This window comes from Pseudomonas oryzihabitans, from assembly GCF_007665395.1.
GTDB classification, from domain to species: Bacteria; Pseudomonadota; Gammaproteobacteria; order Pseudomonadales; family Pseudomonadaceae; genus Chryseomonas; species Chryseomonas psychrotolerans_C.
In genome coordinates this window covers 1-54,289 of the sequence record NZ_VDND01000011.1, presented here as the reverse complement: position 1 = coordinate 54,289, position 54,289 = coordinate 1, and the positions used below count along the sequence as shown (strand labels likewise).

Annotated in this window: 53 protein-coding genes and 2 pseudogenes (1 of these 55 cut by a window edge); 22 read left to right on the top strand and 33 right to left on the bottom strand. The window is 67.5% G+C overall.

Features of this window, described 5'->3' with window-relative positions:
- Positions 1-1,041: the 3' portion of a GTPase/DUF3482 domain-containing protein gene (locus tag FSV73_RS20085; protein ID WP_145010422.1), read on the top strand. The gene continues 336 nt to the left of window position 1, outside the view; the window shows 1,041 of its 1,377 coding nt (coding positions 337-1,377); the start codon falls outside the window, past its left edge; its stop codon occupies positions 1,039-1,041.
- On the opposite strand, the gene FSV73_RS20080 is transcribed toward FSV73_RS20085, so the two are convergent.
- The 4 genes from FSV73_RS20080 to FSV73_RS20065 all read right to left on the bottom strand — a co-directional run bounded on the left by FSV73_RS20080 (position 1,038) and on the right by FSV73_RS20065 (position 5,225).
- On the bottom strand, positions 1,038-1,931 hold the full coding sequence (locus FSV73_RS20080; protein WP_145010418.1) for a proline iminopeptidase-family hydrolase: 894 nt from the start codon (positions 1,929-1,931) through the stop codon (positions 1,038-1,040). The two genes, FSV73_RS20085 and FSV73_RS20080, sit on opposite strands and share 4 nt — an antisense overlap.
- 668 nt (positions 1,932-2,599) lie before the next feature.
- Complete coding sequence (locus FSV73_RS20075) at positions 2,600-2,761, bottom strand: DUF2474 domain-containing protein (RefSeq protein WP_017640936.1); 162 nt, start codon at positions 2,759-2,761, stop codon at positions 2,600-2,602.
- Positions 2,761-3,783 carry a cytochrome d ubiquinol oxidase subunit II gene (gene cydB, locus FSV73_RS20070; RefSeq protein WP_145010416.1) on the bottom strand — a complete coding sequence of 341 codons (1,023 nt, stop codon included), beginning with the start codon at positions 3,781-3,783 and terminating at the stop codon, positions 2,761-2,763. The genes FSV73_RS20075 and cydB overlap by 1 nt, the downstream gene beginning before the upstream one ends.
- Positions 3,780-5,225: a cytochrome ubiquinol oxidase subunit I gene (locus tag FSV73_RS20065; protein WP_145010414.1), complete on the bottom strand. Its 1,446-nt coding sequence runs from the start codon at positions 5,223-5,225 to the stop codon at positions 3,780-3,782. Before FSV73_RS20065 ends, cydB begins: the two co-directional genes overlap by 4 nt.
- A gap of 480 nt (positions 5,226-5,705) precedes the next feature.
- Here FSV73_RS20065 and FSV73_RS20060 point away from each other — a divergent pair, with 480 nt between their 5' ends.
- From FSV73_RS20060 to FSV73_RS20045, 5 genes and pseudogenes are all read left to right on the top strand, one after another.
- A complete protein-coding gene (locus FSV73_RS20060; RefSeq protein ID WP_145010411.1) occupies positions 5,706-6,935 on the top strand; it encodes an MFS transporter in 1,230 nt (409 codons plus the stop codon).
- A gap of 134 nt (positions 6,936-7,069) precedes the next feature.
- Positions 7,070-7,591 (top strand): annotated as a pseudogene (locus tag FSV73_RS26225) (MCP four helix bundle domain-containing protein); the annotation flags it as partial.
- 600 nt (positions 7,592-8,191) lie between these two features.
- Positions 8,192-8,716 (top strand): annotated as a pseudogene (locus FSV73_RS26220) (methyl-accepting chemotaxis protein); the annotation flags it as partial.
- 88 nt (positions 8,717-8,804) lie between these two features.
- On the top strand, positions 8,805-9,608 hold the full coding sequence (locus FSV73_RS20050) for a glucose 1-dehydrogenase (protein WP_145010408.1): 804 nt from the start codon (positions 8,805-8,807) through the stop codon (positions 9,606-9,608).
- Positions 9,601-11,430 carry a glycoside hydrolase family 15 protein gene (locus tag FSV73_RS20045; RefSeq protein WP_145010405.1) on the top strand — a complete coding sequence of 610 codons (1,830 nt, stop codon included), beginning with the start codon at positions 9,601-9,603 and terminating at the stop codon, positions 11,428-11,430. Before FSV73_RS20050 ends, FSV73_RS20045 begins: the two co-directional genes overlap by 8 nt.
- Positions 11,431-12,258: 828 nt before the next feature.
- Here the strand turns inward: FSV73_RS20045 and FSV73_RS20035 are convergent.
- Positions 12,259-12,663, bottom strand: a complete 405-nt coding sequence (locus FSV73_RS20035; protein ID WP_260856125.1) for a response regulator — start codon at positions 12,661-12,663, stop codon at positions 12,259-12,261.
- 249 nt (positions 12,664-12,912) lie between these two features.
- Between FSV73_RS20035 and betT the strand changes: the two genes are divergently transcribed.
- The gene (gene betT, locus FSV73_RS20030) at positions 12,913-14,877 is read left to right on the top strand and encodes a choline BCCT transporter BetT (RefSeq protein ID WP_145010740.1); all 1,965 of its coding nucleotides are present in this window, start codon (positions 12,913-12,915) and stop codon (positions 14,875-14,877) included.
- Positions 14,878-15,006: 129 nt separating this feature from the next.
- Positions 15,007-16,077, top strand: a complete 1,071-nt coding sequence (locus FSV73_RS20025; protein WP_145010402.1) for an AbrB family transcriptional regulator — start codon at positions 15,007-15,009, stop codon at positions 16,075-16,077.
- A gap of 21 nt (positions 16,078-16,098) precedes the next feature.
- Here the strand turns inward: FSV73_RS20025 and FSV73_RS20020 are convergent, their stop codons facing one another.
- Positions 16,099-16,359 carry a BTB/POZ domain-containing protein gene (locus FSV73_RS20020; protein WP_145010400.1) on the bottom strand — a complete coding sequence of 87 codons (261 nt, stop codon included), beginning with the start codon at positions 16,357-16,359 and terminating at the stop codon, positions 16,099-16,101.
- Between the two features lie 202 nt (positions 16,360-16,561).
- Between FSV73_RS20020 and FSV73_RS20015 the strand changes: the two genes are divergently transcribed.
- Positions 16,562-18,094: a GGDEF domain-containing protein gene (locus FSV73_RS20015; protein WP_145010397.1), complete on the top strand. Its 1,533-nt coding sequence runs from the start codon at positions 16,562-16,564 to the stop codon at positions 18,092-18,094.
- Here the strand turns inward: FSV73_RS20015 and FSV73_RS20010 are convergent.
- Complete coding sequence (locus tag FSV73_RS20010; protein ID WP_145010394.1) at positions 18,091-19,110, bottom strand: GGDEF domain-containing protein; 1,020 nt, start codon at positions 19,108-19,110, stop codon at positions 18,091-18,093. The two genes, FSV73_RS20015 and FSV73_RS20010, sit on opposite strands and share 4 nt — an antisense overlap.
- Before the next feature lie 111 nt (positions 19,111-19,221).
- The gene (locus FSV73_RS20005; protein ID WP_145010391.1) at positions 19,222-19,971 is read right to left on the bottom strand and encodes a YkgJ family cysteine cluster protein; all 750 of its coding nucleotides are present in this window, start codon (positions 19,969-19,971) and stop codon (positions 19,222-19,224) included.
- 194 nt (positions 19,972-20,165) lie between these two features.
- On the opposite strand from FSV73_RS20005, the gene FSV73_RS20000 reads away from it, so the two are divergent.
- Together FSV73_RS20000 and FSV73_RS19995 are read left to right on the top strand one after the other, a co-directional pair.
- Positions 20,166-20,975: an HDOD domain-containing protein gene (locus FSV73_RS20000; RefSeq protein ID WP_145010388.1), complete on the top strand. Its 810-nt coding sequence runs from the start codon at positions 20,166-20,168 to the stop codon at positions 20,973-20,975.
- A gap of 124 nt (positions 20,976-21,099) precedes the next feature.
- Positions 21,100-21,372, top strand: coding sequence for a hypothetical protein (locus tag FSV73_RS19995; protein ID WP_007162578.1), 273 nt, complete (start codon positions 21,100-21,102; stop codon positions 21,370-21,372).
- Between the two features lie 56 nt (positions 21,373-21,428).
- Here the strand turns inward: FSV73_RS19995 and FSV73_RS19990 are convergent, their stop codons facing one another.
- Entirely contained in the window at positions 21,429-21,671 is a 243-nt protein-coding gene (locus FSV73_RS19990; RefSeq protein WP_145010385.1) for a hypothetical protein, read from the bottom strand.
- Positions 21,672-21,824: 153 nt separating this feature from the next.
- On the opposite strand from FSV73_RS19990, the gene FSV73_RS19985 reads away from it, so the two are divergent.
- Entirely contained in the window at positions 21,825-22,592 is a 768-nt protein-coding gene (locus FSV73_RS19985) for a hypothetical protein (protein ID WP_145010382.1), read from the top strand.
- A gap of 13 nt (positions 22,593-22,605) precedes the next feature.
- On the opposite strand, the gene FSV73_RS19980 is transcribed toward FSV73_RS19985, so the two are convergent.
- A complete protein-coding gene (locus tag FSV73_RS19980) occupies positions 22,606-23,379 on the bottom strand; it encodes an SIR2 family NAD-dependent protein deacylase (protein WP_145010379.1) in 774 nt (257 codons plus the stop codon).
- A 197-nt stretch (positions 23,380-23,576) separates the two neighbouring features.
- Here FSV73_RS19980 and FSV73_RS19975 point away from each other — a divergent pair, with 197 nt between their 5' ends.
- Entirely contained in the window at positions 23,577-25,490 is a 1,914-nt protein-coding gene (locus tag FSV73_RS19975; protein ID WP_145010376.1) for an AAA family ATPase, read from the top strand.
- A gap of 82 nt (positions 25,491-25,572) precedes the next feature.
- Here FSV73_RS19975 and FSV73_RS19970 read toward each other — a convergent pair whose 3' ends face one another.
- The 4 genes from FSV73_RS19970 to FSV73_RS19955 all read right to left on the bottom strand — a co-directional run bounded on the left by FSV73_RS19970 (position 25,573) and on the right by FSV73_RS19955 (position 30,049).
- Positions 25,573-26,871 (bottom strand): flavohemoglobin expression-modulating QEGLA motif protein, encoded by a 1,299-nt coding sequence (locus tag FSV73_RS19970; RefSeq protein WP_145010372.1) that lies wholly within the window; start codon positions 26,869-26,871, stop codon positions 25,573-25,575.
- 122 nt (positions 26,872-26,993) lie between these two features.
- Complete coding sequence (locus FSV73_RS19965) at positions 26,994-27,749, bottom strand: D-glutamate cyclase family protein (protein ID WP_145010369.1); 756 nt, start codon at positions 27,747-27,749, stop codon at positions 26,994-26,996.
- Positions 27,746-29,065 carry an MFS transporter gene (locus FSV73_RS19960; RefSeq protein ID WP_145010366.1) on the bottom strand — a complete coding sequence of 440 codons (1,320 nt, stop codon included), beginning with the start codon at positions 29,063-29,065 and terminating at the stop codon, positions 27,746-27,748. Before FSV73_RS19960 ends, FSV73_RS19965 begins: the two co-directional genes overlap by 4 nt.
- A 558-nt stretch (positions 29,066-29,623) precedes the next feature.
- Positions 29,624-30,049 carry a VOC family protein gene (locus tag FSV73_RS19955; RefSeq protein WP_059230049.1) on the bottom strand — a complete coding sequence of 142 codons (426 nt, stop codon included), beginning with the start codon at positions 30,047-30,049 and terminating at the stop codon, positions 29,624-29,626.
- Between the two features lie 152 nt (positions 30,050-30,201).
- Here FSV73_RS19955 and FSV73_RS19950 point away from each other — a divergent pair, with 152 nt between their 5' ends.
- Positions 30,202-31,092, top strand: coding sequence for a LysR family transcriptional regulator (locus tag FSV73_RS19950; protein ID WP_145010363.1), 891 nt, complete (start codon positions 30,202-30,204; stop codon positions 31,090-31,092).
- Here FSV73_RS19950 and FSV73_RS19945 read toward each other — a convergent pair.
- A complete protein-coding gene (locus FSV73_RS19945; protein ID WP_145010360.1) occupies positions 31,060-32,670 on the bottom strand; it encodes an inorganic phosphate transporter in 1,611 nt (536 codons plus the stop codon). The two genes, FSV73_RS19950 and FSV73_RS19945, sit on opposite strands and share 33 nt — an antisense overlap.
- 155 nt (positions 32,671-32,825) lie before the next feature.
- On the opposite strand from FSV73_RS19945, the gene FSV73_RS19940 reads away from it, so the two are divergent.
- Positions 32,826-33,473: a hypothetical protein gene (locus FSV73_RS19940; protein WP_145010357.1), complete on the top strand. Its 648-nt coding sequence runs from the start codon at positions 32,826-32,828 to the stop codon at positions 33,471-33,473.
- Here the strand turns inward: FSV73_RS19940 and zapE are convergent.
- From zapE to FSV73_RS19925, 3 genes are all read right to left on the bottom strand, one after another.
- Positions 33,470-34,519, bottom strand: coding sequence for a cell division protein ZapE (zapE, locus tag FSV73_RS19935; RefSeq protein ID WP_145010354.1), 1,050 nt, complete (start codon positions 34,517-34,519; stop codon positions 33,470-33,472). The two genes, FSV73_RS19940 and zapE, sit on opposite strands and share 4 nt — an antisense overlap.
- An 88-nt stretch (positions 34,520-34,607) precedes the next feature.
- Positions 34,608-34,994, bottom strand: coding sequence for an MAPEG family protein (locus FSV73_RS19930; protein ID WP_145010351.1), 387 nt, complete (start codon positions 34,992-34,994; stop codon positions 34,608-34,610).
- A 68-nt stretch (positions 34,995-35,062) separates the two neighbouring features.
- Positions 35,063-36,235, bottom strand: coding sequence for a multidrug effflux MFS transporter (locus FSV73_RS19925; protein ID WP_145010348.1), 1,173 nt, complete (start codon positions 36,233-36,235; stop codon positions 35,063-35,065).
- Between the two features lie 112 nt (positions 36,236-36,347).
- Between FSV73_RS19925 and FSV73_RS19920 the strand changes: the two genes are divergently transcribed.
- Positions 36,348-36,962 carry a TetR family transcriptional regulator gene (locus FSV73_RS19920; protein WP_145010345.1) on the top strand — a complete coding sequence of 205 codons (615 nt, stop codon included), beginning with the start codon at positions 36,348-36,350 and terminating at the stop codon, positions 36,960-36,962.
- Between the two features lie 24 nt (positions 36,963-36,986).
- Here FSV73_RS19920 and FSV73_RS19915 read toward each other — a convergent pair whose 3' ends face one another.
- Positions 36,987-37,181: a cation transporter gene (locus tag FSV73_RS19915; protein ID WP_145010342.1), complete on the bottom strand. Its 195-nt coding sequence runs from the start codon at positions 37,179-37,181 to the stop codon at positions 36,987-36,989.
- A gap of 112 nt (positions 37,182-37,293) precedes the next feature.
- Here FSV73_RS19915 and FSV73_RS19910 point away from each other — a divergent pair, with 112 nt between their 5' ends.
- The 4 genes from FSV73_RS19910 (at position 37,294) to FSV73_RS19895 (ending at position 41,619) form a co-directional block, all read left to right on the top strand.
- Positions 37,294-39,675 (top strand): heavy metal translocating P-type ATPase, encoded by a 2,382-nt coding sequence (locus tag FSV73_RS19910; RefSeq protein ID WP_145010339.1) that lies wholly within the window; start codon positions 37,294-37,296, stop codon positions 39,673-39,675.
- The gene (gene cueR, locus FSV73_RS19905) at positions 39,672-40,058 is read left to right on the top strand and encodes a Cu(I)-responsive transcriptional regulator (protein ID WP_145010336.1); all 387 of its coding nucleotides are present in this window, start codon (positions 39,672-39,674) and stop codon (positions 40,056-40,058) included. The genes FSV73_RS19910 and cueR overlap by 4 nt, the downstream gene beginning before the upstream one ends.
- A gap of 60 nt (positions 40,059-40,118) precedes the next feature.
- Positions 40,119-40,358, top strand: coding sequence for a hypothetical protein (locus tag FSV73_RS19900; protein ID WP_145010333.1), 240 nt, complete (start codon positions 40,119-40,121; stop codon positions 40,356-40,358).
- A 67-nt stretch (positions 40,359-40,425) separates the two neighbouring features.
- Complete coding sequence (locus FSV73_RS19895; protein WP_145010330.1) at positions 40,426-41,619, top strand: class I SAM-dependent rRNA methyltransferase; 1,194 nt, start codon at positions 40,426-40,428, stop codon at positions 41,617-41,619.
- Positions 41,620-41,675: 56 nt separating this feature from the next.
- Here FSV73_RS19895 and FSV73_RS19890 read toward each other — a convergent pair whose 3' ends face one another.
- The 9 genes from FSV73_RS19890 to FSV73_RS19850 all read right to left on the bottom strand — a co-directional run bounded on the left by FSV73_RS19890 (position 41,676) and on the right by FSV73_RS19850 (position 48,750).
- Positions 41,676-42,077 (bottom strand): Rho termination factor N-terminal domain-containing protein, encoded by a 402-nt coding sequence (locus FSV73_RS19890; RefSeq protein WP_145010327.1) that lies wholly within the window; start codon positions 42,075-42,077, stop codon positions 41,676-41,678.
- Positions 42,078-42,090: 13 nt separating this feature from the next.
- Entirely contained in the window at positions 42,091-42,312 is a 222-nt protein-coding gene (locus FSV73_RS19885) for a YgdI/YgdR family lipoprotein (RefSeq protein ID WP_145010324.1), read from the bottom strand.
- Positions 42,309-42,545, bottom strand: coding sequence for a hypothetical protein (locus FSV73_RS19880; RefSeq protein WP_058765520.1), 237 nt, complete (start codon positions 42,543-42,545; stop codon positions 42,309-42,311). The genes FSV73_RS19885 and FSV73_RS19880 overlap by 4 nt, the downstream gene beginning before the upstream one ends.
- A gap of 132 nt (positions 42,546-42,677) precedes the next feature.
- Positions 42,678-44,726 carry an AsmA family protein gene (locus FSV73_RS19875; protein WP_145010321.1) on the bottom strand — a complete coding sequence of 683 codons (2,049 nt, stop codon included), beginning with the start codon at positions 44,724-44,726 and terminating at the stop codon, positions 42,678-42,680.
- Between the two features lie 67 nt (positions 44,727-44,793).
- Positions 44,794-45,927 carry an MFS transporter gene (locus FSV73_RS19870; protein ID WP_145010318.1) on the bottom strand — a complete coding sequence of 378 codons (1,134 nt, stop codon included), beginning with the start codon at positions 45,925-45,927 and terminating at the stop codon, positions 44,794-44,796.
- A 21-nt stretch (positions 45,928-45,948) separates the two neighbouring features.
- Positions 45,949-46,731 carry a DeoR/GlpR family DNA-binding transcription regulator gene (locus FSV73_RS19865; RefSeq protein ID WP_145010315.1) on the bottom strand — a complete coding sequence of 261 codons (783 nt, stop codon included), beginning with the start codon at positions 46,729-46,731 and terminating at the stop codon, positions 45,949-45,951.
- Between the two features lie 56 nt (positions 46,732-46,787).
- A complete protein-coding gene (locus FSV73_RS19860; protein WP_145010312.1) occupies positions 46,788-47,678 on the bottom strand; it encodes an EamA family transporter in 891 nt (296 codons plus the stop codon).
- Between the two features lie 158 nt (positions 47,679-47,836).
- Positions 47,837-48,235 carry a DUF3140 domain-containing protein gene (locus FSV73_RS19855; protein WP_145010309.1) on the bottom strand — a complete coding sequence of 133 codons (399 nt, stop codon included), beginning with the start codon at positions 48,233-48,235 and terminating at the stop codon, positions 47,837-47,839.
- On the bottom strand, positions 48,232-48,750 hold the full coding sequence (locus FSV73_RS19850; RefSeq protein ID WP_145010306.1) for a hypothetical protein: 519 nt from the start codon (positions 48,748-48,750) through the stop codon (positions 48,232-48,234). The genes FSV73_RS19855 and FSV73_RS19850 overlap by 4 nt, the downstream gene beginning before the upstream one ends.
- A gap of 122 nt (positions 48,751-48,872) precedes the next feature.
- On the opposite strand from FSV73_RS19850, the gene FSV73_RS19845 reads away from it, so the two are divergent.
- Both FSV73_RS19845 and FSV73_RS19840 read left to right on the top strand, forming a co-directional pair.
- Positions 48,873-49,808, top strand: coding sequence for an alpha/beta hydrolase (locus tag FSV73_RS19845; RefSeq protein ID WP_145010304.1), 936 nt, complete (start codon positions 48,873-48,875; stop codon positions 49,806-49,808).
- Between the two features lie 120 nt (positions 49,809-49,928).
- Positions 49,929-50,393, top strand: a complete 465-nt coding sequence (locus FSV73_RS19840) for a hypothetical protein (RefSeq protein WP_145010302.1) — start codon at positions 49,929-49,931, stop codon at positions 50,391-50,393.
- A gap of 41 nt (positions 50,394-50,434) precedes the next feature.
- Here the strand turns inward: FSV73_RS19840 and FSV73_RS19835 are convergent, their stop codons facing one another.
- The 5 genes from FSV73_RS19835 to birA form a co-directional block, all read right to left on the bottom strand.
- A complete protein-coding gene (locus FSV73_RS19835; protein WP_145010299.1) occupies positions 50,435-51,727 on the bottom strand; it encodes an MFS transporter in 1,293 nt (430 codons plus the stop codon).
- Positions 51,728-51,825: 98 nt separating this feature from the next.
- On the bottom strand, positions 51,826-52,284 hold the full coding sequence (locus tag FSV73_RS19830) for a DUF3301 domain-containing protein (RefSeq protein ID WP_145010296.1): 459 nt from the start codon (positions 52,282-52,284) through the stop codon (positions 51,826-51,828).
- A 28-nt stretch (positions 52,285-52,312) separates the two neighbouring features.
- A complete protein-coding gene (locus FSV73_RS19825; RefSeq protein WP_145010293.1) occupies positions 52,313-52,492 on the bottom strand; it encodes a hypothetical protein in 180 nt (59 codons plus the stop codon).
- Positions 52,489-53,241, bottom strand: a complete 753-nt coding sequence (locus FSV73_RS19820; RefSeq protein ID WP_145010290.1) for a type III pantothenate kinase — start codon at positions 53,239-53,241, stop codon at positions 52,489-52,491. The genes FSV73_RS19825 and FSV73_RS19820 overlap by 4 nt, the downstream gene beginning before the upstream one ends.
- On the bottom strand, positions 53,231-54,178 hold the full coding sequence (gene birA, locus FSV73_RS19815) for a bifunctional biotin--[acetyl-CoA-carboxylase] ligase/biotin operon repressor BirA (RefSeq protein ID WP_145010287.1): 948 nt from the start codon (positions 54,176-54,178) through the stop codon (positions 53,231-53,233). The genes FSV73_RS19820 and birA overlap by 11 nt, the downstream gene beginning before the upstream one ends.
- Between the last annotated feature and the right edge of the window lie 111 nt (positions 54,179-54,289).

Genomic DNA, 54,289 nt, shown 5'->3' with positions numbered 1-54,289 from the left:
CTGCGGTCCTCAGACGCGGGTCTCTATGTGATCGATGCCCGCGAGCCGGTACTGGCCAAGTACCGCGACGAACTGGCGGTGCTGTCCGGCTGCGGGCGACCGCTGGTGCCGGTGCTCAACTTCGTCGCCGCCGAGGGCCACCGCGCCGACGACTGGCGCGCCACCCTGGCCCGCCTCGGCCTGCACGCCCTGGTGCGTTTCGACAGCGTCGCGCCGCCGGCGGATGGCGAGGCGCGGCTCTACGAAAGCCTGGGCACCCTGCTGGAAAGCGGCCGCCCGGCGCTGCAGCGCCTGCTCGCCGATCACGCCGAGCAGGCCCGCCGTCGCCATCACGAAGGCGTCCGCCTGATCGCCGAACTGCTGGTGGACGCCGCCGCCGCCCGCCGCAGCGTGGCGCCCGGCGACGCCGAGGTGAGCACGGCCACCGCCGAGTTGCGCGACGCCCTGCGCACGCGCGAGCAGCGCTGCGTGGAGGAGTTACTGCGGCTGTTCGGCTTTCGCCCGGGCGATGCCCAGGCCAGCGACCTGCCGCTGCTGGATGGCCGCTGGGGCGACGATCTGTTCAACCCGGAGACCCTGCGCCTGCTGGGCATTCGCCTGGGTGGCGGGGTGGCGGCCGGTGCGGCCGCGGGGGTCGGTCTCGACCTGCTCGCCGGCGGCCTGACGCTGGGCGCCGCCACGGTGCTGGGCGCCCTGGCCGGCGGCCTGGCGCAAACCGGCGGGCACTACGGCAAACGGCTGTTCGGCAAGTTGCGCGGTGGCCGGGAGCTGTCCATCGACGACGCCGTGCTGCGGCTCTTGGCCGTGCGCCAACGCCAGTTGCTGGCCGCCCTGGAAGCCCGCGGCCATGCCGCCCAAGGCGCCATCGAGGTCGCGGCGCCGGACGAGCGCCGCTGGCGCGAAGGCAAGCTGCCGCCCGCCGTCCAGGTGGCCCGCGCCCACCCGGAATGGTCGGCGCTCAATCCCCGTCCGCGCCTGCAGGCCGACGACCGCCAGACCCGTATCGACGAGATCGCCGCGGCGTTGGACGCGGACGCCTAGCCGCGCTCGAGCTCGGCGAGAAAATCTGCCACCGTCGCCATGCAGGCTTCGCGCTCTTCCACGTGGGGCATGTGGCTGGAATCCTCAAAAATACGCCAGCGCACGTCCGGGATGAGTCGGTCGAAGGGCTCCACGCAGGCCGGCGTGGCCTCGTCATGGCGCCCGGAGATCAGCAGCGTGGGGACCTGGATCCGCTCCAGGCGGTCGATCACGCTCCAATCCTTGAGACTGCCGATCACGTGGAATTCGGTGGGTCCATTCATGGCGTGATACACCGTGGGATCGTCCTCGATGGCGGCGAAGGTCCGCGCCACCTCGGCCGGCAGCGGTTGCACCCGGCAGACATGGCGGGCATAGAAGACCTCGCTGGCGGCGCGGTATTCGGGTGAGTCGGTGGTGCCGGCAGCCTCGTGCCGATCGAGCGTCGCCTGGACTTCGGCGGGCAGCTCGGCGCGCAGTCCTGCCGCAGCCTCCCGCCACAGCGCCATGGAGGCCGGGGAATTGGCGATGATCAGCCCGCGCAGTCCCTCGGGTCGGCGTACCCCATGCTCGGCGGCCAGCATCCCGCCCCAAGACTGGCCGAGCAGCCCGTACTGGGTGATGCCTAGGTGCCGTAGCAGGTGGCTCAGCTCGTCGAGGAACAGTTCGACCGTCCAGAAGCCTGGGTCGATGCCGCGCAGATGGGTGGAGCGGCCATTGCCGAGCTGATCGTAATGCACCACCGGCCAGCCGTGCTCGGCCAGGTCCTTGAAACTGTCGACGTAGTCGTGCGTACAACCGGGGCCGCCATGGGCCACCACCAGCGGCAATCGCCCGCTGCCCAGGTCACCGGTGACCCGGTACCAGGTCTGATAGCCCTGGAAATCGGCGTAGCCTTCGCGAACCTGCATGGATGCCTTCCTCGTTGCCATGGGAATGAGGTCAGGCTAGCGGGAGGGTGGCAGGGGGATAACTGGGAAAAGTTGTAGGTTTGGGGGTAGCTGATTCAGGGAACTAACGAATCCCTAACGCCAGATCCACCTTCTTCACGCTGGACAGCTCCCTCTCCCGCTTGCGGGGGAGGGTTGGGGTGGGGGCTTGTTTGCCAAGCTGATTCGTAATGTATTCAGACACTCTTCGTTCCGCCCCCGCCGGGCGGGTCACTTTTGCCAGTCGCGGCTGCGCACCCCGGACAAAAGTAACCAAAAACGCTTGCCCCGACTGGCCGGTCCTGCGCCTTGCGCAGGATACCCTCACGTCAGCGCCGCTCCAGCGGGCCGGGGCCGAAGGGCCGTCCTGGCCCTCGGCCCCTTTCGCGGCATCCATGCCGCTCACCCACTTCCTCGACGCTGCCGTACGGCCGGCCAAACGGGGCACTGGGGTGCCGGCGGAAAGTTGAGCGTTATTCAGGCGGTTTCAGGACTTTGGCTAACGCTTGCTACTTGCCACCCCCACCCCAGCCCTCCCCCGCAAGCGGGAGAAGGGGTAATCCGGTGTGAGGGATAAGCCTCCTACGCAAGGGCAAACCCCACGTAGGGTGGATGACGGCGTAGCCTCATCCACCGAAACACCCGAGGGGTCAGTGCGACTTGAGCCCCGCCGCCGTCAGCACCAGGCGCAGCACCCAGGCCACCACGCCCAGCGCCACCAGGCTGCAGGCCCAGATGCCGGCCATCCAGGCCAGCCGCTGCCAGAGCGGCTTGTTGTCCGCGGGATTGGGTTCGCGCGAGCGGCCGACCATCAGTGGTAGCCCTCCCCCGCGCGGACCTTGCCGCGGAACACGTAGTAGCCCCAGAAGGTGTACATCAGGGTGATGGGGATGATGAACAGGGTGCCGATGAGCAGGAACAGCTGGCTCTGCGGCGGCGACGAGGCCTCCCAGATGGAGACCGCCGGCGGGATGATGTTCGGCCAGAGGCTGATGCCCAGGCCGCTGTAGCCGAGGAAGATCAGCGCCAGGGTCAGCAGGAAGGGCGCATGGTGCGAATCCTCGCGCAGGATGGCGCGCAGCAGGGCCAGGGTCACCACGCCCACTAGGATGGGCACCGGCAGGAACCAGAACAGGTTGGGCATGCTGAACCAGCGGGCGGAGATGGCCGCCTGGCTCAGTGGCGTCCAGATGCTCACCACGGCGGTGAAGGCCAGCAGCAGAAACAGCAGCGGCTTGGTCAGGCGGCGCATGGTGACCTGCAGCGGGCCCTCGGTCTTCATGATCAGCCAGGTGCTGCCGAGCAGCGCGTAGGCGGCGATCACGCCCAGGCCGCAGAACACCGAGAAGGGCGTCAGCCAGTCCAGCGGGCCGCCGACGTACTGGCGATTCTCCACCTGGAAACCCTCGATGAAGGCGCCCAGGGCGACGCCCTGGCAGAAGCTGGCCAGCAGCGAGCCGAAGATGAAGGACTTGTCCCACAGGGCTTCCTTGCCTTCCTGGACCTTGAAGCGGAACTCGAAGGCCACGCCACGGAAGATCAGGCCGATCAGCATGAAGATCAGCGGCAGGTAGAGCGCCGGCAGGATCACCGCGTAGGCCAGCGGGAAGGCGCCATAGAGCCCCGCCCCGCCAAGCACCAGCCAGGTCTCGTTGCCGTCCCAGATGGGCGCCACGGTGTTCATCATGACGTCGCGCTCTTCCTTGCCCTTGACGAAAGGGAAGAGGATGCCGATGCCCAGGTCGAAGCCGTCCATGACCACGTACATCATGAGGCCGAAGATGATGATGATCGCCCAGATCAGCGGGAGGTCGATGCCAGGGATGCCGTTCATGTGCGGTCTCCGGTCAGCTGGTCTTTGGGATTGTCTTCTTCCAGGCCGCCATCGGCGCCGGACAGCGGACGCTTGGGATGCCGATCGGTGCCCGGGCCGCCGGAGGTGGGCAGGTCGCCTTCACCGGTGTGCGGACCCTTGCCGATCATGCGCAGGGCATAGAGGGTGCCGATGCCGAACACGGCGAAGTAGACCACCACGAAGGCCACCAGGGTGATGCTCAGCTGGGTGACGCTGTGGTTGGACACCCCGTCCTTGGTGCGCAGCAGGCCGTAGACGATCCACGGCTGGCGGCCCACCTCGGTGGTGAACCAGCCGGCCAGCAAGGCGATCAGGCCCACCGGGCCCATGCAGGTGACCAGGCGCAGGAAGCCACGGGTCTCGAACAGCTTGCCGCGCCAGCGCAGCCAGGCGCTCCAGAGGCCGGCGGCGATCATCAGCAGGCCCAGGGCGACCATGATGCGGAAGGACCAGAACACCACGTAGGCCGGCGGCCGGTCTTCCTTGGGGAAGTCCTTGAGCGCCGGGATCGGCTCGGTGAGGCTGTGCTTGAGGATCAGGCTGCCGAGCACCGGGATCTCGACCTTGAAGCGGGTTTCCTCGCGCTCCATGTCCGGCCAGCCGAACAGGATAAGCGGGGTCGCTTCGCCAGGCGGATTCTCCCAGTGGCCTTCCATGGCGGCGATCTTCGCCGGCTGGTGCTCCAGGGTGTTGAGGCCGTGGGCGTCCCCGACCATGGCCTGGATCGGCGCCACCAGCAGGGCCATCCACATGGCCATGGAGAACATCTTGCGTACCGCCGGATTATCGTTGCCGCGCAGCAGGTGCCAGGCCGCCGAGGCGCCGACCAGGAAGGCCACCGACAGGTAGGCGGCGATGGTCATGTGCGCCCAGCGGAAGGGGAAGGACGGGTTGAAGATCACCGCCAGCCAGTCCACCGGGACGATGCGGCCGTCGACGATCTCGTAGCCGCTCGGCGTGTGCATCCAGCTGTTGGAGGCTAGGATCCAGAAGGTCGACATCAGGGTGCCGATGGCCACCATGACCGTCGAGAAGAAGTGCAGGCCACGGCCGACGCGATTCCAGCCGAACAGCATGACGCCGAGGAAGCCGGCCTCGATGAAGAAGGCGGTGAGCACCTCGTAGGTGAGCAGCGGACCGGTCACGGCGCCGGCGAAGTCGGCGAAGCCGCTCCAGTTGGTGCCGAACTCGTAGGCCATCACCAGGCCGGACACCACGCCCATGCCGAAGAAGATCGCGAAGATCTTCAGCCAGAAGTGATACAGATCCTTGTAGACGTGGTTGTCGGTCTTCAGCCACAGCCCTTCGAGCACGGCGAGAAAGCTCGCGGTACCGATGGACAGCGCCGGGAAGACGATGTGGAAGGACACGGTGAAGGCGAACTGGATCCGGGCGAGATCCAGGGCTTCGAGGCCGAACATAGCTTTTCCTCTCAGGCACGCCGGCCATCGAGGGTAGCCGGTCGAGTTGGACGCTGACCGAGGTTCGAGCCCCGCCGCGCGAGGACGGTTCTAGCGCAGCGCCGAAAAAACAGCGGTGACTAGTCCATCCAGCCTGTCGAAGGACTGACGCGGATCAACGTCAGGCTTTAGAGTAGTCCTCCTGGACACGTTTGCTTACGTGGTTCGATGTCGCATTGGGCAGGCTGTCGCACCCCTGGGGTACCCGCGGTGCTCGCGACGACGCCCCCTGGACAGCGCTGGTTTCCCGCGGGCCAGAGCAGCCGGGCGACAGCGGCCACCTGGTCCTGGCCCGCTGCTGGAGGTCGTGCCAGCTGCCGCAGCGCCCTGCCGGAAGCGCAGCTGTCGCGTTTTCCGTGCAGGCTCCATGCCCCTCGAACTTGTCCGACGATTTGCCTTCCGGTGGCTTAAGATGCCACCTCTGCCCTTCGAGCCCTAGCCATGTCCGGCGATACCCTGCAGTTGCGTCACCACCGTCCCTTCGTCGCCTTCTGGTTCGCCCGCATCTGCACCGCCGGCAGCTTCCAGATGCTCACCGTCGCCATCGGCTGGCACCTCTACTCCCTCACCGGCAACGTGCTCGACCTCGGCCTGGTGGGCCTGGTGGAATTCCTGCCGCGGGTGCTGTTCATGCTGCACACCGGCCATGTCGCCGACCGCTACGACCGGCGCCGGGTCGCCGCGCTCTGCCAGACCGGCCAGGGATTGATCGCCCTGGTGCTGCTGGTGGGCAGCCTGAACCAGGCGGTGACCCGCGAGCTGATCTTCATCCTGGCCTTCTGCCTGGGCACCGCGCGCGCCTTCGAGCAGCCCACCACCCAGGCGCTGCTGCCCAACATCGTGCCACCGGCGATCTTTCCCCGTGCCATCGCCGCGGCGGCCTCGGCCATGCAGGGCGCCACCATCATCGCGCCCGCGCTGGGTGGCCTGCTCTATGCCCTGGGCGCCGCCTGGGTCTATGGCCCGGCGGTGCTGTTCTACGGCATCGCCGTCCTGCTGGTCTCCAGCCTGCCGGCGCGGCAGACGCCCAGCCAGAAGGAAAAGCCGACCCTGGACAACCTGCTGGCCGGCATCCGCTTCATCAAGAGTCGCCCGGACGTCCTCGGCGCCATCTCCCTGGACCTCTTCGCCGTGCTGCTGGGGGGCGCCACCGCCCTGCTGCCGGTGTTCGCCGCCGACATCCTGCTCACCGGCCCCTGGGGCCTGGGCCTGCTGCGCTCGGCGCCAGCGGTGGGCGCCCTGGGCATGTCCTTCCTGCTCGCCTACGTCAGCCTGAACCGGCACGTGGGCCGCATCATGTTCGGCGCCGTGGGAGTGTTCGGCGTGGCCACCATCGCCTTCGGCCTCTCCACCTCGCTGTGGTTCTCGCTGGTCACCCTGGTGGTCCTGGGCGCCGCCGACATGATCAGCGTGGTGATCCGCACCTCCTTCGTCCAGCTGGAGACGCCCGACGCCATGCGCGGCCGGGTCAGCGCGGTCAACGGCCTGTTCATCGGCGCCTCCAACCAGCTCGGCGAATTCGAGTCCGGGGTCACGGCGCACTTCTTCGGCACGGTGCCGGCGGTGGTGCTGGGCGGCCTCGGTACCCTGGTGATCACCGGGGTGTGGATGAAGCTGTTCCCCGGCCTCGCCCATCGCGATCGGTTGCAGGAGCCGCGGAGCGACGGCTGAACCGCGGCCGGCCTCCGGCAGCAAGGGTCACTCGTCCCGGCCGGATGACCGCTCGGCCCGGGAAATACTTATCGCGAGAATCTTCATCGCAAAATGTGATCCTTGTCACATCCTGAACGCGATTCGAGGTTTTCATGCGTACCCCCCTCTCCATGGCCGCCCGCCTGGGCCTGGGCTTTGGCCTGATCCTGGTCCTGATGCTGCTGATCACCCTGGTAGGTGTCCAGCGCGTCGGTGTCATCGACGACACCCTGACCTCGGTCAGCCAGGGCGCCAGCGTCAAGCAGCGCTATGCCATCAACTTCCGCGGCAGCGTGCACGACCGCGCCATCGCCATCCGCGATACCGTGCTGATCCATGACGCCCAGCCGCTGGCCACTCGCCTGGCCGACATCGATCGGCTCAAGGCCTTCTATCGCCAGTCCGCCGAGCCGATGGACCAGTTGTTCGCCAGCCAGGGCGCGACCGCCGAGGAGCAGCGCCTGCTCGCCGCCATCAAGGACATCGAGGGTACCGCCCTGCCGCTGACCGAGCGCCTGCTGCAGCTGCGCCAGGCCGGCGACTTCGAAGGCGCCCGGGTGTTCCTGCTCGAGCGCGTCTCGCCGGCCTACGTCGAATGGCTCAAGCGCATCAACGCCCTGATCGATCACGAGGAAGCCATCGCCAGCGGCCATCTCGCCGACGTCCGGGGCATCGCCGGTGGCTTCCGCTGGCTGATGCTGATGACCTGCGCCATCGCCCTGCTGCTGAGCGTGACCGTCTCGCTGCTGATCATTCGCCAAATGGGCGCCACCCTGGGCGGTGAACCCCATGCCGTGGCCGCCGCCATCCGCCGGTTGGCGGAAGGTCGGCTGGACGAGCGCCCCGCCACTCGCCACCCGGCGAGCGTCATGGGCACCCTGGGCAGCGCCACCGCCCACCTGGGCGAGACCATCGTCCAGGTCCGCGGCACCGCCACCTCGGTCGCCGCGGCCGCGGCCCAGCTGCAGAGCACCGCCCAGGCCAACCAGCGGCAGACCGATGTGCAGTCCAACCAGGCCCAGCACATGGCCGCGGCGGTCACCGAGCTGGCGGCCACCATCGGCGAGGTCGCCGGCTATGCCGCCCAGGCAGCCCAGGCCACCGGCAATGCCAGTGCCCAGGTCGATAGCGGCAACCGCCTGGTGGCCAGCTCCGGCCAGGCCATCGGCCAGCTGGTGCAGGCCCTGGAACAGGCCAGCGTCACGGTGCAGCAGGTGTCCAGCGACAGTGCCAGCATCGAGAACATCGTCGCCGTCATCAACGGCATCGCCGAGCAGACCAACCTGCTGGCGCTGAACGCCGCCATCGAGGCCGCGCGCGCGGGTGAGCAGGGCCGTGGCTTCGCCGTGGTGGCCGACGAGGTGCGTTCCCTGGCGACCCGTACCCAGGAATCGACCCGGCAGATCCGCGACATGATCGCCACCCTCCAGCAAGGTGCCAGTCGCGCCTCCGCGCAGATGGAGGAGAGCCGCGGCCAGGCCCATGAAACCGCTGCCCTGACCCAGCGGGCGGTCGAGGCGCTGGTCGCCATCCAGGCCGACGTCGGCTCGGTCAACGCCATGAACGCCCAGATCGCCACCGCGGCGGCCCAGCAGAGCGCCGTGGCCGAGGAGGTCAACGAGAACATCAACCGCATCCACACCGCCACCCTGGAAACCGCCAACGGGTCGCAGCAGATCGCCGGGGCCAGCCGCCAACTGGCGGAGCTGGCCGAGGACCTGGAGCGCCGCATGAGCCTGTTCCGCACCGCCAGCGCCTGAACATCCGGCAACGCGCTCAGGCTGAACCTAGAGCCGAGCGCGACGGTCAGCAGTCAGACACCTTTTCCGCTTCCGCGAGGAGTCCGACATGCAGCTTTCCCTCAACGGCCAGGTCGCCCTGGTCACCGGCGGCAGTTCCGGTATCGGAGCCGCCGTCGCCGAAGCCCTGGCCAAGGCCGGGGCAGCCGTCGCCATCAACTACCACTCCCATGGCGAGCCCGCCGAGGAACTGGCCAAGCGCATCCAGGACGCCGGCGGCCGCGCCATCGCCGTGGGCGGTGACGTCGGCGACGAGGCCGCGGTGCAGGCCCTGTTCGAGCGCACCCTGGAGGCCTTCGGCCGGCTGGACATCCTGGTGGCCAACTCCGGCCTGCAGAAGGACGCGGCGGTCGCCGAGATGTCGCTCAAGGACTGGAACACCGTCATCAATACCAACCTCACCGGCCAGTTCCTCTGCGCCCAGGCGGCCATCCGCCAGTTCCGCCAGCAGGGCCGCGATGAAAAGATCTCCCGCGCCCTGGGCAAGATCATCCACATGAGCTCGGTGCACGAGGTCATCCCCTGGGCCGGCCACGTCAACTACGCCGCCTCCAAGGGCGGGATCTACATGCTCATGCGCAGCCTGGCCCAGGAGGTGGCGGCCGAGGGCATCCGCATCAACAGCATCGCCCCGGGCGCCATCGCCACCGCCATCAACGAAGACGTGACCGGCGACGAGGACAAGGCCCGCGAACTGCTCAAGCTGATCCCCTACAAGCGCGTCGGCCACGTGGAAGACATCGGCAACGCAGCGGTCTTCCTCGCCAGCGACCTGGCCGACTACATCGTCGGCACCACCCTCTTCGTCGACGGCGGCATGTGCCTCTATCCGGGGTTCGAAGACAATGGCTGATTCCACCTCGGTACACGCCCGCCGCAGCATCGGCGCCCATGGTGTCATCGGCGACCTGCGCACCTGCGCCCTGGTCGCCACCGATGGCACCATCGACCACTTCTGCTGGCCGAACCTGGACAGCCCCTCGGTGTTCGCCGCCCTGCTGGACTCGGAAAAGGCCGGTTATTTCAGCCTAGCGCCGGTCTGGGACGACGCCCGCGAGCAACAGCTCTACCTGCCGGATACCAACATCCTGCAGACCCGCTGGCTGTCGGCGGCAGGCGTCGCCGAGGTCACCGACCTGATGCCGGTCTGCAGCGCCGAGGACACCAAACCACGGATCGTCCGCCGGGTGCAGATGGTCGCCGGCAGCGGCCGTATCCGCCTGCATTGTGCCCCGGCCCACGACTACGCCCGGGCCACCACCCGCGCCCGGCGGCTGGACGACGGCGCCCTGTTCGAAGCCGAGGGCCAGCCCAGCCTGCGCCTGGCCTCGCCAGTGCCACTGGAGGTAGCAGGCAACGCCGCCTACGCCGAATTCGACCTGCAGCAGGGCGATACCTTGGATTTCGTCTTCGGCTGCGCCGAGGACGAGAAGGTGACGGCCGGCGACAGCGACCTCTGCTTCCAGGAGACGCTGGCCTACTGGACCCGCTGGACCGCCCGGAGCCACTACCAGGGCCGCTGGCGCGAGATGGTCACCCGCTCCGCCCTGGCACTGAAGCTGCTGACCTCCTGCAAGCACGGCTCCATCGCCGCGGCCGCCACCTTCAGCCTGCCCGAAGCCCTGGGTGGGGAGCGCAACTGGGACTATCGCGCCTCCTGGATCCGCGATTCCTCCTTCACCGTCTATGCCTTCATGCGCCTGGGCTATACCGAGGAAGCCAAGGACTTCATCCACTGGGTCGGCCGCTGCATGCAGAACAGCCATAACGAGCCGGAGCGGTTGCAGATCATGTATCGCCTCGACGGCGGCCTGGAGCTGCCCGAGGAGACCCTCGACCACCTCGCCGGCTACGCCGACTCCAGTCCGGTGCGCATCGGCAACGAGGCTTACAAGCAGACCCAGCTGGACATCTATGGCGAGTTGATGGACGCCGTCTACCTGTCCAACAAGTACGGCGAAGCCATCTCCCACGAGGGCTGGCGCCACGTGGTACGGATGATCGACCACGTCTGCGAGGTCTGGGATACCCCGGACGCCGGCATCTGGGAAATGCGCGGCGAACCCGAGCACTTCCTGCACTCACGCCTGATGTGCTGGGTGGCCATCGACCGGGCGCTGCGCCTGGCGGTCAAGCGCTCGCTGCCGATGCCCTATGAACGCTGGTACGCGGCGCGCTCGGCGATCCAGGACGACATCTGGGACAACTTCTGGAGTGCCGAACTGGGCCACTTCACCGCCACCCGCCAGGGCAAGAGCCTGGACGCGGCCATGCTGCTGATGCCGCTGGTGCGTTTCGTCAGCGCCACCGACCCCCAGTGGCTGGCGACCCTCGACGCCATCAAGGAGCACCTGACCTACGACGGCATGATCCGCCGCTATGACCCCGCGGACACCCCGGCGGACAACCTCGACGGCGAAGAAGGCGCCTTCGTCGCCTGTTCCTTCTGGTACGTCGAATGCCTGGCCCGCGCCGGACGGGTGGACGAGGCGCACCTGGAGTTCGAGAAATTGCTCGGCTATGCCAATCCCCTGGGGCTCTACGCGGAAGAACTGGACAAGCGCGGCTATCCCCTGGGCAACGTCCCCCAGGCGCTCTCGCACCTGGCACTGATCAGCGCGGCCTTCTTCCTGGACCGCCGACTCAGCGGCAAGGATCCGCAGTGGCAGCCGTAGCCTGACCCGCATCGCGGCCGCCGATGCGGCCACTCCCATGGATGACGACCCGACAGCCAATCGTGATCGTGCCCAGATGGATGAAGCCGAAGATCTGCGCGAATTGCCCCCTCTCCCTCTGGGAGAGGGTTGGGGTGAGGGTACAGCGTGCTACGAAGCCACACGTGGAAAAGACCATGCCGTTTTTCCCGCTAGGACGCTGATCGGCACGGCCTCTTTCCTGAACCGCCGACCCAGCGGCAAGGATTCGCCGTGGCAGTCGTAGCGAATAGCAACGGTAGGTTGGGCTGAGCCGGCTGCATCGTCGAAGCCCAACGAGGCGGAGTTGATCGTAACCCTGCCTCGTTGGACCTCATTCGCCCGTAGGCCTCGGTGTTAGCGCCCGTATCTTTTGTTGCCACCGGCGGTAATGCAGTAGCGCCCGCCGCGAGGCCCGATACAGACATTGCCGCCACTGCAGGAGCAATCGTCGGATGTGGAAGATGAGTTGGAATAGCTACGCCCACTAGACGAGCGCCGACTACTGCCCGAACGCCCCCGGGCTTCCTGCCAGGCGTTGGCTTGACTGACCGTATCGGCGAAAGGCGTTGGAATGCGCCCTCCTCGCTGGTTAGCCAGCGCAGGGACTTGCTTCGCCTTGTCCAAGACCAACGCATCAGCGTGTTCGGTCATGACAAGGCCAAGGGCAACAAAAAGCAGTCCCAGTGTCCGTTTGTTCATGCAGCGTCCCTGTGCAAATAAAATAAAGGCACAGGCTAACGTCTCGTTCGATAAGGCCCAACGACCCATGGATCGGAGGTCAAAAGAGCGGGCGCTGTGGACGAAGACTCACGCCACCCGACTCTGCCCCAGCGCCTCGTTGACGCAGTTGGCCATGTCGTCGATATGCCAGGGTTTGGGCATGAAGCGGGTACGACCGGCTCCACGGGGCACCGCCAGGCGATCGCCCGAGGTGAGGATGACCGGGATGTGCGGCCAGCGCTGGGAGACCAGTTGCGCCAGCGCCTCGCCGTCCAGGCGTCCCGGCATGCGGACGTCGGTGAAGAGTACGTCGATCCGGGCACCGGTCTGTTCCAGATAGCTCAGCGCGGCGTCGGCGGTCGACACCGCCACCACCTGCAGGTCCACCAGGGACTCCAGGGCTTCGGTGGCCAGTTCTCGCAGCAACGGCTCATCCTCCACCAAAAGCAGCAGAGGTCGATAGGAGCCGAGGGGAGAAGATGCCTGATTCATACCCAACAGACTTTGCCGGAGGGTCGCGGTTCTGACCGCCTGGCCTGTGCACGACGAAAGTCGACCACCGGCATGGGCAAACCCTCTGGACGGCAACTTTCCAGGCCTCGCCCACTCGAAGCGTTCACCTCAGGGGTCGCCTGTGGTATTCTTTTTTAATCGAACGATCAATAAAAAAAGAATTTCCTCCCTTTCGTCAGCTCGCAAGGAGTCCTCATGAGTGCGACGCCCTCATCCGGCACCGTACGGCTGAATCCCCCCGCCTTCTATTGCGCGGCCGCGGTGATCCTGCTGTTTTCTCTGATCGTCATCGGTCGTCCCGACCAGGCGGGAGCCTGGCTGCTGCAGGCCCAGACCTGGGCCGCCAATACCGTCGGCTGGTACTACCTGCTGGCCATGACGCTCTATCTGGTGTTCGTGGTGGTCACCGCCCTGTCCGGCTACGGCAAGATCAAGCTCGGTGCCGACCACGACCAACCCGAATTCAGTTACCTGTCCTGGGCCGGCATGCTGTTCGCCGCCGGCATCAGCATCACCCTGTTCTTCTTCTGCGTCTCCGAACCCCTCACCCACTTCGCCCAGCCGCCGACCGGTGAAGGGGGCACGCCGGCCGCCGCCCGCCAGGCGATGCAGATCCTCTTCCTGCACTGGGGCCTGCACGGCTGGGGCGTGTTCGCCCTGGTAGCCATGGCGCTGGCCTACTTCGCCTATCGCCACAACCTGCCACTGGCGCTACGCTCGGCGCTCTATCCGCTGATCGGCAAGCGCATCAACGGCCCCATCGGCCACGCCGTGGACGCCTTCGGCATCATCGCCACCATCTTCGGCCTGGGCGCCGACCTGGGCTTCGGCGTGCTGCATCTCAACGCCGGACTCGACTACCTGTTCGGCATCAGCCACAGCCACTGGGTGCAACTGATCCTCATCGTGCTGATGATGGGCGCGGCCATCGCCGTGGCCGTCTCCGGCGTCGACAAGGGCGTGCGCATCATGTCCGACATCAACATGGTGCTGGCCGTGGCCCTGCTGCTGTTCGTGCTGTTCGCCGGCCCCACCCAGCACCTGCTCAACACCCTGATCCAGAACATCGGCGACTACCTCTCGGCCTTGCCGGGCAAGAGCTTCGACCTCTATGCCTACGACGAGCCCTCCGACTGGCTCGGTGGCTGGACGGTGTTCTACTGGGCCTGGTGGATCGCCTGGGCGCCCTTCGTCGGGCTGTTCATCGCGCGCATCTCCCGCGGCCGCACCATCCGCGAATTCGTCTTCGGCGTGCTGTTCATCCCGCTGGGCTTCACCCTGGCCTGGCTGTCGATCTTCGGCAACAGCGCCCTGGAGCTGGTCATCGGCCAGGGCATGACCGGCCTGGCACAGACGGCCCTCACCGATCCGGCGATGGCCTTCTACCAGGTGCTGGAAACCTATCCGGCCAGCCGCGTGGTGATCAGCGTGGCCGTGCTGGTGAGCTTCGTCTTCTTCGTCACCTCGGCCGATTCGGGCACCGTGGTGCTCTCCACCCTGTCGTCCACCGGTGGCGAGGCGGACGAGGACGGTCCCAAGTGGCTGCGGGTGTTCTGGGGCGCCGCCGTGGCGGTGGTCACCGGCGGCCTGCTGTTCGCCGGCAGCATGGATGCGCTGAAGTCGGCGGTGGTGCTGACCTCGCTGCCCTTCTCGGTGGTGGTGCTCTTGATGATGTGGGGCCTGCACAAGGCGTTGCACCTGGAGACCCAGCGTCAGCGCGCGCGACTGCACTCCCTCGCCCCGGTGGCGACCAACGGCAAGGCCCGCCACGGCGGCTGGCGCCAGCGCCTGGCCCAGGCGGTGTATTTCCCCTCGCGGGACGAGGTGTACCGCTTCATGGACAGCACCGTGCGGCCGGCGATGGAGGAGATGGTCGAGGTGTTCCGCGAGAAGGGGCTGGTGGTGGACACCCAGTTCGACGCCACCAATGCCAACCTGCAACTGATCATCGGCCATGGCGAGGAGCACCCCTTCGTCTACCAGGTGATCATGCAGGGCTACTTCACCCCCTCCTTCGCCCGCGCCGGCATGGGCGGCCTGCACCTGAAGAATCGCCGCTACTACCGCGCCGAGGTCCATCTCACCGAGGGTAGCCAGGACTACGACCTGGTGGGCTACAACCGCGAGCAGATCCTCAACGACATGCTCGACCAGTACGAGCGACACCTGCAATTCCTGCACCTGGTGCGCTAAAAGGATGGTTTTTTCCTTGACCGAAAGGCCATCGAAAGCCACGAACGTCGTATAATCGCTCCCAGGGCCGGCCCGCGCCGGTCCTGGGGTCGGTACGCCTCGCCGGTCCCTCGCCGTTCGGAGACCCTCTTGTCCGCCCCCGCTACCCCTGCACCCCATTCACCGCTGCTGCAATGGCTCGCCCTGATCCTCTGCTCTGCCCTGGTCGGCGGCGTGCTGAGTTGGCTGCAGGTGCCCGCCGCGCTCTTTCTCGGTCCCATGCTCACGGCCATCGCCTTTGGCGTCGGCGGTGCCAGCATCCGCCTGCCGAAGCGCCTGTTCCAGTCCGGCCAGGGCGTGGTGGGCTGCCTGATCGCCCATGCCATGACCGCGGCGGTGCTGCTGACCGTGGCCGAGCATTGGCCGGTGATGCTGCTGGCGACCGTCCTGACCGTCCTGCTCAGCCTGCTCACCGGCGCCCTGCTGGTCCGCTTCGGCGGCCTGCCCGGCAGCACCGCCGCCTGGGGCACCACGCCCGGCGCGGCTGCCGCCATGGTGGCCATGGCCGAGGAATACGGCGCCGATCCGCGCATCGTCGCCACCATGCAATACGTGCGGGTGGTCTGCGTGGTGCTGATCAGTGCCCTGGTCGGGCGCCTGCTCGGCGCCGAAGGCAGCGGTACCGGGCACCAGGCGACGGAGATCAGTCTGAACGGGCACTTCGCGCTCAACCTGCTGCTGACGCTGGCGGTGGCCCTGGCCGGCAGCTGGCTGGGGGGGCGGCTGTTTCCCGCTGGCGCCCTGCTCGTCCCCATTGCCCTGGGCACCCTGCTGCAACTCAATGGCTGGCTGGACATCACCCTGCCCCACGTCCTGCTCGCCGTGGCCTACGGCGCCATGGGCTGCTACGTAGGCCTGCGCTTCGACCGGGCCACGGTCCGCTATGTCTGGCGCGCGCTGCCGAAGATGATCTTCGCCTCGTTGCTGCTGATCGCCCTCTGCGCCCTGTCGGCGCTGTTGATGGCGCGGCTGATGCACGTGGACTTCCTCACCGCCTACCTGGCGACCAGCCCGGGTGGACTGGACTCCATGGCCATCATCGCGGTGGATGCCCACGCCGATGTCGGCCTGGTACTGGCCATGCAGGCGTTGCGCCTGATCGGGGTGGTGCTGACCGGGCCCTTGCTGGCCCGGCAACTGGTGAAACTCGCCCGCACCTAGTGGCCGCTGCGGGCGCGACGGTCAGGCCGAGCGGCGCCGCTCGACCTGGGCGGTGATGTTGTAGCCCTCGGCCGCGTGGCCACGCACCACCACGCGGGCATCGGGGTAGAAACCCTTGAGGCGCTGCTCGAAGAGAAAGTAGATCTCCGCACCGACGCGGATTTCCGCCGGATCGGTCAGGGTCAGAGAAAAATTCCGCACTGGCTCGGCGGCATGCTGCCGCTCGTTCTGCTCGATGCGCTGCATGGCATCTTCGACGATCTGTTCGGCGATCTGCGACATCTGTGACCTCCCGGTCGGCGTTGGCTGGGGCGCCATCCCGGGGGGACGGCTGTTTCGCTAAAGACCGCAGCCGCAGCGGGAGAATTCGTCAGCCGCGCAAGATTCCGACGAAACTGTAGAATCGTCGGACTTTTCTCGCACCCAGGTCCCCGTGGCCGGCGTGCGATCCCCCGTCCAGCGAGTCCGAGGAATCCGCCCCACCATGGTCGACGGCACCGTCACCCCCCAGCGCAACCGGGCTGCCCAGCGCCTGGCCCTGCTCTTGCTCATAGGCGCGGTGGCGGTGATCCTGGCGCTGGAGTCCTGGCAGGTCTGGCGCAACTACCAGAACGCCTTCGCCAGCGCGCGCAGCGACGTCGGCAACATCGCACTGGCAGCGGCCCAGCATGCCGACGATGCGATCAAGGAAGCGGACTCGCTGCTGGTCAGCATCCGCGACCGCCTGGAGGACCAGCCGCTCGACGAGCTGGACCGCCCGCGGGTCCACCGTCTGCTAGCGCGCCAGGCCGCCTTGCTGCCGCAACTGCACGGACTGTTCATCTACGATCGCGACGGCAGCTGGCGGATGACCGACAAGAGCAGCACGCCGCCCCCGGCAAGCAACGCCGACCGCGAGTACTTCCAGTTTCATCGGCAGCATCGCGAAGACCAGTTGCACGTCGGCGCGGTGATCGAGAGCCGCAGCACCCACGAACTCATCATTCCCGTCTCGCGGCGCCTGGAAGACCGGGAAGGCCGCTTCGCCGGCGTGCTGCTCGCCACCATCCGGCTGCAGTACTTCATCGACTACTACGCCCGCTTCCGCCTGGACGCCCGCGGCGCCATCAGCCTGGCCCTGGAGGACGGGACCCTCATGGTGCGCCGCCCCTACGATCCACAGCACATCGGCACCACCCTCGCCGACGGCGAGCTGTTTCGCCAGTACGTGACCCAGGCGGCCAACGGCACGGCCCTGGTGCGTGCCCTGATCGACGGGCAGGAGCGCCTCTATGCCTTCCAGCGTCTGGAAGGCTATCCGCTGGTGGCCCTGGCCGGCATCTCCAAGGGCGACATCCTCGCCAGCTGGCGGCAGGACATGCTGCGCTCGGTGATCGTGGTGGGCATCATCATCGTCGGGATGTTGATCTTCGGCTTCAGCCTGCTGCGGGAAATCCGCGCCAGCCTGCGCAGCGAGGCGGCCTTGCGCCAGGCCCACGACGACCTGCATCTGCTGACGCTCAAGGACAGCCTGACCGGGCTGGGCAATCGCCGCCAGTTCGACACCCTGCTGCCGGTGGAGCTGGCGCGGGCCCAGCGCAACCACCAGCCGCTGAGCCTGCTGATGATCGACATCGATCACTTCAAGGCCTACAACGACCACTATGGCCATCCGGCGGGCGATCGCTGCCTGCAGGCGGTGGCCGGGGTGGTGGCCTCGGCCGCGCGCCGCCCGGGCGACCTGGCGGTGCGCTACGGCGGCGAGGAAATGGCCCTGCTGCTGCCCAACTGCGATGCGGCCGGCGCCCAGCGGGTGGCCCATACGGTCCAGGAGCGCCTGCAGATGCTGGAGGTGCCCCATGCCACCAGTCCCTTCGGCCGCATCACCGTCAGCCTCGGCTTCGCCGTCCAGTGGCCCGGACAGCCCCAGCCACCGCTGCCGGCCGAGCTCCTGGCCAGTGCCGATGCCGCCCTCTACCGGGCCAAGCATCTCGGGCGCAACCGCACCCATCCGTCACCGGACGCGGCCGACGCCTAGCCGCAGATCATCCCGCCGCGGTAATGCACCCGGTCCTTGCCGGCACGCTTGGCCTGGTAGAGCTCGCCATCGGCCTGCTTGAGCAGATCCGAGGGTTGATAGCCCGGGACGAGGCGCGCCACGCCGGCGCTGAAGGAAAAGCAGGTGCCGGTGCGGGTGTTGCCGCGGATATCGTCCAGCAATGCCTGCAGCCGCTGCGCCAGTAGCCGCTCATCGTCGGTCTCGATCAATACTCCGAATTCCTCGCCGCCCAGGCGACCGAAGCGTCCACCGGGAAAATGCCGGTTCAGGATGCTGGCCATCTCCTTAAGCACCTCGTCGCCCACGTCATGGCCGAATCTGTCGTTGATCCGCTTGAAGTCGTCGATATCGAGCATGGCGAAATACCAGGAGGACGAGGCCTCGCGACAGACCTGCTCCAGGTCGAGCATGAGCGCACGACGATTGCTGATGCTCGTCAGGGCATCGGTTTCCGCCTGCAGGCGATAACGCTCCTTGAGCTCCAGGGTGCTGGCGACGATACGGACGAAGGTGGCGTTGAGCAGCAGGCCCAGCGCCAGGCTCGACCCGAGCATCACCCCGAACAGCGGCAGGGCCACCTCCCTGACGACATCCATCGCGCCATAGAACAGCAACAGCCAGACCGCGGCGGCGGCAATGCCGTAGTCGAGCACATGGGAAAAGAGAATCGTCGAGCCCAGGGTGATGACGATGGCCATGGGTATCATCCAGTCATGGCCGGCCCCGCCCATGCCGAGGATCTGGTAACGAAAGGCCAAGGCCTCGAACAGCACGAACACCAGGGCGAACAGGCGCCACAGCACGAAACGCCGGGCGGTGGCCATCGCCAGGCACGAACCCAGCATGCCGCCGAAGGCCAGCCAGCCCGCCAGCGGTACTCCATCGACCAGGAAGGGATTGACCAGCGTACTGCTCAACCAGCCCAGGATGCCGGTGCATTGCGCCAGTACATTAGGCAGGTGCAGCATCTGGCGGATATGCGTCTGGTAGACCATCGAATGACCCGGGCGCCAATTATTTAGTGTCAAAATGACATCATATTACCTGACGCCCGTGTGCCCCGTCGTCAGCCAATACGTGGTGTCCCCTGCCGCTGGACGCCTGGATCAGGCTGCGGTCAGGGCGACGAAGGCACAGGCTTCGTCCAGGGCCGCGCTGATCAGCGCCCCGGTGACCCGCAATTGCTCGGCCAGTTGCGCATGGGAGAGGTGCAGCTCCCAGCCGACATCCGGCGTCGGTGCCGCGCCGCCGAGGACCTGCTCGGCCGCCGCCAGGAACGCCTCGGGCTGCGGTCGATAGGTGGCGAAGCCGTCGCCCTTGAGGGCGGTGGTACGAATGCCCAGCAGGGCGCAGATGGCCGCCTTGCTGGCGATCTCGTCACGGTCGGCCTGCCGGGACCTTTCGATCAGCTCGGCGAGGCCGGCATCCTGTATCTGGCCGCCATGGATGAGCGCCGGGCCCTCCTGCCAGGCCTGAGGCGGACAATCCTTGGACTCCGGCCGCAGCGGCAGGTGCGGATTGATCTCGAACGGGTAGATCCGACAGACCAGCGGCCGCTGCTCGTAGATGGAACACCGCTGCTCACTGTTCAAATGGATGCAGGGTCCGACGTTGTAGCCGGCGAAGGTGATCGCCAGGTAGGCCTGGGCGGCGCCGCAGCGCACGGGCAGCGAGCGGCGCTCGGCATGCTGGCGCTGCTGGGGCGAAATCCCCGGCCCGGCATCGAGGAAGGCCTCCACCAGGACGATGAGCTCGCCCTTGCGGCGCACCCAGTCGAGGGCTTCCATCAACGTCAGGGGCACATGGTGGTCGGAACAGCACTTGCCGCAGCCGGTACAGGAGAAGCGTGTGGTCATGGGGAAACCCTTGGGTGGTCGACCAGGCAAATGGCGGGAAAATGGCGCCTTCGGTCAGATCTTTCTCCAACAGCAAGTCTCGCGCCAGCTAAGCTTTCCGACCAACGCCGGGCTCGTGCCTGGCGGTTCACGCGGCTCGGTCCTGCTCTGCACGCGAGCCCTCTCCACCGGTATAGAACAATCCAGGCGCCGTCATGGAAATCGATGCTCTGTTCGATCATCTGCATACCCTTCCCAGCATTCCCAAGGTAGCGCAGGAGCTCATCCAGCAGTTCGACGATCCCGACAGCAGCATCGAAGACGTCGCCCGCAACCTGGCCCTGGATCCGGTGCTGTCGGCCAAGGTGCTGCGCCTGGCCAACTCGGTGCGCTTCCGTGGCGTCCGGCCTTCGACCAGCATCGAAGGCGCCGCCATCCGCCTGGGCTTCGACGCCCTGCGGACGCTGGTGCTGGCGTCCGCGGTGACCGCTGCGTTCCGCCATAATCCCAGCTTCGATCCCCGGGATTTCTGGCAACACAGCTTCGACGTGGCCAGCGTCTGTCGCGTGCTCGCCCGCCAGGCCGGCACCGAGCCGGAGACGGCCTTCACCTGTGGCATGCTGCACAGCATCGGCGAATTGCTGATCAAGACCGCCGCGCCCGACATCGCCGCGCGCATCGACGCCGAACAGCGCGGCCCGCTGCCAGGGTCCGAGCCCATCGGCTTCGGCTATCCCGAGGTCGGTGCCGAGCTGGCGCGTCGCTGGCAGCTGCCGGTGGTCATCCAGCATGCCATCGCCTACCAGTTGCACCCCCAGGACGCGCCCGAGGACCCCACGCTGCCGCGCCTGGTCGCCCAGGCCCGCCTGGTGTCCTTCGTGCTGCGCCGCCACGGCGGCATCAACGAGGCGGCCAAGGCGGCGCTGGCCAACCCCCTGCTGGAGGGTATCGACCTGGAGCTCCTGCTCGGCGAATTGCCCGAAGTCATCGAGGCCGACAAGGCCTTCGGCACGCTCATCAACTGACCGATCGTCTTGCGGGGCCTGGCGGCCACCGTTTGCATCACAAATCTGCCGGCCGGTGCTGGCGAAAGTCGAACGGGTGTCGCAAGAATCGGTCAAAGCTGTATAGCTGACAGGAGTGAGTGCGATGGCCGAGCCGCTGAAGTTCACGGATGCGAACACCATTATCAAGGGCGCCTTTCAACCGATGCTGTGCGCCATGACCGCCCAGGATCCGGCGACCTTCAACGTCGAGGTCTATGCGCCCAACGGTACGGCGCTGTTGCAACGGCGCATCGCCCGGGTCGACCTGCTGGACAATTCATTGCTCGAGGCTTTCATCTGCGACAGCCGCGCCCGTATCGAGCGGGCCACCCACGAGCGGCTCGACTGGCAGGTGCGCTATACCCGCGCGTCCTGAGCCCGATAAGCTGCAGTGATGAAAAGGCGCCCCAAGAGGCGCCTTTTTCATGGCCTTCAATCGTTGAGTTCGCGTTTTTGCTGCGTCTTGGTGGCGGGCGTCTTGCTGGCTTTCTTCTGGGTGGACGGCGTGGCGTTGGAGGTGTCGTCGGCGCTGTCGCGGTTGCTGGTATTGGAGCTGCCGGGCGCGCCGATGCCATTGCCGGTCACCCCGGCGTCGTTGCTGTTGGCAGCCAGGCTCGGACCGGCCACCAGGGCCAGGGCGGCACCCAGGGCGAGGATCAGCGGGGTCTTGCGCATCTTCATGTCCTCCTGCCGCGAAAGGAAGGGGGGTGTCGCGGGCTGCACCCTGCTGGTTAGGCCAAAGGCCAGGCCAAGCGTTCCCGCCTTCCTATAGACTAACGACCATCCGCCGTCCCTCGACCGGGCCGGCCGTCGTATTCAGGAGTTGCCGTGAAGCACCGCTATCTCATCGTCGACCGCACCGCGCTCGACACCCCCGCCCTGTTCGATTACCTGGCCGAGGCGCCGCAGCACCGCGTCATCGTCTCCGGCGGCACGGCCGAACAACTGTTCGCGGCGGAGCTCTGGCCACGGCTGCGCGAGCGCCTGGCGCCCCACGCCGAGCGCTTCTTCTTCGCCGACTCCAGCGGCCCGCTGCTGCAAGCCGAGCTGGAAGGCCGCAAGCCCGGCCTGCTGGATCGCGAGCTGACCCTGGCGTTCAAGCAGGCGGTGAGCGCCGATGCCGAAGACGACCGGGTCCTCAACCGGATCCGCAGCGAACTGCTCGACACCGACCATGACTACCAGGCCAACCGCCGGATCTTCCTCAACAGCCTGCTCGGCCAGATGCGCCGGGCCTTGCCGGCCGGCGCGGTGACCGCCAGCAACTGGCAGGACGCCGTCCGCCAGGCCATCGCCGCCGCCCAGCAAGGCCTCGCCAAGGGGTTCGCTCCCGGCCTGGCCGATGCGCCCTTCAAGGTCTTCCTCAAGGCCTATCCGCTGGCGGCACGTTATGTCGCCCAGTTGGCCGTGCTGCTGATCACCGCCGGTCGCCAGGACAACGACGTCCTCATCGACCGCTTCGTCGCCCAGGATCCGGCCCTGGTCGCCACCCTGTTCGATGGCCTGCTCACCGAGGACGAGGAGCAGCGCCAGGCCTATACCGCGCTCAAGCGCACCCTGGACGCCCTCGGCACTGGCGGCCAGGCGCTGCACTGAGCCGCGCCGCCGCTCACCGCTGCTCGAGCAGCGCCGGCAGGATCGCGCCCGCAGCTCCCAGCAATTGCCAATCCTCTCGAAAGTCCGCCGCCGGTTGCGGATCGATGCGGATGATCGTCGCGCCCTGCCGACGCGCCACCTCCGGCAGACTGGCCGCCGGCTGCACCAGTCCTGAGGTGCCTATCACCAGGCACAGGTCGCAGCGCTTGGCCAGCGCCCAGGCGGTGGCCAGGGCCTCGCGGGGCAGCGACTCACCGAACCAGACCACCCCGGGGCGCGCCAGGCCGCCGCAATCGGGACAGCGTGGGGGCGCCACCCGTCGCTCCTCGGCGTCAGGACGTGGCGGTACCTCCAGCGGCCGCGCGCACTCGAAGCAGCGCGGCGCGTGCAGGCTGCCGTGCAGGTGGATGACGTCGCGGCTGCCGGCCCGCTCGTGCAGGTCGTCGACGTTCTGGGTGACCAGCCGTAATCGTCCGTGGCGGCGCGCCCAGTCCGCCAGCGCCCGGTGGGCCGGGTTGGGCTGGGCCGCGAGGACCTGGGCGCGGCGCCACTCGTACCAGCTCCAGACCCGCGCCGGGTCTTCGCTGAAGGCCTCGGGCGTGGCCAGCTCGGCGGGATCGAAGCGTGCCCAGAGCCCCGTGAGCGCCTCGCGAAAGGTGGCGATGCCGCTCTCCGCCGAAACCCCGGCACCGGTCAGCACCAGCACTTCGTCGGCCGCTCTCAGGCGTTCGAGCAAGGCCGCCGGTAATACCGGCAGGCCCTGGCGGCAATCCAGGCATTCGGGCATGGCGTGGGCTACTCCTTGAAATCTGGCGCAAAACAACCGGGCCTTGCGGACCGCTGAAAAAGCCGAAAGTGTGACGATACTCGACGGATGGTGAGTCCACTCATCGTTTTCCGCCGAACCGAGGTTCACCCCCGCCGCCACAGGCCGATAATCCGGAAGTCCGCGTCCGATGTCGCTCCGACCCTAACGGTATGTGAATGAAGAAGTCCGTCTTTTCCAAGTATCCGCGCCGCTTCATCGCTGGTGCTCTCGCCCTCGTCACCGTCACCAGCCTGGCCGGCTGGCTGTGGCTCAAGCCCAGCACTCCGGCACCGACCGCCACCGCCATGCTCGCCAGCGTGCAACAGGCCCCCGAACACTGGACCCAGCAGCCACGTGACCTCTCCGTGCTGCTGGCCGACCTGCGCGCCAAGGCCATCAGTGGCGCCGTGATCGGCGATCACACCCTCTACCTGGACACCACCCGTGGCGAGCACTATGCCGTGACGGACAATGGCGGTCGCATCGCCAATCTGCTGCTGGCCGACTACGCCGCCCAGGGCGAGCCGCCGTTCCCGGTGGCCACCTGGAACGAAGCCGGCCAGCGCCATGCCTGGCTGGATGCCCTGCTGATCAACCTGCCGGGCTACCTGCTCCTGCTGCTGCTCGCTGTGCCCCTGGCGCTGCGCTTCGCCAGCCCCTTCAAGCTGCACCGCAAGGGCACCGGCATCTCCTTCAAGGACGTGGTCGGCGCCGCCGAAGCCAAGCGGGCCCTGGAAGACGTCACCACCTGCCTGCGCAATCCCAAGGCCTTCGCCGCCCTCGGCGCCCGTCCGCCCAAGGGCGTGCTGCTGACCGGCGAGCCCGGCACCGGCAAGACCCAGCTGGCCAAGGCCCTGGCCACCGAGTGCAACGCCCACTTCATCCAGGTGACCGGCAGCGACTTCTCCTCGATGTTCTTCGGCGTCGGCATCCAGAAGGTCAAGTCGCTGTTCCGCACCGCGCGCAAGAAGGCGCCCTGCATCATCTTCATCGACGAGATCGACGGCATCGGTCGCCGCGCCGAACAGTCGCGCTCCAGCGACGCCGAGGCCAACCGCATCATCAACCAGTTCCTCACCGAGCTGGACGGCTTCGACGGCACCAGCGGCGTGCTGGTGCTGGGTGCCACCAACTTCGCCGATTCCCTGGACCCGGCGCTGCGCCGCGAAGGCCGCTTCGACCGCACCATCGCCGTGCCGCTGCCGAGCCTGGAAGACCGCCGCGCCCTGTTCGAACTCTATGCCGGCAAGCTGCCCTGCGAAGGCGAGCTGGACCTGGCCGCCCTCTCCCGCGGCACCGTGGGCCTGACCCCGGCGGCCATCGCCTATATCAGCAACCACGCCGCCCTGCTGGCCGCGCGCGAGAACGCCAGCGCCGTGACCATGGCCCACTTCGTCGAAGCCATCGAAACCTGCCGCATCGGCGAGCAACCGGTCGGTGTCACCCCGCTGGGCTCGGCCGAGCGCACCCGCATCGCCGTGCACGAAGCCGGTCATGCCCTGGTCGCTGCGGTGCTCAACGTCGGTCGGGTGGAAAAGGTCACCCTGCTGCCGCGTGGCCAGGCCCTGGGCGTCACCCTGATCACCCCCACCGAAGACAAGCGGCTGCACCTGAAGTCGGAACTGGAAGGCCGCATCCAGATGCTGCTGGCCGGTCGTTGCGCCGAGCAGCTGTATTTCAACGAGGTCTCCTCGGGCGCCGCCCAGGACCTGCAGGAAGCCTCCAAGCTGGCGCTGTCCATGGTCGCCTCCCTGGGCATGGGCCCCAGCGGCTCGCTGCTCAGCCTGCAGGCCCTGCGCGATGCCGGCATCGACTTCGACGCCGCGCCCAGCATCGCCGCCGCCGATCAGTTGCTGCACAGCCTGGACCACCGCTGCCTGGCGCTGATCACCGAGCTCAAACCAGCCCTGGACGACATCACCGACCAGTTGCTGCGCGACGAGACCATCCCCGGCAGCGCCGTGGCCGAAGCCATCGCCCGCGTCAGCGGCCTGGAAGCCTGCGGCGCCCTCAACCGCGCCCTGGCCCACGTGCCGGAGGGCGTCCCCGAGCGCGAGTCGCGCATCGCCGCCGCCTTCAAGGGCGAGTGATACCCGCGACGCCTCGCTGAAACGAAAAAGCCCCGCTCCGCCGGGGCTTTTTCATGGCCGGGCCTAAAGCCCGGATAGGGACTCAGAGAATATTGGCGTAGTCCGCCTCGATTCGATCCAGGCTCAGGTGGTTGAGGAAGTTGGAGAAGCACATCCAGGCCGCCAGGGCGTTGAGGTCCTGGAATTGCGCCGGCAGGTACTTGGGCGGCACCACGACGCCCTCGTCCACCAGCTGGCGCAGGATGCGCATGTCTTCCAGGGTGGTCTTGCCGCAGAACAGCAGCGGGATCTGCTCCAGCTTGCCCTTGCGCACCGCCAGCTGGATGTAGTTGTAGATGAGGATGAAGCCCTTCAGATAGGACAGGTCCTTGGTGAAGGGCAGCCCGGTGGGCGTCGAGCCGCGGAACACCCGGCTGGCATTCTGGTAGCCCGACTCCAGGTCGTAGCCCTGCTCCTGGAAGAAGCGGAAGACCTCGAGGAAATCGGCGCCGTCCTCGGCCAGGTGGATGGCGCGGGTACGGTTGGTCAGCTTGCGCAGCCGGGTCGGATAGGAGGCGAAGGCGATCACCTCCATGAGGATCGCCAGGCCTTCCTGGGTCACGGTGGACGACGGCGGGCCCTTGGCCAGGAAGGTGCAGATCGGCTGGTTCTGGCCATTGAGGGTGGTGCCGACGTGCACCAGGCCCTCGTGGACCTCCAGGGCGCGCACGTCGCGCTCGTTGAACAGGGCGTCGGCGCGGACCTTGATGTAGTCGGCGCCGGCCGCGGCATCGGCGACGATGCCATCGGACTCGAACACCCGGATGGTCCCTTCCGTCTCGCCGAATACCCGGTTGAGCCGCGCCTGCAGGATGGGCACCGCGTCCTTGGCGGTCAGGGTCTTGGGCTCGTCCTCCAGGGCGCCACGGTGGGCGATGTTGTCCAGGTAGCTGGACATCATCATGCCCAGGTCGGCCAGGGTCGGATCGCCGGCGTGGAAGGCGTCCGAGGCCGCGCCGTAGAGTTCCTGGGAGATCAGCCCGAAGTCCGGGGTGCCGCGCGCCTGCAGCATGCGGATCACCATGCGGTACTCGCGGCACATGCGCCTCATGATCTGGCCGACCGGATTGAACTGGCCGAGCTGGCGGGTGACCTCCCGCTCGATGCTCTGGAATTCGCCCTTGAGCGCATCGCCATCGAAACCCAGCGGCCGCCCCTCGTAGAAGGCGCGGTCCACCGCTGGCAGGCGCTTGCCCTTACCCTCCAGGAAGCCCTGGCGCACGCCCTCGTCCCACTTCACCGCATCGAGGATACGGATCGGCGCCTGGGCCGCGACGATGCGGTCGGACAGCTGGCGGATGGTCTGGTGATAGGGATCGAGAAACGGCTGGCGGGCATTCATGGCGGAAACCGAGCGACAGGCGAGACTGCAAGGATGGCGGCTGGACGAGCGTTTGCCTAGGCTTCGGCCAACGATCCTCCCGGCGCCAGGGCTACGCCCGCCGTGGAGCCTGCGCCTGCGCGCTACCCGAAGGCCTCCGGACGCTGGTCCAGCACCAGCATGTGCCCGGGATAGTGGGAGATGGCGTAGGCACCCCCCAGTTGCGGCAGCACCTGCTGTGGCGTCACGCCACAGGCCCAGAACACCGGTACGTCGTCGGCGCCCAGGGGTGGAACCACGCCGAAGTCCGGCGCCTGCAGATCGACGATGCCCAGCGCCGCGGGATCGCCGATCTGGATCGGCGCCCCGTGCCCGCTGGGATAGCGAGCGGTGACCCGCACCGCCTGGCTGACCAGCGTCCGGGGTACCGGACGCATGCTCACCACCAGGTAGCCCCCCAACGGCCCGGCCGGCACATTGGGCCGCGTGGTGGTATAGACCGGCGGCGCAGCGATGCTGACCGCAATCCCGGCGCGGCGCAGGGGCGCATCGAAGGTGTGGCTGCAACCCAGCAGGATGGCGACGGCATCGTCGCGCCAATGGGCCTCGATGTCCGTGGGCTCGGCGACCAGCCGGCCGTCCTGCCAGACGCGATAGCGCGGCAGCATGGTGCGGATGTCGATGGCCGCGCCGGGCAGGGGCACCCGTGGATCCCCTGCATCGCCCACCGCCAGGATCGGGCAGGCCCTGGGGTTGCGCAGGCAGAACAGCAGCAGCGCATAGGCCTGGGCCTGCGGCACGATCACCAGGTTGGCCTGCTGGTAGTCATCGAGCACCCCGGCCGTGGGCGTGGTCCACTCGCCGCAGGCGATCCGTGAACGCAACTCGGCCGGCGTCATGCGAGCGCCTCCTTCGAGGTTTCCCGCACCAGGCGCAGGGTCAGCAGGCCGATGACCGCGGCCGTGGCCAGCAGGAAGCCCGGCATCAGCAGGTTGCCGGTCTGGGCCATGAGCCAGGTCGCCAGATAGGGCGTGAGGCCACCACCGAGGATGGCGCCGAGGTTGATGGCGATGGCCATGCCGGTATAGCGCACCCGGGTGGGAAACTGCTCGGCATAGGTGGGATAGCCCACCGACTGCACGATGGGCATCGGCAGCGCGGCCACCAGCACCGCCAGGGCGGCCAGCCAGATGTTGCCCTGGGCCATGAGCAGTATCATCGGAATCACCAGCACCACATAGGCCGCGAAGCCCAGGGTGAGTACCCGCCGCCGGCCCAGGCGATCCGACAGCCCGCCCCAGAACGGCATCATCAGCGCCGCGCAGAGGCTGACGCCTGCCATGATCCAGTACACCTGCGCCTTGGGATAGCCGAGGTGGGTGGTCAGGTAGAGATTCATGAAGATGAGCCCGACCCAGTAGCCCGCATTCTGCCCCAGGGCCAGCAGCATGACCTTGAGCACCGCCGGGCGCTGTTCGGCGAGCACCTCCCGGACCGGCGCCTTGGGCGGCTGAGCCTGCGCCAGGAAGCGCTGGAAGGCCGGGGTTTCCTCGACGTTGTGCCGCAGCAGCGCCGACAGCGCCACCAGCGGCAGGGCCAACAGGAACGGCAGGCGCCAGCCCCAGGCCTGCATCTCTTCCGTGCCGAGCAGGGTGGTGGTGACGCCACAGACGATGGCGGCCAGCGCCCCGCCCAGGGCGACGCCCACCGGGGTGAAGGCACCGAAGAAGCCACGCCGGCCGTGGGGCGCCGACTCGGCGACGAAGGCGGCGGCGCCGATCACCTCGCCGCCGGCGAAGAAGCCCTGCACCAGGCGCAGCGCGACCAGCAGCACGGGCGCCAGCAAGCCGGCCTGGGCGGTGGTCGGCAGCAGGCCGATGCCGGCGGTCGCCAGGCCCATGCCGATCACGGTGACCAGCAGCACCAGGCGCCGGCCGTGGCGATCGCCCAGTCGGCCGAGCAGCACCCCGCCCAGGGGCCGCACCAGGAAGGCGCTGCCGAACACGGCGAGGACCGCCAGCAGCGCGGCGGTGGGATCGTCACCCGGAAAGAACAGCGGCCCGAGGAAGGCGGCCATGAAGCCATAGACGCCGAATTCATAGTATTCGATGGCGGTACCGGTGGCGGCGGCGGTGGCCGCGCGACGAGCCAGGCGCTCGTCAGCGCCCAGGGCGGCGGGGGCGGCGAGCGGAGCGGAAGAAAGCACGCGAGACATGGACGTATCCTTTGGTGATGGGAACGTTGCTCGGCAGGGGGTGGGACAAGGAGAGGACGGTCGGCGTCTGCTGCGCCGATCCGCAAGGCTTCAGGCGTGGTGGGCGAGATCGAACCGTGGCGTTGCCGTCAGTTCGAGGAAGGTGCAGCCGAGGATGTCACCCGCTGGGCGGTACGCCTGGCGCGCTGTGGCAACGGGGGCGGCCGGGATGCCCGGCGGTGGTCTGCGCAGTGGCCCTAGGTGGCCTGGAGCAAAGCTCCGGCGGCACCCGGGAGAGACCGAAGGCAGGCGTAGCCGTCGGCCACGCCAGCCGGTCGCCGGGGAAAGCACCCAGGCCAGGGCTGGGCGGCGGATGAGGAAGGACGTTGCCCTCGATCACCAACAACCGTTCGCGCAGTGGGCCAGGCCACCGTTCGAGCGTTGCGGAAGAGGAGCTGCCAACGGGGCTCGCGGTTTCCAAAGGGGTCACCAGCGGGCAGACACGAGAGGGAAGGAGGCGCCAGAATTCTCGCGATTCCGGTCGCGGCGAGAGGGAGGGCGGCCCAGCGCCGCTCCCTGCTACTTGGCGAACAGCTGGCTCATGTCCTTGAAGGCCTTGAACTCCAGGGCGTTGCCACAGGGATCGAAGAGGAACATGGTGGCCTGCTCGCCCACCTGGCCCTTGAAGCGGATGTAGGGCTCGATGACGAACTTCGTCTCGCGCGCCCGCAGCCGATCCGCCAGGGCTTCCCACTCGTCCCAGCCGAGGATGATGCCGAAGTGCGGCACCGGTACGTTGTGGCCGTCCACGGCGTTGGTGTGGGCCTCTTCCTGGGAGGCGGTCTTGGGATGCTCGTGAATCACCAACTGGTGGCCGTAGAAATCGAAGTCGACCCAGTGATCGCTGGAGCGGCCTTCGGCGAGGCCGAAGACGTCGCCATAGAAATGCCGGGTGGCGGCCAGGTCATAGACGGGAATGGCGAGGTGGAAGGGCGACAGGGCCATGGTGCGAATTCCTGTTGGGGTGGGCTGCGGCCATTCTCACCCCAGGTTTTATTGTGGATAAAGCGTATTTTCTTGGCTGCGAGCAACGAAAATTTTGTCGCTCGGCATCGGGGTCGCTACAGTGCCCTACCCTTTTTCCTCCGGTGCCCGCCATGCTGCGCGAACTCAAGACCTTGCTCGCCGTGGCCCGCCATGGCAGCTTCGCCGCGGCCGGCCTGCACGTGGGGCTCACGCCCTCGGCGGTGAGCGCCCAGATCCGCGTGCTGGAACAGAACCTGGGCGTGAGCCTATTCGACCGCAACGGCCGCAGCGCCCTGCTCAATGCCGCCGGCCGCCGGGCCCTGCCGCTGGCGGAGGAGATCCTCGCCACCTATGGCCGGATGGCCGGGGTCGGCGCGGGCGAGGTGATCCAGGGCGAACTGCGCATCGGCGCCATCGCCAGCGTCCAGACCGGCCTGCTGCCCGGTACCCTGGTGCGCCTGCGCCAGCGCGCCCCGCGACTGGAGCCCCGCCTGGTCCCCGGGGTATCGCTCAGCCTGCTCAGTCAGGTGGATGCCGGCGAGCTGGATCTGGCCGTCCTCATCCGCCCGCCCTTCGAGCTGCCCAAGGAGCTGCATGCCACCGCTCTGCTGCAGGAGCCCTTCGTTCTCATTGCCCCGCCCGACCTGCCGGGTGACGATCCGCTGCGCTTGCTGGAGACCCAGCCCTTCATCCGCTACGACCGCCATTCCTTCGGCGGCCGCCGGGTCAGCGCCTTCCTCCGCGAGCAGCGCCTGACGGTGCGCCAGGTGCTCGAACTCGACGAACTCGATGCCATCGTCAAGATAGTGGAGCGCGGCCTGGGCGTGGCCCTGGTGCCCTGCGCCGGGCTCTGGCTGGAACATCCCAGGGTACGACGTCTGGCCCTCGGCGCCCTCACCTTCCACCGCGAGTTGCAGGTCGTCACCCGCCACGCCGGGCGCGATCTGCCAGCGGTCGCCCTGTTCCGCCGCTGCCTGACCGAAGCCGTGTCAGAACATCTGCACCAGCAGCCAATAGAGTGAAGCGGACAGGGCCATGGCCACCGGCAGGGTGAGCACCCAGGCCAGCAGCAGGTTGCGCACCGTGCCCCACTGCAACCCGGAGCCGCTGGCGGCCATGGTGCCGGCCACCCCCGAGGAGAGCACATGGGTGGTGGAGACCGGCAGGCCGAAGGCGTCCGCCGCCCCTATGGTGCCCATGGCCACCAGTTCGGCCGAGGCACCCTGGGCATAGGTCAGGTGGGTCTTGCCGATCCGCTCGCCGACGGTGACGACGATCCGCCGCCAGCCGACCAGGGTGCCGAGGCCCAGGGCGATGGCCACCGCCACCTTCACCCACAGCGGGATGAAGCGGGTCGCCTGGTCGATCTGTCGCTTGAACTCCTTGAGATCCTCCTGGGCCTTGGGCGCCAGGCCCGGCAGGTGTTCCTTCTCCAGCAGGCGGATGGATTCCGACGCCAGGTACATGGCATTGCGCACGTTGGGCATGCTCTGCGCCGGCACGTTGTTGAGGGCGCCGTACTGGCGCACTTCGCGGGCGATGTCGTCGGTGATGGCCGCCAGCGCCGGCAGCACCTCGGGGTTGCTCTGCCGCTTGCGCACGAAGTCCAGCAGCACCCCATGGGGATCGGCCGGGGCGGCCTGGGGCGCCGCCTGGCGCAGGCCACTGGCGGTGACCTCGGCCACGGCGGCGAAGGCCGGGGTGGCGGTCGCCGGTACCGCGCGGTTGAGCGCATAGGCGGTCGGCAGGGCGCCGACCAGGATCAGCATGATCAGCCCCATGCCCTTCTGGCCATCGTTGGAACCGTGGGCGAAGGACACCCCGGTGCAGGTCAGGATCAGCAGGCCGCGAATCCAGGGCGGCGGCGGTTCGGCGCTCTTCGGCTCCTGGTAGAGCGTCCGGTCGCGCACCAGGCGCTTGAGCAGCAGCAGGAGCAGCGCCGCGCAGACGAAGCCGAGCAGCGGCGAGAACAGCAGCGCATAGCCGACCTTGGCCACCTGGCCCCAATCCACCCCGCTGCTGCCCTCCAGGCCGCCCAGCCAGGCGTGCATCAGGCCGACGCCGATGATGGAGCCGATCAGGGTATGGGAGGACGACGCCGGCAGCCCCAGCCACCAGGTGCCGAGGTTCCACAGGATGGCCGCGATCAAGAGCGCGAAGATCATGGCGAAGCCCTTGCCGGCGCCCATCTCCACCACCAGGTCCACCGGCAGCAGGGCGATGACGCTGAAGGCCACCGCGCCGCTGGAAAACAGCACCCCGAGGAAGTTGCAGAAGCCGGACCAGAGCACCGCCGCATTGGGCGGCAGCGAATGGGTGTAGATCACCGTGGCCACGGCGTTGGCCGTGTCGTGGAAGCCATTGACGAATTCGAAGCCCAGGGCGATCACCAGGGCCAGGGCCAGGCCGGCGAAGGGCAGCCAGGTGGTAGGCGGCGCCTTGGCATCGCTGACGTCGTTGTGGATACCCCCGAGGGTCACCGCCAGGCCGATCAGCAGCAGGATGATGAACAGGACGATCCGCAACGGACCCGGCTTGCGCGAACTGCGCAGGGGATGGCCGAGGGGCGACAGGACGGCGGACGGACTGGACGAGGACATGGCACGGACTCCGACACGGGGTCCGCCTACCCTGCGCCGGCTGGATGACAGTTTTACGTCAGGGCAGTGGCCAGACGACGGATGACCGTCACCAGGCGTTTTTTCCAGCCTCGCCCCGGGCTGCTAGGCTGGGGTTTTGCTCGAGGACCCCGTCCATGCCCCTGCGCTGGCTGCTTTGCACTCCCCTGCTGCTCCTGCCGCTCGCCACGCCTGTCCTGGCCGCCGCCGAGCGCGCCCCGCGCAGTTGCGCCGAGGAACTGGGAACACGGCCGGCCCAGGCGCTGGCCGACACCTGCCGCGCGCTCTCCCCGGCCACCCGCCCGCCCTGCAACGCCGCCAACAGCTGCGCCCTGATGCAGGACGAGATCGCCCGCAGTTGCGCCCTGTTCGGCGATGGCGAAGCGGCCAAGCAGCCGGGTTGCGGTCCGTTGCCCAGCAGTGCCGAAGCGGCCGCGGCAGTGGTGGAACGCTACTATCGGGCGCTGGCTGCGCGGGACTATGGTACGGCCTGGCAACAATGGGGCGTCGATGGTCGACCCGGCCACTCCTACCGCAAATTCCGCCAGGGCTATGCCAGGACCCGCAGCGTGCAGGTGACGCTCGGTCAACTCGGCCCGGTGGAAGGCGCGGCGGGCTCGCTGTATGTCAGCGTCCCGGTGACGGTAACGGCACGTCTCGCCGACGGTACCCGCCAGACCTTCACCGGCACCTACCAGGTACGCCGGGTAAACGACGTCGACGGCGCCTCGGCCGAGCAGCGCCGCTGGCATCTAGATAGTGCCAAATTGCAGCAGCAGCGCTAATCCGGTCCGAGCTGCCGCAGCTGCGACAACCGACTCCGGGTGCGTGACATGTCGGCGATGTCGCTGTCGGCCAGGGTCTCGTCGAGCGGCGCGGCGCTGACCAGGAACAGCGCCAGCCGACGGTCGTAGAGCACGTCCACCAGGTTGATGAAGCGCTGACGGGCGGCGGGGCTGGCCTCGCGCAGGGGCGGCACCTCATCGAGCAACCAGCGCGGCCAGGTTTCGCTCAGGGTCAGGTAGTCGAGGACCGCGGTGGGGCCCTCGCAGAGATCGGCGAAGCTGAACTGCAGCAGGCCCTCCGCGGCGCTCAGCGCCGGCAGGTGACGATGTCCGACCGCCACCTGCACCCGCCCCTCGCCCACCGGCGGCAGCCCCAGCCGGGCACGCTGCGCGGCGCTGCCCGGCCAGAGATAGGCACCGATGCCGAAGGGATCGGGCTCGGCGGGGCTGGCGCCGCGATAATCCTGGGGACCGGCCACCGAGAGCACGTCCATGCGCGTCTCGATCAGCCGGATCGCCGGCAGGAAGCGCTCGTGGTAGAGCGGATTGGGCAGCAGCCCCTCCGGTGGATAGTTGGAGGTGGTCACCAGCACCACGCCACGGCTGAACAGCGCCTTGAACAGCCGGGTGATGAGCATGGCATCGCCGATGTCGTGCACATGGAATTCGTCGAAGCAGAGCAGCCGGCACCCTTCCAGCAGCTCGTCCAGGCTGGCGCCCAGGGCATCGGTCCCGGGCGGCTGGCGGAACATCCGCTCGTGCAGCTCGCGAAAGAAGGCGTGGAAGTGCACCCGGCGCTTTTCGGCGAATGGCAGGGCGGCGAAGAAGCCATCCAGCAGGAAGCTCTTGCCCCGGCCCACCGGTCCCCAGAGATAGAGACTCCGGGCGCTGTGGCGGCGTAGCAGCCGCGGCCGCAGCAGGTCGTTGGCGAGTTCGGCCAGGCGGGCGATGGCCGCCTGCTGCGCCTCGTCGAGGGTGTAGCCGCGGGTCTGGGCGAGGTGGGCGAAATGCGCCAGCACCTGCTGGGCGGGCGAAGATGACGTCATGGCGGCGACCGGCCGGGAAAGATAGGGCGCTAATGAAGCCGCAGCCGGCGCCGCCGGTCAAGACCACCGGCATCTGGCGCTGGCGTGCTCAGGCCGCCGCGATGAACAGGCACAGACAGCAGAAGAAACCGAAAGCCCAGGCCAGCGAGCGGCGGGTGGCGTGGTCGCGAATGTACAGCCAGGTGTAGGCTATGCGACTGGCCAGGAACAGGAACGCCCAGAAGTTGATGGTGCCCTGGGCGGCACCGCCGGTGACATGGGCGACGATCACCGCCGCGGCGAACAGCGGATTAATCTCGAAGGCGTTCTGCTGGGCGGCGTTGGCCCGCGCCCGGGCGCCTTCGAGTTTGCCGAGGAAGCTGCGCGGATCCCGGTTGTCGTCGGGCGTGAAGCCGCTGCCCTTGAACTTGGCGTAGTAGGCCGCGCCATAGGGCACGAGGTAGACGAGGAAGATGCACCAGTAGGCGAAGGTCATGTCAGCGTCCCGGGGAATGGGGGGTTCGCCTATCTGACCCGCCTGGCCGGAAAAGATCCACTCTCGCCTCAGGCCGTCGCGTGCCTCTGGGTCCAGCGCGCCAGCAGGGCGCTCGCCACGGCGCAGAAGGCCAGCACCGCGCACAGGGGCACCACGGTGCCGTTGTGCAGGGCGCCCACGCTGCTGGAGGCCAGCGCCGCCAGGATGAATTGCAGGCTGCCCATCAGCGCCGAGGCGCTACCGGCGTTGGCGCCCTGCCCGGCCAGGGCGCAGGCCGAGGCGTTCGGCACGATGCCACCGAGCAGGGCGATGGCGCAGAACAGCGGGATCATCAGCACCGGCAGCGCCTTGGGCTGGAAGGCCCCGACCAGCAACAGGACCAGCCCCGCCGTGGCGTAGGCGAGCACCGCGCGGCGCAGCCAGAAGGCCGGTCCCTGGCGCACCACCAGGCGGGCATTGACCTGGCCGAGCAGGATGAAGCCGGCCGCATTGAGGCCGAATACCCAGCCATAGTGCTCGGGCGCCACGCCATAGAGTTCGATCAGCACGAAGGGCGAGCCGGAGATGTAGGCGAACATGCCGGCCATGGCGATGCCGCCGGTCAGGGTATAACCGATGAAGCTGCGATCGCGCAGCAGCCGCAGGTAGTTGCGCAAGGCCCCGCTCAGCGGGGCCCGCGGGTGATGAGCCGGCAGCGACTCCGGCAGCCAGAGCGCCACGGCGATGCCACAGGCGGCGGCGAACAGCGCCAGGCTGACGAAGATCGCCTGCCAGCCGAAGGTGCTCAGCAGGAGGCTGCCGGCGAAGGGCGCGATGATGGGGGCGATCCCGGTCACCAGCATGATCTGCGAGAAGGCCCGCGCCGCCGCTATCGGCTCACAGAGATCGCGGACCACGGCGCGGGCGATCACCATGCCGGCACAGCCGCCCAGGGCCTGGACGAAGCGCGCGGCGATCAGCCAGGGCAGGCTCGGCGCCAGGGCGCAGCCCAGCGAGGCCAGGCAGAACAGACCGACGCCGATCAGCAGCGGCATGCGACGGCCGAAGCGGTCCGCCAGGGGACCATAGAACAACTGGCCACTGGCGAGGCCGGCGAAATACACCGCCAGGCTCAGCTGCACGTGCTCGATGTCGGTCGCGAACGACGAGGCCAGCGACGGGAAGCTGGGCAGGTACATGTCGATGGCGAAGGGAGCAAAGGCCGAGAGGGCCCCGAGAATCAACAATAAGCGAAGGGTCATGGAGCCTTATCCGATGGAAGCGGAAGTGTCGCGCAGTTACATACAATCATGTTTGTAAAAGTGCCGAGGCGCGCTAGACTGCGTGGCAGACCCACTGCCAGTCAGAACGCCCATGCGCCGTACGAAAGAAGAAGCCGAACAGACCCGCCAAGCCATTCTCGATGCGGCGGAAGCCTTGTTCCTGACCAATGGCGTGGCGCGTACCAGCTTGGAAATGATAGCCCGCGAATGCGGGGTCACCCGGGGCGCAGTGTACTGGCATTTCCAGAACAAGGCCCACCTGTTCCATGAAATGCTTAGCCAGATAAGGATCCCGGCCGATGAACTGACCGAGCGTCTGCGCGTCGACGGCGAGGAAGACAGCCTGCGGCGGCTCTATAAGCTGTGCGTCGAAGGCATGCAGAAATTCACCAAGCCCGGGCGGGAACAGCGGGTGATGACCATCCTGCTGCACCGCTGCGAATTCACCGAAGAACTGCGCGAGGCCGAGGAACGCGATCTGCAGTTCCTCCGTCAGTTCATCCGCATCACCGATGCCCTCTTCACCGCCCAGGCCGCGCGCCTGCAACCCGGCGTGACCCCAGAGCTGGCCAGCCGCCTGTTGCACAGCCTGTTTCTCGGCACCCTCTCCGACCTCTTGCGCGATCACCAGACCTTCGCCCCGCTGCTCGCCACCGAGCAGGTCTTCACCACCTTCTTCCGCGCCATCGTGCGCGACTGGCAGTAGCGCCCTGGTCCGGCGCGAAGCCACTCAGCCAGCGACGGTGTAACCCGCCTGCTCGATGGCCGCGCGGAAGGGCGCGTCCTCCGCGGCACTGTCGATGCGTACCTCGCCCCCCTTGAGGTCCACCTCCACTCGGGCACGGGCATCGACCTTGAGCACCGCGGCCTCGATGGCGCTCACGCAGTGGCTGCAACTCATTCCGCTCACCTTGATGACATGCATGGTCTGCTCCTGGTTGTCTGACCCTCTCTCTCCTGACGTCGCGGCCAGGATTGGGTTCCAGTGTTGACCTTGACCTCGGGTCAAGGTCAACACTGGTGACAGGAGGTGCCCCATGCACGAATTCGAACTCTCCATCAGCGGCATGACCTGCGCGGCCTGCGCCGGCCGGGTCGAGCGCGCCCTGCGGCAGGTCCCGGCGGTCACCGCCGCCGGCGTCAACCTGGCCAGCGAAAAGGCGCGGGTCAGCGCCCCGGCCGAGGCGGCGCCGGCCCTGGCCCAGGCGGTCACGGCCGCCGGCTACCGGGTGGCCGAGGCCGAGCATGACCTGGCACTGTCCGGCCTGAGCTGCGCCAACTGCGCCGGGCGCATCGAAAAGGCCTTGTACGCCGTACCCGGCGTGCTGGCGGCCGAGGTCAACCTGGCCAGCGACCGGGCGCGGGTGAAGACCCTGGCCGCCGTCGAGACACGGACCCTGATCAACGCCGTGGAGGCCGCGGGCTACGGGGCGGTGGATCGCCTCGCCGCAGCAGACCGCCCCGCTGCCCGCCAGGGACTGCCCTGGGAACAGCTGGAACTGGCGCTGGCGCTGTTGCTCGCCGCGCCCCTGGTGCTGCCCATGCTGCTGGCGCCCTTCGGTTGGCACCTGATGCCGCCCGCCTGGCTGCAATTCCTGCTCGCCACCCCGGTGCAGTTCCTGGTCGGCGCCCGCTTCTATCGCGGCGCCTGGCATGCCCTGCGCGCCCGCAGTGGCAACATGGACGTGCTGGTCGCCCTGGGCACCAGCGCCGCCTACGGCCTGAGTCTCTATCTCTGGCTGGTCAAGGACAGTCCCCATCTCTATTTCGAGACGGCAGCCATGGTCATCGCCCTGGTCCGCCTCGGCAAATACCTGGAGGCCCACGCCAAGCGTCGTACCGGTGCCGCCCTGCGCGCCCTGGAAGCCCTGCGGCCCGAGCAGGCCCGTCGCCTGGATGCCAACGGCAACGAGGAGGACGTCGCCCTCGATCGGTTGCGGCTGGGTGATCGCCTGCAGATCCGTCCGGGCGAACGCATCCCCGCCGACGGTCGTATCCGCCAGGGCGACAGCCAGGTGGACGAGGCCCTGCTCACCGGCGAGAGCCGTCCCGTGGCCAAGGGCCCCGGCGACGAGGTGGTGGGCGGCGCCATCAATGGCGAAGGCAACCTGGAGATCGAGGTCACCGCCCTGGGCGGCGAATCCGTGCTGGCCGGCATCATCCGCCTGGTGGAAGACGCCCAGGCCACCAAGGCGCCCATCCAGCAACTGGTGGATCGAATCAGCCAAGTCTTCGTCCCGGTGGTGGTCAGCCTGGCCTTGGTTACGCTGCTCGGCTGGCTGCTGACCGGCCACGACCTGGAAACCGCCCTGCTCGCCGCCGTCGCCGTGCTGGTTATCGCCTGCCCCTGCGCCCTGGGCCTGGCCACGCCGGCCGCGCTGATGGCCGGTACCGGGGTGGCGGCGCGCCACGGCATCCTGATCAAGGACGCCGAGACCCTGGAGCGTGCCCAGGGCATCACCACCGTGGTCTTCGACAAGACCGGCACCCTGACCGCCGGCCAGCCAAGGCTACGCCAGCTGGCCACGGCGTCCGGCAGCGAGGAGCGCGACGTGCTGAGCCTGGCCGGCAGCCTGCAAAGAGGCAGCGAGCATCCCCTGGCCGCTGCCGTCCTGCTGGCCTGCCGCGAACGTGGCCTGGACACCCCGCCGGCCGCCGACGTCCGCGCCCTCCCCGGCCGCGGCCTGCAAGGCAGCTGGCAGGGACGACCGCTGCTGTTGGGCAATGTCCGGGTGCTGGCTGAACAGGGGCTGGACGCCGGGGCCCTGGCCGAGTCCGCCCGGGCCTGGGAAGACCAGGGCCTCACCCTCTCCTGGCTGCTGGAAACCGGTGACCAGCCGCGGGCACTGGGGCTGCTGGCCTTCGGCGACGAGCTCCGCCCCGGCGCCGCCGCCGCCATCGCCCGACTGCGCGCGGACGGCATCGACAGCTGGCTGCTGACTGGCGACAACCGCGGCAGCGCCCGCCAGGTCGCGGAGGCGCTCGGAATCGAACACTGGGAGGCGGAGGTACTGCCCGCCGACAAGGCCGCGGTGATCGCCCGCCTGCAAGGCACCCGGGGCGGCATCGCCATGGTCGGCGACGGCCTCAACGACGCCCCGGCACTGGCCGTCGCCGAACTGGGCATCGCCATGGGCTCGGGCACCGCTGCGGCCCGCCATGCGGCCGGCATCACCCTCTTGCAGGAGGACCCGCGCCAGGTGGTGGCGGCACTGGACATCGCCCGCCGAACCCAGCGCAAGATCCGCCAGAATCTGTTCTGGGCCTTCATCTACAATGTCATCGGCCTACCCCTGGCGGCACTGGGCCTGCTCGATCCGGTCTATGCCGGTGCCGCCATGGCCTTTTCCAGTGTCAGCGTCCTGGCCAATGCCTTGTTGCTCGGCCGCTGGCGCCCGTCCGGAGACCTCCCGTCATGAACATCGGCCAGGCCGCCAAGGCCAGTGGGCTCACCGCCAAGATGCTGCGCTATTACGAGCGGATCGGTCTGCTGGCCCCCGCGGGCCGCACCGACAGCGGCTATCGCCAGTACGGCGCGGAAGACCTGCGGGTGCTGGCCTTCGTCCGCCGTTCGCGGGAGCTGGGCTTCAGCCTGGAGGAGATCCGCCAGTTGCTCAGCCTCTGGCAGGACCGCCAGCGCGCCAGCGCCGACGTCAAGGCGCTGGCCAAGCGGCACATCGCCGAACTGGAACTGAAGATCGCCGAGCTGAGTCGCCTGCGCAGCACCCTGGCCGAGCTGGTCTCCTGCTGCCAGGGCGATGCCCGCCCCGACTGCCCGATCCTCGATACCCTCGGCGGCTGACGCAACCGGCGCCGCCTCGCGGGGTCCATCGCTTAGTCCCCCGCGATCGAGGTTGCGCCCATGCACACGCTGCACCATTACCAGATCAGCTATCGCCTCAACGGCGAGCCGCTCACCCACGAGCTGGAAAGCTTCGAACCGGTCACCGACGAAGAAGCCGTGCTGCAGTTGCTGATCAAGCACGTCGAGGAACCCCAGGTGGTGGTCGATGCGCCCTGGGAACGTCATGCCCAGCCGAGCATCGCCCGCCGCGCCCAGGAAGCCGGGCTGAGCGACATCGAGGTCAGCCAGCGGGACTGACGGCCGGCCCAGGCGGATGGCTTTGCGCTATAATTCCGCGCTTTTGCCCCCTTCGCCGGAGACCTTCATGACCCTGCCTCGCCTGCGCCTCAAAGCCAATGCCGACCGCCGTCTGCGCGCCGGGCACCTCTGGGTGTACAGCAACGAGGTGGACGTCGTCGCCACGCCGCTCACCGCCTTCGAGCCGGGCGACCAGGCCATCCTGGAAACCACCAGCGGCAAGCCGCTGGGCGTAGTGGCCCTGTCGCCGAACAACCTGATCTGCGCCCGCCTGTTCTCCCGTGATACCGGCTACACGTTGGACAAGTCGCTGCTGGTGCATCGCCTCAAGGTGGCCCTGAGCCTGCGCGAGCGTCTGTTCGGCAGCCACTGCTATCGGCTGGTCTACGGTGATTCCGACCTCTTGCCCGGCCTGGTGGTGGACCGTTTCAACGACATCCTGGTAGTGCAGATCGCCTCGGCGACCATGGAGCGCCAGCGCGAGGCCATCCTCGCCGCCCTGCTGCAGGTGTTCAAGCCCCAGGGCGTGCTGTGGAAGAACGACGGCAGCGCCCGCGCCGCCGAAGGCCTCGGCAGCTACGTGGAGGTCGCCTACGGCGAGGTGCCCGACTGGGTGGCGTTGGAGGAGAATGGCGTGCGCTTCGAAGCCCCGGTGCGCGAAGGCCAGAAGACCGGCTGGTTCTACGACCACCGCCTCAACCGGGCGCGCCTGGCGCCCTATGTCGAAGGCAAGCGGGTGCTCGATCTGTTCAGCTACATCGGCGGCTGGGGCGTGCAGGCTGCCGCCTTCGGCGCCAGTGAGGTCATGTGCGTGGATGCCTCGGGCTTCGCCCTCGATGGCGTGGAGCGCAATGCCGCCCTCAACGGCCTGGCTGAAAAGCTGGTGTGCGTCGAAGGCGATGTCTTCGAGGCGCTCAAGGAGCTCAAGGCCGGTGAGGAAAAATTCGACGTCATCGTCGCTGACCCGCCAGCCTTCATCAAGAAGCGCAAGGACCTGAAGAACGGCGAGGCCGCCTACCGTCGCCTCAACGAACAGGCCATGCGCCTGCTCAACAAGGACGGCATCCTGGTCAGCGCCTCCTGTTCCATGCACCTGCCGGAAGACGACCTGCAGAACATCCTGCTCGGCAGTGCCCGCCACCTGGACCGCAACCTGCAGATCCTCGAGCGCGGTGCCCAGGGCCCGGATCACCCGGTGCACCCGGCGATCCCGGAAACCCGCTACATCAAGAGCCTGACCTGCCGCCTGCTGCCTAGCTGAAACCCAGGCAAAGAAAAAGCCGGACGCTGTCCGGCTTTTTCGTGCGTACCAGAGTCTCAACTCAGGGCGCGAATCAATTCGTCCTTCTTCATCCGCGAACGGCCCCTCACATTTTGCTCGGCGGCCTTCTTCACCAGTTCATCGCGGGTCATCTCGCTGAGTGAAGTGCTGCCGCTGCGCGACCGCCGTGCCGTAGCCCGGCCACCGTTCGGTGAGTGCCCTTGCTTAGTCGCTACTGCGCGTCGAGCCGAATCCTTGCGATCGGCACGCTTGGCCGTGTCGCTTTTGCTCTTGCCGGAACCGCCTTTCTCGCCGCCGCCGGACTGCTTGTTCACCGTCGCCCAGGCCCGGGCTTCGGCTTCATCCTCGGAGACGCCCTTCTTCTCGTAGCTCTCCTCGATGTGCTCGGCCTTGCGTTCCTGCTTGTCGCTGTACTTCGCCTTGTCGCCGCGGGGCATGGCAGTCTCCTCGTCAGTCTTCCGCCTTGATGGTGGCCACGTCGGACGCCTTCACTCGCACGTGGCGACCGGCCACATCGGTGAATTCGTAGAAGCCGTCGGCCGTCTTGGTATTGGGACGATCCTCGGTGATGTACTGGGTACCGTCTTGCAAGGTCACCAGCGTCTCGGTGGAGCAGGCAGCCAGGCCCATCACGGCCAGCGCCAGCCATCCACCTCGCAGCGCGCGACTCATGGCGCTTCCGGCGAGACGCGGTGGATGGAGACGTCGTGCAAGGCTACCAGTGCCTGGCCCGACTCGATGTCGGCCAGCTGGAAGCGCTCGTCGTTGATCGCATCCAGGTGCCGGCAGGCCAGGTCGCGGACCACGTCGGTGATGGGTACGTCCAGGTTGCTGATGCGGTCGGTGTAGCTCTCGCCCAGCAACTTGTAGTGGATTTCGTAATGGCTATCGGTGTCGTCACGCATGAGAGATCTCCGCGAAAAGGCTGCCCGACTCGGGTTACAGGTATAGAGCCTGGCCAACCAGAGCGGTTCTTCCCCCATCGCCACCTGCCGCCGAACGGTCATCTGTCAAGTCCCCCGATGATGGACGCCAATTCAGCGCCCAGAGCGCATCTGCTGCAGCAGCGCGCTGCACTGGGCGCCCTGCTCGTTGCTCGGCGCCACCAGCGCCAGCAGACCAGCGGCAGGGGCGGCGAAGGTGGCCAGCAACGCCGCCACCGCACCGCGCGCGGCCAGCGGCAGCGCCTTTACCCCCGGCGACGGATTCTTCAGCGTGCCCTGCACATAGAGCGGCGAACGCAGCGAGAAGATGCGCAGCCCCTTGCTGTGGGGATCCACCGTGAGATCCAGCCGCTCGTTCGCCAGGTTGATGGTGCCGGTGATGTTGATCAGGGCGTTCTCGGTATCGAGCACGAACACCTTGGGCTGGACCAGGCCCTTCTTGAAGTCGAGGTCGGCGACCGCGCAATTGATCTCCACCTCGTCGTCGCCGAACAGCCGGTCGACCAGGTAGTTGCCCACGTTGAGTCCCGCCAGTTCCATCAGGCTGCGACTGATGCGGCCATCGTTCATCAACAGCTTGAGGTCGCCATCGCTGGTGCCCAGCAGGGCCGCCACCGAATTGCCGGTGCCGCTCAGGGTGGCATCGCCATTGAGCTCACCCATGCTGCGCTTCATGGTTTCCACCGTAGGGAACAGCTGGTTGAGCTTCACCCGGCGGACATGGAGGTCGACCCGTCCGCGCAGTGGCGTCTGGTTGCCCTCGAGGCGGACCGTGGTGTTCAGGTCCCCGCCCGCCACGCCGAAACGCAGGGGGTCGAGCAGCAGCACGCCGTCGGTCAGGCGCACATGGGTGTTGAGGTCGGTGATCGGCAATTGCGCGTTCTGCACGATGCGCTTGCCGGTGAAGCGCACGTCGGCGTCCATGGCGCGCCAGCGCTCGGTACGGAATTCGGAGACCGGCAACGCCTTGTCCGCCGGTTGCTTGCTGGTCTCGCCCTTGGCCACCTGCTGCTCCTTGGTATCGGCGCCGATCAGAGGGGCCAGGTCTTCGAACAGCAACTGATCGGAGCGCAGGGTGCCGCTGAGCTTGGGCCGCGGCTGGCCACCGGTGAACAGCACGTCGCCGTGCAGATCGCTCTTGCCTACCCGGCCGTTGAAATCTTCGTAGCTGAAGCGCGCGCCCGCCGGGTCGTTGAGCTTGACCGTGAGATGACCGTCAGTGGCATAGGGCGCCGTCTCCGGCAGGGTGACCCCGGTCAGCGGATAGAGCTGGGCCAGGCTCTTGCCTTCCAGCACCAGGTGCAGATCCAGGGCGCCCAGGCGCCGCGGATCGGTCAGGGTGCCGAACAGCTGCACCCGGGTCTCTCCGGCGCGGGCATCCAGTTGGATGGGGAACGGCGTGTCGGCATCCTGCAGCGCCAGCAGGCCGCCGATCTGGCCACGACCGCTGACCGGCACCTGCTTGTAGCTGCCCTCCACTGCCACGGCGAACTGGAAGGCCTGGGTCTGCTTGACGTTGGCGCGCTGGCGCGAGGTGCCCTGCTTGCCCACCAGATCGGCATAGGCGATGGGCGCATCCAGCGAGGTGATCCGCGCCCGCAGGCGCGTCGCGGTCTGGGCATCGTCGAAACCGACCTGGCCGGCATCGAAGCCGATGGTGCCGATGTCCACCGTCCAGGGCGAGGGTTCGGCCTGGGGATCCTTCTCGGCGGTCTCGAAGGTCCAGCTGTTGCGGCCATCGGCCAGCCGCTGGGCATTCACCACCGGCCCGGTGAGGGCGATGCGCGGGATGTAGATCTGCTTGGCCAGCAGCGCCAGCGGCGAAATCCGTAGTTGCACCCGGTCGAGATGGACGAAGGTCTTTTCCTTGGCCCAGTCCGGATTGCCCAGGTTGAGGTCCTCGGCGGCGATGTGCGGCCAGGGGATCCAGGCGCGCCAGCCGCCCTCGTCAGGCTCGCGCTGCCAGACCACGCCTAGGTTGCCCTCGATGGCGAACGGCCGGTGCAAGGCGTTCGATACCTGCTCGTTGAGGGTCGGCTTGAGCCGATTCCAGTCGAAGGTGGCCAACGCCACCACCAGTACTACGAGCAGCAGCAGGATGATTCCCAGCAGCCAGGCGAGGATCTTGCGTGGGCGCGTCATGGCCGCCTCCTTGGATTTCCGTTCCCTCTTGGGTCTGCTCAGCGCAGCGGGGTTCCCTGGCGAGACATCATGGCTTGCGCTGGCGCAGCGCCAGGAGCGCCACCGCCACCCCGATCAGGGTCAACAGCAGCAGGCTGCCGCGCAGCCCCACCTGCCCTGCCACGGCGCCGATCAACGGCGGACCGAGCAGGAAACCCAGGTAGCCGGCGGTGGCGGTCATGGCGATACCGGTGGCCGGGGTCTCGGCCACCTGCCCCGCCGCGCTGAAGGCCGCCGGTACCACGTTGGCGAGGCCCAGGCCGACCAGGGCGAAGCCCAGGATCGCCGTCCAGGGGGCCGGCAGCAGCACCGCCACGGCCAGCCCCAGGGTGGCCAGCAGCGCGCCGCCGGAGATCACCTGGGGGCCGCCGAAGCGCCGCCGGATGCCATCGCCGCAGAGGCGACCGATCAGCATGGTCAGGGAGAAGGCCGCGTAGCCGAGGGTCGCCACCACTGGCGTCGCCCCGCCCACCTGGTCCAGGTAGACGGCGCTCCAGTCGGTCATGGCGCCTTCCAGCATCAGGCAGCCCAGGGCGATCAAGCCCAGTGCCAGCACCCGCCGATCCGGCAGGCGCAAGGCATGGCTCACCGGACTGCGATCGCCCTCGTCCAGCGCCAGGGCGGCCGGCAGCGCCAGGACCAGCGCGAGCAGGGCCGCCGCCAGCAGCACCAGCAGCGCCGAGGCGCCCAGGTGCAGCACCAGCGCCCCGAGCCCCGCGCCGAGGAAACCGCCCAGGCTGAAGGCGGCATGGAAGGACGACATCAGGGGGCCGTCCCAGCGCCGCTCGACATCGCTGGCATGGGCATTCATGGCCACGTCGATCAGCCCGTTGCAGGCGCCCAGCAGCAGCGCGGCGGGCAGCAGCCAGAGCAACGACGGCGCCGCCCCCGGCCAACTCAGCACCAGCACGAAGGCGAGGATGCTGCAGCGGGTGAGGCGGCCGGTACCCCCTAGGCGCGGTACCAGCACGCCGGCGAAGGGCATGGTGAGCATGGCGCCCAGGGCGACGGCGAGCAGTACCAGGCTGAGCTGGCCGTCCCCCAGCGCCAGATCGCGCTTCAGCTCGGGGATGGCGGCGGCCCAGCCGCCGATCCCGCAGCCATTGGCGAGAAAGACGGTGAAGGTGGCGCGGCGTTGGCGGCGCAAGGCGGCGGTGGTCATGGTGATCCTTGCAGAAGAGGACTAGCAGTCGGGCTTGGCCTGGTGCAGCTGCAGCCCGGCCGCTCGATAGGGTTGCAGGCGCTCCTCGCCCAGCTCGGCGTCCACCACCAGATGGTTCACCCGGCCGAGGTCCAGCACGTGGTAGAAGGCCACGCTGTCGAGCTTCTCGGCGGTCACCGCGACGGCGACCTCGCTGCTCTGCTCGGCCACCGCGGCCTTGAACTCGGCCTCCTCCAGGTCGAAGCCGGTCACCCCGGTTTCCAGCGCCAGGGCGCAGGTGCCGAGGAAGGCCAGGTCCGCCCGGACCCCGCGCAGATCACGCAGTGCCCGCGCGCCCAGGCAGGCACCGGACGCCGGTACGGCCAGCCCCCCGATCATCAACACCCGGATACCCTGGCGCTGCAGCAGCGCCGTCGCGATGACCGGGGCATTGGTGGCCACGGTCAGGTCGTGATCGACCGGCAGGGCCTGGGCGATGGCCAGGTTGGTCGAGCCGGCATCCAGCAGCAGCAGTTGCCCGGGCTGTACCAGCGCCGCCGCGGCCTGCCCCAGCGCCCGCTTGGCCACCTCGTGCTGGCCGATACGGGCCGGTAGCGCCTCCGGCGGCGTCAACAGCGAGAGCGCCCCGCCATACACCCGGCGGCAGAGCCCCTGGCGCGCCAGTTCGCGCAGGTCACGCCGCACGCTGTCTTCGGAAATGCCCCAGGTGACCGCCAGCTCGGCCGACAGTACCCGGCCGTGCTCACGCAGCAAGGCCAGGATGGCGGCCTGGCGCTCTTCGGGAAGGTGAATGGCTGCATTCATGCTGAAACTCCAAGGGGATCAGCTGATCATGCATCAACGAATACAAACGTGCAACATCATGCATTGCGAGAGACGCTGCCTCGGGCATCCAGCCATCGCCCGCCAAAGACGTTGATCAGCAGGCCGAGCATGACCGCCAGGCCGCCCAGCTCCTGCTGGGTGGTCATCTGCTCACCCAGCAATAACGCGGCCGAACTCAGCCCCACCACCGGTACCAGCAGGGAGAAGGGCGCCACCTGGCCGGCCGGATAGCGCGACAGCAGCCGACTCCAGATGCCATAGCCGAGCAGTGTCGCGATGAAGGCGAGATAGACGATGGCGAAGACGGAATTACCCGACAGCGAAGACAGCGCCGCAGCCATCCGCTCCGGTCCTTCGAGCAGCCAGGACAGGATGAAAAAGGGAATGGGCGGAATCAGGCTGCCCCAGACCACCAGGCCGAGCATGTCGACCTTCCCGATCTTCTTGGTGACGATGTTGCCCAGCCCCCACATCGCCGCTGCCGCCAGGGTCAGCAGGAAACCGGCCAGGGTCATGGTCACCCCGTGCTCGCTGCCGATCAGCAGCAGGCCCAGTGCCGCCACCGCCAGCCCGACCAGGCTGGCCCGTCGCACCCGTTCTCCCAGCAGGGTGGCGGCGAAGGCCAGGGTGAAGAACGCCTGGGCCTGCAGGACCAGCGACGCCAGGCCCGCCGGCATTCCCACGTACATGGCCGAGAACAGGAAGGCGAACTGGCCCAGCGAGATGGTCGCGCCGTAGGCCAGCAGCAGCCGCCAGGACACCTGGGGTCGACGGACGAACAGAATGGCCGGGAAGGCCGCCAGGCAGAAGCGCAAGGCGCCCAGCAACATCGGCGGCACGCCATGCAGGCCGAGCTTGATGACGACGAAGTTCACCCCCCAGGCCAGGATGACGACCAACGCCAGCAGCAGATCCCTGGGTGACATGCACGACTCCTCGAAACCTCAGACGAATTGATAGGCTGCTACCCTACTCCCCCTGGCCCTCCCAGCGCCGTCACAGTTGCCTGTGAATTCGCCCGCACAGCTCGCCAAGTACTTGCTGGCAAAAAGAAAACCGCAGCCTGGGCTGCGGTTCGTCGAGATCAGGCACTGCGTTTGTCGCGCAAGGGATCATGCCCCCAGTTCATCAGCGACTTGCGCCAGCGCGAGTCCTCGATGTCGCCCTCCGGCCGTTGCTTGAGGTGCCGATGCACGTAGCCGATGACCTTGCGCATGGCCTTGTAGTCATCCTCTTCCAGCTCGGCCTGGCGCTTGCCCTTCAGCTCCAGGATACGCTCGCCCATGGCGTGGCCGACGGCCTTGCCATCGTTGGCGGCCTTGACCTTCTTGCCACCCTTGGTCATGCCCACGCCCTTGCTGGTGTCACCGCTGAGCCATTTGCGCAGCTGGCCCGGGGTCATGTTGACCACCTGCTTGAACTCGCTGCGTACCTCTTTCTTGGCGTCTTTCTTGTCGTCGTTGGAAGCCTTCTTGGTGCTCATTTTTCACCTGCCTTTTGCAACGCCTGCACCAGTTCGTCCTTCTTCATGCGCGACCGGCCGCGAACCTCACGGCGTGCGGCGCGCTTCATCAGTTCGTCCTTGGTGAGCGCGGCCAGACCCGACTTGCGCGCGGCCGCCGTCTTGCGCGCGACGTCGGCGGGCTGCTTGGAATGCTGCTTGCCCCGGCGCGTGTCACGGCGCTTCTGCTGGGTGGTACGCTCGTACTCTTCCTTGCTCAGCGACTCCCGGGCTTTTTCCGGCAGGTAGCGTTCCCCGGTATCCTCGGACTTCTTGCCGGAGCGGGTATCCCACTTCTCGTCGGTCCACTGCTGGAGGTGGTTGTCCTTGGCCTTGCCGCCCTGGTATTCACCCCCGCGTTTCTGGTACTCCTGGGACGCCAGCTGCGCCTTGCGCGCCGACCACTGACCGGGCTTGCCGCCCTTGTCGCCCTCGGTAATCTCTTTCTTCACCTTTTCCCAGAGGTCGGGATCGCTCTTCTTGGCCGTGGCACTCATGGCTCACCTCACGTTGGGGGTCATTGGGGTCGCTGTCCTAGGGATGACTGTGCAACCGAAGCGGGGGTTCGCCCAAGGCGACGAACGCCCCTGTCCCGCCCCTTCCCGCAGCTGAGACGTCCATGTCGCTCGCCACCCTGCTCCGCCGTCGCTGGATCCCCCTGCTCTTCGTCACCCTGTTGCTGGGCGTCGGCGTACCCTACGGCTGCTCGGAACTGGCCTATCGGGAACGGCTATGGGTGTTCAGCATCGAGCCGGGCAACGCCAGCTGGTTCACCGGCGTCCCCGAGGGCGTCCGCCAGATCAACATCCCGGTCAGCAGCGGGTTGACCGGCACCGACTACCTCCACGCCTGGTGGTGGCCCTCGCGCCACCCGGATGCGCCCGCGGTGCTCTATCTGCACGGCACCCGCTGGAACCTGACTGCCCAGGTACGCCGGATCGCCACCCTGCGCCAACTGGGCTACTCGGTGCTGGCCATCGACTATCGCGGCTTCGGCGAAAGCCCGGGCGAGCTACCCTCCGAGCGCAGCGTCTATCAGGATGCCCACAGCGCCTGGCAGCAGTTGCAGAAACTGCAACCCGAGGCGAGCAAGAGATACATCTACGGCCACTCCCTGGGCGGCGCCGTGGCGGTGGATCTGGCCTGGCGCATCGCCCGCGACGGGGATGCGGACGGCGACTACCCTGGCGCGGCCGGTCTCATCATCGAATCCACCTTCACCACCCTGGCCGATGCCGCCTCGGCGGTGATCGACACCCGTTTTCCCCTGCGCTGGCTGATGTCGGAGAAATTCGACTCCCTGGCCAAGATCCCCGACGTCCACCTGCCGGTCCTGATCGTCCACGGCAGCGACGATCGCTACGTCCCGCCGCGCTTCAGCGAAGCCCTCTACGCCGCGGCACGCCCGCCCAAGCGCCTGTTGCTGGTACCCGGCGGTACCCATTCCAACAGCATGGTGATAGGGACGCGCGACTATGCCGAGGCTTTGCGCCAGCTGTTCGGTAATGCCCAGATAACCCGTGGAAATGCAGGGGAATCATCGACGGGAGGCTAGGCGTTTCGCTCAGGTCATCGACGACGATGATAGTGACTATCTCGCCAGTCTATTTTTTCCTGGCCGTCCTCATCCGGATACTGAACTCACTCCAGAACAGTTTCCCCCGAGGACACCACAATGAACCTGCGTATCGCTTTCGGCTTCGCCCTGACCGCCCTGGCCCTGAACACCTTCGCCCAGGACTTCACCTTCACCCCGAGCGCGGCCACCCAGGTCGCCGAAGAGTCCAGCCAACGCCCGCTGGGCCAACTGATCAAGCAGCAGCAACAGCGTCTGCAAGACCGCACCCTCGCCGAGGAATCGAGCCTGCGGCCCCTGGGTCAGGTCATCAAGCAGCAGCAACGCCAGCTCCAGGAACGCCGGATCGCCGAGGAGTCCAGCCTGCGCCCCCTGGGTCAGGTCATCGAAGACCAGCAACAGCGCCTCGGCAATGACGCAGTGGCCGAGGAATCCGGCCAGCGCCCCATGGGTCGCCTGATCGAACGCCAACAGCATCGCCTGCAGGATCGCTTCGTCGCCGAAAACGGCTCGGCCCAGACCCTCGACCGCCTGATCGAGGCTGCCCAGACCCGCCAGGCCTGAGCCTTGCCGCCCCTTCCTGCCCGGCCTTGCGCCGGGCTCGCTCAACGGGTCTTGTCGCTGCCCGGCCCGATGCTGGCGGGTGCTTCCACCACCAGCTCCTGAGGCACCTCGTCGATCCGTGGATCCAGCGCCGCCGCCATCGGACTCACCGTATCGGGCATCGCCACGTGATGCAGGGGCGCCGCCTCCAGCCGGTGCTCGCCACTGACGAAACGAGGCTGCACGAAGACGATCAGGATCACCGCATACGCCGAGGTCAGCACATAGAACATGCCCGGCCCGAAGTGCTGCATGGCCGCGCCGGCCAGGAGCGGTCCGATGCAGGCACCGACGCCATAGGTGGTCAGCAGCATCGCCGACAACTCCACCCGCCGCTCGGGCTCGACATGGTCATTGGCGAAGGCCGTCGCCAGTGGATAAAGGGTGAACAGCAGCATGCCCGAGACGAATCCGGCGGCCAGCAGCCAGGGATAGGGCAAGGTGACCAGCCCCCAGAGGGGCACCGCCGCCAGGCACAGCAGGACCGCATTGGCGCGGATCAGCTTGCAGCGGTCGAGGCGATCCGACAGCCAGCCGAGCGGCCACTGGGCACAGAAGCCCGCGACGATGCACAGTCCGACGTAGAAGCTCGATTGCGCCGTATCCAGGCCACTGCGACTGGCGAATACCGGCGCCAGGCCATAGAAGCCCCCCACCAGCAGCCCCGCGGTGAAGATGGTCACCAGCGACTGGGGCACCCGCTGCCAGAAGAAACGGATCTCCAGCGGCGCCGCCACCAGCTTGGCCGGGTGCACCCGGCGGGTCATGGCCAGCGGAATCAGGCAGGCGGCGAAGCAGATGGCCACCAGCAGCAGCGGCTTGTAATCCAGTTGCGGATGCCAGGCCAGCAGCGCCTGGCCGATCACCAGGCCCAGGTCCACCGCCACCATGTAGCCGGCGAACACCTTGCCGCGCTGGTGGTTCTCCGCCTGCTCGTTGAGCCAGCTCTCGATGACCATGTACTGGTTCATCATCACCACGCCCATGACGAATCTCAGCGCGATCCAGACGTTCAGGTCATCGACCAGGGCATGGATGAGCACCGTGACCGTCGCCGCACCGGCGCAGGCCACATAGGAGCGGATATGGCCGACGCTGGCGATCAGCCGATGGCCGAACTTGCCGCCACACACCAGTCCGAAGTAATAGGCCGCCATCAGGGCGCCGGTCCACATATCCCCCGCCCCCTGCTCGGTCAGTCGCAGACCGATATAGGTGGTGAACAGACCGGAGCCGGCCAACATCAGCAACGTAGCGAAATAGAGCGCAGGAAAGGTAACGAGAGGGCTGAACATCAGGGATCACATGGCAGGAAGCAGAAAGCCAAAACGAATCAGCCGGGGCTGATCGTCGGCACTACGAAAGGGAAGAGGGAGTGATAAAACGCCGGAGCTTACTCCGGCTCTTGCCGGCGGCTGGTCTCGGTACGCTGGCGCTGCCGCCACTGGTCCAGATAGACCACCTGGCCGTGCTCGGGCTTGGCCTGATAGGCCGGGGCCGAAGCCACCACCGAATCCGCCGCCGGACGTTCGACCTCGGCCACCACGAAGGGGGCGAACTCGACCTTGGCCAGCGTCTTGCCGAACAGAACCAGGGAGGCATCGAGCCGCTCCTCGCCGGTCACGGTGAATTCGAAGGAGAAAAGCCGTGCCAGTCGCTTGCGACCCTTGGCGTCGGCCAGCCAGCGCAGACGCGAGAAGGCCACGGCGCCATCGAGCAGCGTCACCTTCCGGCGCCGACACTCCTGCTCCGCCAGCAGCAAGGCCCGCTCGCGGATGCCCCGGCCATGCCAGAACCACAGGCCGATGCCGATCGCACCCAGCAACAGGCAGAGATTACCTAGCGTCAGCATCTTCGCTCCTCATCGAAGGGTACCGCCGTCACTGACGCCGCACAGCGTCACCGGATGCCGTCTCGTTCAACAGGCGAATGTTCTCACGCTCGCCTTTGTACAACGCCAGAGGGGCGATTTCCTTACCCAGCAAAGGCACCTGTTGTTGGTGCCAGATGTAGTAGAAAACGTTCAGTACCACCAGCAGCAGAAACAACCAACGCATCATTCGTTCTCGAGCGGACACGCCAAAGCCAATCCAGCAAACACCATGTCGGGCACGATCCGCGCACCCGGAACGACATGTTTGACCAGTTCCGCGTCACCCCCGGTCAGGAAGACCTCGCACCCTTCGGCGAACATCTCCTGAGCCAGTTCGTACTGGGTACGGACGAAACCCTTGAGCATGTACAGACAGCCACGCTCCACGGCCTCTATGGTCGTGCGTCCCGGCGCCTCGTAGCGTTCACCACTGGCCCAATGTGGATCGTAGCGGATACGGCGGGTATGGGTCTGCAGTTCCCGACGCATCAACGGAATCCCCGGACAGATGAACCCTCCCTGATGCTCGCCCTGGGCATCGACCAGGTCCGAGGTGACCGCGGTGCCCAGGTCGAGGACCACGCAGGCCTTGCCTTCGGCCAGCCGCACCGCCGCCAGGATCACCAGCCAGCGATCCATGCCCAGGCGCTGGTGATCGCGGTAGCCATTGCGCACACCGTTCCATACCTCCACCGGCAGGGCCTGGTGACAGGGGATACCAAAGGTGGCGGTCAGGCGCTCCTTGAGCTGCTGGGTCTCTTCGTCACTGCGGACGCTTACCAGCCGGCAAGCCGCCACAGGCGGGGTATCTGGTTGCGACAGGGCAGCGACCAAGGCATCGTCGCTGTCGACGATACCGGTGGCGACCACGTCGGCACCGGTGGCGAGCAGCCGCCACTTGATCAGGCTGTTACCGCAATCGAGTTCAAGAATCATGATCTAGGCTCAGGCTCAATTCGCCACCACTGAACGCCTGCGTCTGCCCGTTCACCCGCATGAGAATAGCCCCATCTTCGGCAACTCCTTCCACTGTGCCCTGGATACAGCGAACCCCCGAAGACAGGGTTACCGCTCGACCTTGCCAGCCATGATAACGCTCCCACTCATCGCGCAGGGCGGCGAATCCGGCCTGGCGATGAATCTGCCACAGGCCATCGATCTCCTGCAGCAGCAGACTGGCGACTTCATTGCGATCCTGCAGCCCGCCGAGGGCCTCCGCCATGGAGATCCACGGCTGGTCGATGTTGTCGGCCAGGCGCATGTTGACGTTGATGCCGATCCCGATGATGGCCTGGCAGCTGTCCTGAGGATCACCCGAAAGCTCGATGAGAATGCCGGCCAGCTTGCGACCCCGGACCAGGACATCGTTGGGCCACTTCAACCAGGCATCCTCCACGCCCAGCCGCTGCAGGGTGCGGATGACCGCAAGCCCCATGGTCAGGCTCAGCGCCTGCAGCTTCTGGATGCCGCCCTGGCTGGCGACCACGGACGTGAGATAGAGATTCTTGCCATAGGGGCTGACCCAGGCGCGGCCCCGGCGGCCACGGCCGGCCTGCTGGTGCTCGGCGAGCAGGGCGAACGGCGGCGGCTCCTGCTGCTGCAGGCGACGTTGCGCCTCGGCATTGGTGGAATCGATGGACGCCAGGACCGTGACGGGCCAACCGCCCTGGCGGGCGATCCGCTCGGCATCGAGCAGCGACAGCGGCTCTTCCAGGCGGTAGCCCCGTCCCGGCACCTTGAACACCTCGACACCGAAGTCTTCTTCGAGCGTCTTCAGCCGCTTCCAGATGGCGCTCCTGGAGACGCCCAAGGCTTCACCGAGCTCGACGCCCGAATGGAACTTTCCATCACTCAGCAGGTGCAGCAACGGCATGCCCGAACTCCGTTCGACTTTCTTCCGCCCCAAAGACAACACCCCCGCCAGAATGAACTGAGCGGGGGTGCTGGGTGTTAGGCGCTTGACGATGACCTACTCTCACATGGG

What these genes read in the sequence shown, in the direction of transcription:
- FSV73_RS20080 (WP_145010418.1), bottom strand. Translation starts at nt 1,931, where the DNA reads ATGCAGGTTCGCGAAGGCTACGCCGATTTCCAGGGCTATCAGACCTGG.
- FSV73_RS20075 (WP_017640936.1), bottom strand. Translation starts at nt 2,761, where the DNA reads ATGGTCGGCCGCTCGCGCGAACCCAATCCCGCGGACAACAAGCCGCTC.
- cydB (WP_145010416.1), bottom strand. Translation starts at nt 3,783, where the DNA reads ATGAACGGCATCCCTGGCATCGACCTCCCGCTGATCTGGGCGATCATC.
- FSV73_RS20065 (WP_145010414.1), bottom strand. Translation starts at nt 5,225, where the DNA reads ATGTTCGGCCTCGAAGCCCTGGATCTCGCCCGGATCCAGTTCGCCTTC.
- FSV73_RS20060 (WP_145010411.1), top strand. Translation starts at nt 5,706, where the DNA reads ATGTCCGGCGATACCCTGCAGTTGCGTCACCACCGTCCCTTCGTCGCC.
- FSV73_RS20050 (WP_145010408.1), top strand. Translation starts at nt 8,805, where the DNA reads ATGCAGCTTTCCCTCAACGGCCAGGTCGCCCTGGTCACCGGCGGCAGT.
- FSV73_RS20045 (WP_145010405.1), top strand. Translation starts at nt 9,601, where the DNA reads ATGGCTGATTCCACCTCGGTACACGCCCGCCGCAGCATCGGCGCCCAT.
- FSV73_RS20035 (WP_260856125.1), bottom strand. Translation starts at nt 12,663, where the DNA reads ATGAATCAGGCATCTTCTCCCCTCGGCTCCTATCGACCTCTGCTGCTT.
- FSV73_RS20020 (WP_145010400.1), bottom strand. Translation starts at nt 16,359, where the DNA reads ATGTCGCAGATCGCCGAACAGATCGTCGAAGATGCCATGCAGCGCATC.
- FSV73_RS20015 (WP_145010397.1), top strand. Translation starts at nt 16,562, where the DNA reads ATGGTCGACGGCACCGTCACCCCCCAGCGCAACCGGGCTGCCCAGCGC.
- FSV73_RS20010 (WP_145010394.1), bottom strand. Translation starts at nt 19,110, where the DNA reads ATGGTCTACCAGACGCATATCCGCCAGATGCTGCACCTGCCTAATGTA.
- FSV73_RS20005 (WP_145010391.1), bottom strand. Translation starts at nt 19,971, where the DNA reads ATGACCACACGCTTCTCCTGTACCGGCTGCGGCAAGTGCTGTTCCGAC.
- FSV73_RS20000 (WP_145010388.1), top strand. Translation starts at nt 20,166, where the DNA reads ATGGAAATCGATGCTCTGTTCGATCATCTGCATACCCTTCCCAGCATT.
- FSV73_RS19995 (WP_007162578.1), top strand. Translation starts at nt 21,100, where the DNA reads ATGGCCGAGCCGCTGAAGTTCACGGATGCGAACACCATTATCAAGGGC.
- FSV73_RS19990 (WP_145010385.1), bottom strand. Translation starts at nt 21,671, where the DNA reads ATGCGCAAGACCCCGCTGATCCTCGCCCTGGGTGCCGCCCTGGCCCTG.
- FSV73_RS19980 (WP_145010379.1), bottom strand. Translation starts at nt 23,379, where the DNA reads ATGCCCGAATGCCTGGATTGCCGCCAGGGCCTGCCGGTATTACCGGCG.
- FSV73_RS19975 (WP_145010376.1), top strand. Translation starts at nt 23,577, where the DNA reads ATGAAGAAGTCCGTCTTTTCCAAGTATCCGCGCCGCTTCATCGCTGGT.
- FSV73_RS19970 (WP_145010372.1), bottom strand. Translation starts at nt 26,871, where the DNA reads ATGAATGCCCGCCAGCCGTTTCTCGATCCCTATCACCAGACCATCCGC.
- FSV73_RS19965 (WP_145010369.1), bottom strand. Translation starts at nt 27,749, where the DNA reads ATGACGCCGGCCGAGTTGCGTTCACGGATCGCCTGCGGCGAGTGGACC.
- FSV73_RS19960 (WP_145010366.1), bottom strand. Translation starts at nt 29,065, where the DNA reads ATGTCTCGCGTGCTTTCTTCCGCTCCGCTCGCCGCCCCCGCCGCCCTG.
- FSV73_RS19955 (WP_059230049.1), bottom strand. Translation starts at nt 30,049, where the DNA reads ATGGCCCTGTCGCCCTTCCACCTCGCCATTCCCGTCTATGACCTGGCC.
- FSV73_RS19950 (WP_145010363.1), top strand. Translation starts at nt 30,202, where the DNA reads ATGCTGCGCGAACTCAAGACCTTGCTCGCCGTGGCCCGCCATGGCAGC.
- FSV73_RS19945 (WP_145010360.1), bottom strand. Translation starts at nt 32,670, where the DNA reads ATGTCCTCGTCCAGTCCGTCCGCCGTCCTGTCGCCCCTCGGCCATCCC.
- FSV73_RS19940 (WP_145010357.1), top strand. Translation starts at nt 32,826, where the DNA reads ATGCCCCTGCGCTGGCTGCTTTGCACTCCCCTGCTGCTCCTGCCGCTC.
- zapE (WP_145010354.1), bottom strand. Translation starts at nt 34,519, where the DNA reads ATGACGTCATCTTCGCCCGCCCAGCAGGTGCTGGCGCATTTCGCCCAC.
- FSV73_RS19930 (WP_145010351.1), bottom strand. Translation starts at nt 34,994, where the DNA reads ATGACCTTCGCCTACTGGTGCATCTTCCTCGTCTACCTCGTGCCCTAT.
- FSV73_RS19925 (WP_145010348.1), bottom strand. Translation starts at nt 36,235, where the DNA reads ATGACCCTTCGCTTATTGTTGATTCTCGGGGCCCTCTCGGCCTTTGCT.
- FSV73_RS19920 (WP_145010345.1), top strand. Translation starts at nt 36,348, where the DNA reads ATGCGCCGTACGAAAGAAGAAGCCGAACAGACCCGCCAAGCCATTCTC.
- FSV73_RS19915 (WP_145010342.1), bottom strand. Translation starts at nt 37,181, where the DNA reads ATGCATGTCATCAAGGTGAGCGGAATGAGTTGCAGCCACTGCGTGAGC.
- FSV73_RS19910 (WP_145010339.1), top strand. Translation starts at nt 37,294, where the DNA reads ATGCACGAATTCGAACTCTCCATCAGCGGCATGACCTGCGCGGCCTGC.
- cueR (WP_145010336.1), top strand. Translation starts at nt 39,672, where the DNA reads ATGAACATCGGCCAGGCCGCCAAGGCCAGTGGGCTCACCGCCAAGATG.
- FSV73_RS19900 (WP_145010333.1), top strand. Translation starts at nt 40,119, where the DNA reads ATGCACACGCTGCACCATTACCAGATCAGCTATCGCCTCAACGGCGAG.
- FSV73_RS19895 (WP_145010330.1), top strand. Translation starts at nt 40,426, where the DNA reads ATGACCCTGCCTCGCCTGCGCCTCAAAGCCAATGCCGACCGCCGTCTG.
- FSV73_RS19890 (WP_145010327.1), bottom strand. Translation starts at nt 42,077, where the DNA reads ATGCCCCGCGGCGACAAGGCGAAGTACAGCGACAAGCAGGAACGCAAG.
- FSV73_RS19885 (WP_145010324.1), bottom strand. Translation starts at nt 42,312, where the DNA reads ATGAGTCGCGCGCTGCGAGGTGGATGGCTGGCGCTGGCCGTGATGGGC.
- FSV73_RS19880 (WP_058765520.1), bottom strand. Translation starts at nt 42,545, where the DNA reads ATGCGTGACGACACCGATAGCCATTACGAAATCCACTACAAGTTGCTG.
- FSV73_RS19875 (WP_145010321.1), bottom strand. Translation starts at nt 44,726, where the DNA reads ATGACGCGCCCACGCAAGATCCTCGCCTGGCTGCTGGGAATCATCCTG.
- FSV73_RS19870 (WP_145010318.1), bottom strand. Translation starts at nt 45,927, where the DNA reads ATGACCACCGCCGCCTTGCGCCGCCAACGCCGCGCCACCTTCACCGTC.
- FSV73_RS19865 (WP_145010315.1), bottom strand. Translation starts at nt 46,731, where the DNA reads ATGAATGCAGCCATTCACCTTCCCGAAGAGCGCCAGGCCGCCATCCTG.
- FSV73_RS19860 (WP_145010312.1), bottom strand. Translation starts at nt 47,678, where the DNA reads ATGTCACCCAGGGATCTGCTGCTGGCGTTGGTCGTCATCCTGGCCTGG.
- FSV73_RS19855 (WP_145010309.1), bottom strand. Translation starts at nt 48,235, where the DNA reads ATGAGCACCAAGAAGGCTTCCAACGACGACAAGAAAGACGCCAAGAAA.
- FSV73_RS19850 (WP_145010306.1), bottom strand. Translation starts at nt 48,750, where the DNA reads ATGAGTGCCACGGCCAAGAAGAGCGATCCCGACCTCTGGGAAAAGGTG.
- FSV73_RS19845 (WP_145010304.1), top strand. Translation starts at nt 48,873, where the DNA reads ATGTCGCTCGCCACCCTGCTCCGCCGTCGCTGGATCCCCCTGCTCTTC.
- FSV73_RS19840 (WP_145010302.1), top strand. Translation starts at nt 49,929, where the DNA reads ATGAACCTGCGTATCGCTTTCGGCTTCGCCCTGACCGCCCTGGCCCTG.
- FSV73_RS19835 (WP_145010299.1), bottom strand. Translation starts at nt 51,727, where the DNA reads ATGTTCAGCCCTCTCGTTACCTTTCCTGCGCTCTATTTCGCTACGTTG.
- FSV73_RS19830 (WP_145010296.1), bottom strand. Translation starts at nt 52,284, where the DNA reads ATGCTGACGCTAGGTAATCTCTGCCTGTTGCTGGGTGCGATCGGCATC.
- FSV73_RS19825 (WP_145010293.1), bottom strand. Translation starts at nt 52,492, where the DNA reads ATGATGCGTTGGTTGTTTCTGCTGCTGGTGGTACTGAACGTTTTCTAC.
- FSV73_RS19820 (WP_145010290.1), bottom strand. Translation starts at nt 53,241, where the DNA reads ATGATTCTTGAACTCGATTGCGGTAACAGCCTGATCAAGTGGCGGCTG.
- birA (WP_145010287.1), bottom strand. Translation starts at nt 54,178, where the DNA reads ATGCCGTTGCTGCACCTGCTGAGTGATGGAAAGTTCCATTCGGGCGTC.